58 protein-coding genes and 2 riboswitches (1 of these 60 cut by a window edge) are annotated in these 56,602 nt (G+C 72.2%); of the genes, 42 read left to right on the plus strand and 16 right to left on the minus strand.

Features of this window, described 5'->3' with window-relative positions:
- Positions 1-97: 97 nt before the first annotated feature.
- The 6 genes from AF1_RS09050 to thiO form a co-directional block, all read right to left on the minus strand.
- Positions 98-946, minus strand: a complete 849-nt coding sequence (locus AF1_RS09050; RefSeq protein ID WP_067795022.1) for a deoxyribonuclease IV — start codon at positions 944-946, stop codon at positions 98-100.
- 20 nt (positions 947-966) lie between these two features.
- Positions 967-2,886 carry a Stk1 family PASTA domain-containing Ser/Thr kinase gene (gene pknB / locus AF1_RS09055; protein WP_067795025.1) on the minus strand — a complete coding sequence of 640 codons (1,920 nt, stop codon included), beginning with the start codon at positions 2,884-2,886 and terminating at the stop codon, positions 967-969.
- Between the two features lie 36 nt (positions 2,887-2,922).
- Positions 2,923-3,885 carry a DMT family transporter gene (locus AF1_RS09060; protein ID WP_131732604.1) on the minus strand — a complete coding sequence of 321 codons (963 nt, stop codon included), beginning with the start codon at positions 3,883-3,885 and terminating at the stop codon, positions 2,923-2,925.
- A 147-nt stretch (positions 3,886-4,032) separates the two neighbouring features.
- A complete protein-coding gene (locus AF1_RS09065; protein ID WP_084262659.1) occupies positions 4,033-4,800 on the minus strand; it encodes a thiazole synthase in 768 nt (255 codons plus the stop codon).
- A gap of 40 nt (positions 4,801-4,840) precedes the next feature.
- Positions 4,841-5,041: a sulfur carrier protein ThiS gene (gene thiS, locus AF1_RS09070; RefSeq protein ID WP_067795028.1), complete on the minus strand. Its 201-nt coding sequence runs from the start codon at positions 5,039-5,041 to the stop codon at positions 4,841-4,843.
- The gene (gene thiO, locus AF1_RS09075) at positions 5,038-6,165 is read right to left on the minus strand and encodes a glycine oxidase ThiO (RefSeq protein WP_067795030.1); all 1,128 of its coding nucleotides are present in this window, start codon (positions 6,163-6,165) and stop codon (positions 5,038-5,040) included. Before thiO ends, thiS begins: the two co-directional genes overlap by 4 nt.
- Positions 6,155-6,267, minus strand: a riboswitch (TPP riboswitch). (Overlaps the previous gene by 11 nt.)
- A 94-nt stretch (positions 6,268-6,361) precedes the next feature.
- On the opposite strand from thiO, the gene AF1_RS09080 reads away from it, so the two are divergent.
- From AF1_RS09080 to AF1_RS35105, 4 genes are all read left to right on the plus strand, one after another.
- The gene (locus AF1_RS09080) at positions 6,362-7,579 is read left to right on the plus strand and encodes an NAD(P)/FAD-dependent oxidoreductase (protein WP_067795171.1); all 1,218 of its coding nucleotides are present in this window, start codon (positions 6,362-6,364) and stop codon (positions 7,577-7,579) included.
- A gap of 78 nt (positions 7,580-7,657) precedes the next feature.
- The gene (locus tag AF1_RS09085; protein WP_067795174.1) at positions 7,658-8,032 is read left to right on the plus strand and encodes an Rv2175c family DNA-binding protein; all 375 of its coding nucleotides are present in this window, start codon (positions 7,658-7,660) and stop codon (positions 8,030-8,032) included.
- Between the two features lie 131 nt (positions 8,033-8,163).
- Positions 8,164-8,832, plus strand: coding sequence for a thiamine phosphate synthase (thiE, locus tag AF1_RS09090; RefSeq protein WP_084262666.1), 669 nt, complete (start codon positions 8,164-8,166; stop codon positions 8,830-8,832).
- 64 nt (positions 8,833-8,896) lie between these two features.
- Positions 8,897-9,064, plus strand: a complete 168-nt coding sequence (locus AF1_RS35105) for a hypothetical protein (protein WP_165488374.1) — start codon at positions 8,897-8,899, stop codon at positions 9,062-9,064.
- 8 nt (positions 9,065-9,072) lie between these two features.
- On the opposite strand, the gene AF1_RS09095 is transcribed toward AF1_RS35105, so the two are convergent.
- Both AF1_RS09095 and AF1_RS09100 read right to left on the minus strand, forming a co-directional pair.
- Entirely contained in the window at positions 9,073-10,155 is a 1,083-nt protein-coding gene (locus AF1_RS09095; RefSeq protein ID WP_242608786.1) for a serine/threonine-protein kinase, read from the minus strand.
- Between the two features lie 173 nt (positions 10,156-10,328).
- The gene (locus tag AF1_RS09100) at positions 10,329-11,381 is read right to left on the minus strand and encodes a polyprenyl synthetase family protein (RefSeq protein WP_067795033.1); all 1,053 of its coding nucleotides are present in this window, start codon (positions 11,379-11,381) and stop codon (positions 10,329-10,331) included.
- A gap of 159 nt (positions 11,382-11,540) precedes the next feature.
- On the opposite strand from AF1_RS09100, the gene metF reads away from it, so the two are divergent.
- A complete protein-coding gene (metF, locus tag AF1_RS09105) occupies positions 11,541-12,476 on the plus strand; it encodes a methylenetetrahydrofolate reductase [NAD(P)H] (protein ID WP_067795036.1) in 936 nt (311 codons plus the stop codon).
- On the opposite strand, the gene AF1_RS09110 is transcribed toward metF, so the two are convergent.
- From AF1_RS09110 to AF1_RS09125, 4 genes are read right to left on the minus strand one after another with little or no spacing between them, the layout of a single operon-like run.
- Positions 12,413-13,015: a GNAT family N-acetyltransferase gene (locus AF1_RS09110; RefSeq protein WP_067795039.1), complete on the minus strand. Its 603-nt coding sequence runs from the start codon at positions 13,013-13,015 to the stop codon at positions 12,413-12,415. The two genes, metF and AF1_RS09110, sit on opposite strands and share 64 nt — an antisense overlap.
- A gap of 10 nt (positions 13,016-13,025) precedes the next feature.
- The gene (locus AF1_RS09115) at positions 13,026-13,358 is read right to left on the minus strand and encodes a hypothetical protein (RefSeq protein ID WP_067795042.1); all 333 of its coding nucleotides are present in this window, start codon (positions 13,356-13,358) and stop codon (positions 13,026-13,028) included.
- A gap of 9 nt (positions 13,359-13,367) precedes the next feature.
- Entirely contained in the window at positions 13,368-14,216 is an 849-nt protein-coding gene (locus AF1_RS09120; RefSeq protein WP_067795045.1) for a hypothetical protein, read from the minus strand.
- A 56-nt stretch (positions 14,217-14,272) separates the two neighbouring features.
- Positions 14,273-14,623 carry an arsenate reductase family protein gene (locus AF1_RS09125; protein ID WP_067795048.1) on the minus strand — a complete coding sequence of 117 codons (351 nt, stop codon included), beginning with the start codon at positions 14,621-14,623 and terminating at the stop codon, positions 14,273-14,275.
- Positions 14,624-14,881: 258 nt separating this feature from the next.
- Here AF1_RS09125 and AF1_RS09130 point away from each other — a divergent pair, with 258 nt between their 5' ends.
- Positions 14,882-15,787, plus strand: coding sequence for an endonuclease/exonuclease/phosphatase family protein (locus AF1_RS09130; RefSeq protein ID WP_067795051.1), 906 nt, complete (start codon positions 14,882-14,884; stop codon positions 15,785-15,787).
- A gap of 84 nt (positions 15,788-15,871) precedes the next feature.
- On the opposite strand, the gene AF1_RS09135 is transcribed toward AF1_RS09130, so the two are convergent.
- Positions 15,872-16,336 carry a YbaK/EbsC family protein gene (locus AF1_RS09135; protein WP_067795053.1) on the minus strand — a complete coding sequence of 155 codons (465 nt, stop codon included), beginning with the start codon at positions 16,334-16,336 and terminating at the stop codon, positions 15,872-15,874.
- Positions 16,337-16,380: 44 nt separating this feature from the next.
- Here AF1_RS09135 and AF1_RS09140 point away from each other — a divergent pair, with 44 nt between their 5' ends.
- The 7 genes from AF1_RS09140 to AF1_RS09170 all read left to right on the plus strand — a co-directional run bounded on the left by AF1_RS09140 (position 16,381) and on the right by AF1_RS09170 (position 22,278).
- A complete protein-coding gene (locus AF1_RS09140; RefSeq protein ID WP_242608788.1) occupies positions 16,381-17,151 on the plus strand; it encodes a L,D-transpeptidase family protein in 771 nt (256 codons plus the stop codon).
- Positions 17,152-17,435: 284 nt separating this feature from the next.
- Positions 17,436-17,930 carry an SAV_6107 family HEPN domain-containing protein gene (locus AF1_RS09145; RefSeq protein ID WP_084262672.1) on the plus strand — a complete coding sequence of 165 codons (495 nt, stop codon included), beginning with the start codon at positions 17,436-17,438 and terminating at the stop codon, positions 17,928-17,930.
- Between the two features lie 240 nt (positions 17,931-18,170).
- A complete protein-coding gene (locus AF1_RS09150; protein ID WP_067795057.1) occupies positions 18,171-19,352 on the plus strand; it encodes a CoA transferase in 1,182 nt (393 codons plus the stop codon).
- Between the two features lie 75 nt (positions 19,353-19,427).
- Positions 19,428-20,117 carry a Crp/Fnr family transcriptional regulator gene (locus AF1_RS09155; RefSeq protein WP_067795058.1) on the plus strand — a complete coding sequence of 230 codons (690 nt, stop codon included), beginning with the start codon at positions 19,428-19,430 and terminating at the stop codon, positions 20,115-20,117.
- 88 nt (positions 20,118-20,205) lie between these two features.
- Complete coding sequence (locus AF1_RS09160) at positions 20,206-20,433, plus strand: hypothetical protein (RefSeq protein WP_067795059.1); 228 nt, start codon at positions 20,206-20,208, stop codon at positions 20,431-20,433.
- A gap of 29 nt (positions 20,434-20,462) precedes the next feature.
- Complete coding sequence (locus AF1_RS09165; RefSeq protein WP_131732605.1) at positions 20,463-20,786, plus strand: hypothetical protein; 324 nt, start codon at positions 20,463-20,465, stop codon at positions 20,784-20,786.
- Between the two features lie 79 nt (positions 20,787-20,865).
- Positions 20,866-22,278: an MFS transporter gene (locus AF1_RS09170; RefSeq protein WP_067795066.1), complete on the plus strand. Its 1,413-nt coding sequence runs from the start codon at positions 20,866-20,868 to the stop codon at positions 22,276-22,278.
- Between the two features lie 54 nt (positions 22,279-22,332).
- On the opposite strand, the gene bldD is transcribed toward AF1_RS09170, so the two are convergent.
- Positions 22,333-22,827, minus strand: coding sequence for a transcriptional regulator BldD (bldD, locus tag AF1_RS09175; protein ID WP_067795069.1), 495 nt, complete (start codon positions 22,825-22,827; stop codon positions 22,333-22,335).
- A 434-nt stretch (positions 22,828-23,261) separates the two neighbouring features.
- Between bldD and pyrR the strand changes: the two genes are divergently transcribed.
- From pyrR to metK, 13 genes are all read left to right on the plus strand, one after another.
- Complete coding sequence (gene pyrR, locus AF1_RS09180; protein WP_067795072.1) at positions 23,262-23,837, plus strand: bifunctional pyr operon transcriptional regulator/uracil phosphoribosyltransferase PyrR; 576 nt, start codon at positions 23,262-23,264, stop codon at positions 23,835-23,837.
- Positions 23,834-24,775, plus strand: a complete 942-nt coding sequence (locus AF1_RS09185; protein ID WP_067795074.1) for an aspartate carbamoyltransferase catalytic subunit — start codon at positions 23,834-23,836, stop codon at positions 24,773-24,775. The genes pyrR and AF1_RS09185 overlap by 4 nt, the downstream gene beginning before the upstream one ends.
- Positions 24,772-26,058 (plus strand): dihydroorotase, encoded by a 1,287-nt coding sequence (locus AF1_RS09190; RefSeq protein ID WP_067795075.1) that lies wholly within the window; start codon positions 24,772-24,774, stop codon positions 26,056-26,058. Before AF1_RS09185 ends, AF1_RS09190 begins: the two co-directional genes overlap by 4 nt.
- Positions 26,055-27,173, plus strand: coding sequence for a glutamine-hydrolyzing carbamoyl-phosphate synthase small subunit (gene carA, locus AF1_RS09195; RefSeq protein ID WP_067795079.1), 1,119 nt, complete (start codon positions 26,055-26,057; stop codon positions 27,171-27,173). Before AF1_RS09190 ends, carA begins: the two co-directional genes overlap by 4 nt.
- Complete coding sequence (gene carB, locus AF1_RS09200; RefSeq protein WP_067795082.1) at positions 27,173-30,529, plus strand: carbamoyl-phosphate synthase large subunit; 3,357 nt, start codon at positions 27,173-27,175, stop codon at positions 30,527-30,529. The genes carA and carB overlap by 1 nt, the downstream gene beginning before the upstream one ends.
- Before the next feature lie 75 nt (positions 30,530-30,604).
- Positions 30,605-31,492: a dihydroorotate dehydrogenase electron transfer subunit gene (locus tag AF1_RS09205; RefSeq protein ID WP_067795085.1), complete on the plus strand. Its 888-nt coding sequence runs from the start codon at positions 30,605-30,607 to the stop codon at positions 31,490-31,492.
- Complete coding sequence (locus AF1_RS09210) at positions 31,489-32,469, plus strand: dihydroorotate dehydrogenase (protein ID WP_067795087.1); 981 nt, start codon at positions 31,489-31,491, stop codon at positions 32,467-32,469. The genes AF1_RS09205 and AF1_RS09210 overlap by 4 nt, the downstream gene beginning before the upstream one ends.
- Complete coding sequence (gene pyrF, locus AF1_RS09215) at positions 32,466-33,155, plus strand: orotidine-5'-phosphate decarboxylase (RefSeq protein ID WP_067795090.1); 690 nt, start codon at positions 32,466-32,468, stop codon at positions 33,153-33,155. The genes AF1_RS09210 and pyrF overlap by 4 nt, the downstream gene beginning before the upstream one ends.
- Positions 33,156-33,947: 792 nt before the next feature.
- The gene (mihF, locus tag AF1_RS09220) at positions 33,948-34,274 is read left to right on the plus strand and encodes an integration host factor, actinobacterial type (protein WP_067795092.1); all 327 of its coding nucleotides are present in this window, start codon (positions 33,948-33,950) and stop codon (positions 34,272-34,274) included.
- Positions 34,275-34,368: 94 nt separating this feature from the next.
- A complete protein-coding gene (gene gmk, locus AF1_RS09225) occupies positions 34,369-34,956 on the plus strand; it encodes a guanylate kinase (RefSeq protein ID WP_067795187.1) in 588 nt (195 codons plus the stop codon).
- 26 nt (positions 34,957-34,982) lie between these two features.
- Positions 34,983-35,237: a DNA-directed RNA polymerase subunit omega gene (rpoZ, locus tag AF1_RS09230; RefSeq protein ID WP_021597645.1), complete on the plus strand. Its 255-nt coding sequence runs from the start codon at positions 34,983-34,985 to the stop codon at positions 35,235-35,237.
- A gap of 49 nt (positions 35,238-35,286) precedes the next feature.
- The gene (gene coaBC / locus AF1_RS09235) at positions 35,287-36,555 is read left to right on the plus strand and encodes a bifunctional phosphopantothenoylcysteine decarboxylase/phosphopantothenate--cysteine ligase CoaBC (protein WP_067795095.1); all 1,269 of its coding nucleotides are present in this window, start codon (positions 35,287-35,289) and stop codon (positions 36,553-36,555) included.
- A gap of 171 nt (positions 36,556-36,726) precedes the next feature.
- Positions 36,727-37,920 carry a methionine adenosyltransferase gene (gene metK, locus AF1_RS09240; RefSeq protein ID WP_067795098.1) on the plus strand — a complete coding sequence of 398 codons (1,194 nt, stop codon included), beginning with the start codon at positions 36,727-36,729 and terminating at the stop codon, positions 37,918-37,920.
- 63 nt (positions 37,921-37,983) lie between these two features.
- Here the strand turns inward: metK and AF1_RS09245 are convergent, their stop codons facing one another.
- On the minus strand, positions 37,984-39,645 hold the full coding sequence (locus tag AF1_RS09245; protein ID WP_242608789.1) for an MFS transporter: 1,662 nt from the start codon (positions 39,643-39,645) through the stop codon (positions 37,984-37,986).
- 155 nt (positions 39,646-39,800) lie between these two features.
- On the opposite strand from AF1_RS09245, the gene AF1_RS09250 reads away from it, so the two are divergent.
- The 8 genes from AF1_RS09250 (at position 39,801) to AF1_RS09285 (ending at position 49,008) form a co-directional block, all read left to right on the plus strand.
- Positions 39,801-41,912, plus strand: coding sequence for a primosomal protein N' (locus AF1_RS09250; protein WP_067795104.1), 2,112 nt, complete (start codon positions 39,801-39,803; stop codon positions 41,910-41,912).
- A gap of 16 nt (positions 41,913-41,928) precedes the next feature.
- Positions 41,929-43,716, plus strand: a complete 1,788-nt coding sequence (locus AF1_RS09255; RefSeq protein ID WP_067795107.1) for a hypothetical protein — start codon at positions 41,929-41,931, stop codon at positions 43,714-43,716.
- 125 nt (positions 43,717-43,841) lie between these two features.
- The gene (gene def / locus AF1_RS09260; protein WP_067795110.1) at positions 43,842-44,387 is read left to right on the plus strand and encodes a peptide deformylase; all 546 of its coding nucleotides are present in this window, start codon (positions 43,842-43,844) and stop codon (positions 44,385-44,387) included.
- Complete coding sequence (gene fmt, locus AF1_RS09265; protein ID WP_067795113.1) at positions 44,388-45,314, plus strand: methionyl-tRNA formyltransferase; 927 nt, start codon at positions 44,388-44,390, stop codon at positions 45,312-45,314. It begins immediately after the preceding gene.
- A complete protein-coding gene (locus AF1_RS09270; protein ID WP_067795115.1) occupies positions 45,314-46,720 on the plus strand; it encodes an RsmB/NOP family class I SAM-dependent RNA methyltransferase in 1,407 nt (468 codons plus the stop codon). The genes fmt and AF1_RS09270 overlap by 1 nt, the downstream gene beginning before the upstream one ends.
- A 15-nt stretch (positions 46,721-46,735) precedes the next feature.
- Entirely contained in the window at positions 46,736-47,686 is a 951-nt protein-coding gene (locus AF1_RS36785) for a phosphatase PAP2 family protein (RefSeq protein ID WP_067795118.1), read from the plus strand.
- 12 nt (positions 47,687-47,698) lie between these two features.
- Positions 47,699-48,376, plus strand: coding sequence for a ribulose-phosphate 3-epimerase (rpe, locus tag AF1_RS09280; RefSeq protein WP_067795121.1), 678 nt, complete (start codon positions 47,699-47,701; stop codon positions 48,374-48,376).
- On the plus strand, positions 48,373-49,008 hold the full coding sequence (locus AF1_RS09285) for an HAD-IA family hydrolase (protein ID WP_067795123.1): 636 nt from the start codon (positions 48,373-48,375) through the stop codon (positions 49,006-49,008). Before rpe ends, AF1_RS09285 begins: the two co-directional genes overlap by 4 nt.
- Positions 49,009-49,015: 7 nt before the next feature.
- Here the strand turns inward: AF1_RS09285 and AF1_RS09290 are convergent, their stop codons facing one another.
- A complete protein-coding gene (locus AF1_RS09290; protein ID WP_067795127.1) occupies positions 49,016-50,506 on the minus strand; it encodes a P-loop ATPase, Sll1717 family in 1,491 nt (496 codons plus the stop codon).
- 166 nt (positions 50,507-50,672) lie between these two features.
- Positions 50,673-50,803: riboswitch (FMN riboswitch) on the plus strand.
- 71 nt (positions 50,804-50,874) lie between these two features.
- Here AF1_RS09290 and AF1_RS09295 point away from each other — a divergent pair.
- From AF1_RS09295 to AF1_RS09330, 8 genes are all read left to right on the plus strand, one after another.
- Positions 50,875-51,483, plus strand: a complete 609-nt coding sequence (locus AF1_RS09295; protein ID WP_067795130.1) for a riboflavin synthase — start codon at positions 50,875-50,877, stop codon at positions 51,481-51,483.
- Between the two features lie 8 nt (positions 51,484-51,491).
- Positions 51,492-52,133 carry a nicotinamide riboside transporter PnuC gene (gene pnuC, locus AF1_RS09300; RefSeq protein WP_067795190.1) on the plus strand — a complete coding sequence of 214 codons (642 nt, stop codon included), beginning with the start codon at positions 51,492-51,494 and terminating at the stop codon, positions 52,131-52,133.
- The gene (locus AF1_RS09305; protein WP_067795133.1) at positions 52,130-53,356 is read left to right on the plus strand and encodes a bifunctional 3,4-dihydroxy-2-butanone-4-phosphate synthase/GTP cyclohydrolase II; all 1,227 of its coding nucleotides are present in this window, start codon (positions 52,130-52,132) and stop codon (positions 53,354-53,356) included. The genes pnuC and AF1_RS09305 overlap by 4 nt, the downstream gene beginning before the upstream one ends.
- Positions 53,353-53,859, plus strand: coding sequence for a 6,7-dimethyl-8-ribityllumazine synthase (gene ribH, locus AF1_RS09310; RefSeq protein ID WP_067795136.1), 507 nt, complete (start codon positions 53,353-53,355; stop codon positions 53,857-53,859). Before AF1_RS09305 ends, ribH begins: the two co-directional genes overlap by 4 nt.
- Positions 53,860-53,952: 93 nt before the next feature.
- Entirely contained in the window at positions 53,953-54,828 is an 876-nt protein-coding gene (gene hisG, locus AF1_RS09315) for an ATP phosphoribosyltransferase (RefSeq protein ID WP_067795140.1), read from the plus strand.
- On the plus strand, positions 54,821-55,267 hold the full coding sequence (locus tag AF1_RS09320; RefSeq protein ID WP_242608790.1) for a PH domain-containing protein: 447 nt from the start codon (positions 54,821-54,823) through the stop codon (positions 55,265-55,267). The genes hisG and AF1_RS09320 overlap by 8 nt, the downstream gene beginning before the upstream one ends.
- 101 nt (positions 55,268-55,368) lie before the next feature.
- On the plus strand, positions 55,369-55,950 hold the full coding sequence (locus tag AF1_RS09325) for a Uma2 family endonuclease (RefSeq protein WP_067795147.1): 582 nt from the start codon (positions 55,369-55,371) through the stop codon (positions 55,948-55,950).
- A 221-nt stretch (positions 55,951-56,171) separates the two neighbouring features.
- A protein-coding gene (locus AF1_RS09330) for an AAA family ATPase (protein ID WP_242608791.1) crosses the window boundary here: on the plus strand, positions 56,172-56,602 show its 5' end (the start). Its footprint extends 466 nt past the window's final position; only the first 431 of its 897 coding nucleotides appear in the window; the start codon lies at positions 56,172-56,174; its stop codon lies beyond the right edge, outside the window.

Here is a 56,602-nt window from a genome sequence, read left to right on the forward strand (position 1 = left end):
GAGGTTAAAGACAGCGTGCCTTTCGGTTGCCGCATGGCTGGGTGGGCGTAGCAGTGGGTTTCTGCCGCGTCGTATCGGATGGGTTTTGGTGGGCGTGTTAGGGGGTGCGGAGGCGTTTCAGGGTTTTTATGTCGTTGGCGTGGGGGGCGGGGGCCCGGCCGGGGGTTTCGATGATGAAGGGGACGCCTGCGGTGGCGGGGTGGTGGAAGAGGTCGGCGAAGGGCTGCTCGCCTATGTGGCCGGCGCCGATGTTCTCGTGGCGGTCTCTCGCGGACGCGCAGGGATCCTTGGAATCGTTGGCGTGGATCAGTTTCAGGCGGCCCTCGCCCACGGTGGCGACCAGGGCGTCGATGGTGTTCTTGACGCCGCCGGGGGCGGCCAGGTCGTGGCCGGCGGCGAAGGCGTGGCAGGTGTCGAGGCAGACGCCCAGCTTCGGGTGGTGCTCCAGGCACTCGAAGAAGGGGCCCAGCTCCTGGACCCTGCCGCAGAGCATGTTGCCTTGGCCCGCCATGGGCTCCAGGAGGAGGTCGGGACCGTCCTCGGGGATCTCGTCGAGGAGGGGGAGAACGTGCTCGTGGATCTGCGTCATGGCCTCGTCGTAGGTCTGGCTGACCGCGGAGCCGGTGTGGACGACGACACCGCGGGCGCCGATGGCGCGGCCACGGGCGAGGGAGTGCCGGACGGTCGCGATGGACTTCGCGAGGGTCTCGGGGGTGGGGGAGCCGAAGTTGACCAGGTAGGGGGCGTGCACGTAGACGGGGATGCCGTGTTCGCGGAGTTTCGCGTCCTCGGCGGGGCGGCCCTCGGGGAGCGCCCAGCCGCGCGGGTTGGCGACGAACACCTGGACCGCCTCGGCGCCGATCTCGGCGGCGTATTTCAGGCCGCCGGTGGCGAGGCCGCCGGCCACGGGGACATGCGCCCCGACGGGGCTGTGCGGTGAGGTCATGGCCGATTCAGCCTAACGGGTCACGGCCCCCGGACGATGGTGACGGTGGAGCCGCGCGGGAGCTCGCCGCTGGACGGAGACTGGAAGCGCACGATGTCGCCGCCGAAACCCGTCACGTTGACCTTGAAGCCGGACTCCTTCAGGGCCTTCCTGGCTTCTTGCACGCTGCGGCCGGTCATGTCGGGCACCGGGACGTTCTGGTCGTCGCCGCCGTCGTCGCAGCCGAACTGGAACGGGCCCGCGTCCACGATGCAGTCGCGCTTGTTGACGACGATGGTGACGTCGTCGCCGCGGGAGACGCCGGTTCCCTCGGCCGGGTCCTGGCTGACCACGGTGTTCGGCTCCTTGCCGTCCACCCGCTTCTTCTGGACGGTGACGTTCAGCCCCATGGAACGCAGCCGGTTGGCTGCGGCGTCGCCGTTCTGGCCGACCAGGCCGGGCATCGACATGCCGCCGGAGACGACGATGTCGACGGGCTCGTCGGGGGACTGCCTCTCGCCGGCGTCCGGGTCGGTGCCGATGACCCTGTCCTTGGCGACGGTCTGCGAAGGGCTCGTGCTCGTCCGGCCGACGGAGAAGCCCCTGTCCTTGAGGGTCTGCCTGGCCTCCTCCAGGGTCTTGCCCTCGACGTCCGGCACCTCGCGGGGAGTGATGCCCTTGGACGGGGTCAGCGTGACCGTCTGGCCCTTGGCGACGCGGGCGCCCGCGGGCGGGTCGGACTTGACGACACCGCCCCGGTGGACGCGGTCGTCGTAGACCGCCTTCGCGGTCCGCACGTCCAGCCCCTTGGACTCCAGCAGATCGCGGGCGTCGGAGACCTTCATCCCGATGATCGAGGACGGGACGTGCTCGTACTGGCCGGACGTCTGGTACCAGACCGCCCACCCCAGGATGAGCGCCGCGACCGCGCCGATGGCGACCATGACGTAACGGCCGGTCAGCGCTCCGATCGCGCGGTCGGTCCTGGTCTGCGGCGGGACGTGCTCCGGCGGTGTTGTGTGCGCGTCCAGGACGGCGGTGCGCCCGTGGACCGGCGCCTCCAGCACGCTCGTGGCGTTGCGGGACGCCTCCTCGATGCGCCGGTCGAGGTCGCGGGGGAGGCCGCCGGCCACCTCGGCGACCTCGGCGAGGTACTGGTTCGCGTCCTGCGGGCGGCGGGCCGGGTCGTGGCTCGTCGCGTCGGTGACGAGGGCGTCCACCCGCGGTGGCAGCCCGGGGACGACACCGGACGGCGGCGGGACGGTCTCGTTCACGTGCTTGTAGGCGACGGCGAGCGGCGTGTCACCCCGGTGGGGGAGATGCCCGGTGAGCAGCTCGAACAGCATGATCCCGGCCGCGTACACGTCGGAACGGACGTCGGCGTTGCCCGACAGCACCTGCTCGGGGGCGAGGTACCCGACCGTCCCGATGATCATGCCGGTCTTGGTCATCTTGCTCGCGGTCTCGGCGCGGGCGAGACCGAAGTCGGCGACCTTGACCTGGCCGTCCTCGGTGATCAGGACGTTCTCCGGCTTGACGTCGCGGTGCACGAGACCGGCGCGGTGCGCGGCGCCGAGCGCGGCCAGCACCGGCTGCACGATCTCCAGCGCGGCGCGCGGGCCGAGCCGTCCGAGCGAGGTCAGCGTGTCGCGGAGCGTGCGGCCCGCGACGTACTCCATCACCAGGAAGACGTGCTCGCCGTCGGTGCGCTGGTCGTAGACCGCGACGACGTTCGGGTGGGACAGCGCCGCCGCGGCCTTGGCCTCGCCGATGAAGCGGGCCACGAAGTCCTCGTCGGAGGCGAGCCCGGCGTGCATCACCTTGATCGCGACGGTGCGGTCGAGGCGGAGGTCCCGCGCGAGGTAGACCGTGGCCATGCCGCCGCGTGCGATGCGGGACTCAATGCGGTAGCGCCCGTCGAGCACCCGCCCGACGAGTGGATCTGCGACCGTCGTGTCCATCGGTGCGAGTTTACGGGTGAACCCCCGCGGATCTCATCAACCGCGAGTATGAGCCTCGATGAGGCCGGAGGGAGACTCCTCCCGGGCGCCCGGTTCGGGAGCGGCCGGCCGACCGCGGCGGCCGGCGCCGCGGGACACGGCCACCCCGGCCAGGCAGAGCAGGCCGCCGGCGAGGGTGACCAGGCCCGGGACCTCGCCGAGGAACAGCCACGACATCGCCACGACGAGCGCGGGGACGGCGTAGGTGGTGGCGCCCATCTTCCCGGCGGACGTCCGGGCCAGCGCGTAGCCCCAGGTGGTGAACGCGAGCGCGGTCGGGAAGACGCCCAGGTAGAGCATGTTGAGAGTGGCGCCGGCCGGGGCGTCGGCGGCCTGCGCGATGAGCTGCCCGGAGAACGGCAGGCAGACGAGCGCGCCGATCGCGCACGCGAACGTGGTGAACTGCAGCGCGGAGGCGTGCCGCAGCGCGGGCTTCTGGCTCACCACGCCCGCCGCGTACGTCACGGCGGCGACCACGCAGAGCAGCACCCCGCCGACGGACGCGCGGCCCTCGCCGGACATCGACAGCCCGACGACGGCGGCGCCGGTGAACGACACGGCCAAGCCGATCACCAGCCGGGACGAGACGCCCTCCTTCAGCAGCCAGCCGCCGAGCAGCGCGATGAGCAGGGGCCCGATATTGACGACGAGGGCGGCGGTGCCGGCGTCCACGAGCTGCTCGCCCCAGTTCAGCGCGACCATGTAGGCGCCGAACCACAGCACGCCCGCGGTGACGATGCCGGGCCAGGCCCCGCGCGGCGGCAGGCCCTCCCGCCGGACGAGCCACAGGACGCCCAGTACGAGCGTCCCGGACAGGAGGCGGCCGAGGGCGAGGGCACCGGGCCCGTACTCGGCGCCGGCGCTGCGGATCGAGACGAAGGCGGACGCCCAGAGCACCACCGAGACGGTGGCGGCGGCGACCGCGCGCTTGTCGACGCGATCCGTGTTCATCTGCTGCATGTCACGCACCTTAGATCGGGGTCGTTTCCACGAACACCGAAGTGAGACGCCGGGTTGCGGCATGTCCGCGGGGTGCGGCAGACCCAGTCTGGTAACGCGCAGATTTCAGGTCCAGCGAATATTTCTACAGGGAACGCTTTAGTGATTCTACGAAGTGGCGAGCCCCTCGAACGGGGAGGACGCCTGCGCGTAGCGGCGCATCGGGATGCGTCCGGCCAGCCGGGCGAGCCGTCCGCCCTCCACCGCGTGCCGCATCGCCGCGGCCATCCGCGCCGGATGCCGGGCGCGGGTGACGGCGGTCGCGAGCAGCACGGCGTCGCAGCCCAGCTCCATGGCGAGGGCGGCGTCGGACGCGGTGCCGAGCCCGGCGTCCAGGATCACCGGGACGTTCGCCCGCTCGACGATCAGCTCGATGTTGTGCGGGTTGCGGATGCCGAGACCCGACCCGATCGGGGACCCGAGCGGCATCACCGCCGCGCACCCGATCCGCTCCAGGCGATGCGCCAGCACGGGGTCGTCGCTGGTGTACGGCAGGACGACGAAGCCGTCGGCGACGAGCTGCTCGGCGGCCTCGACCAGCTCGATCGGGTCGGGCAGCAGCGTGTGCTCGTCCGCGATGACCTCCAGCTTGACCCAGTTCGTGCCGAGCGCTTCACGGGCGAGCTTGGCGGTGAGGACGGCCTCCCCGGCGGTGAAGCAGCCCGCCGTGTTCGGCAGCACCCGGATGCCGCACTCGGCCAGGACGTCCAGCACCGAGCCGCGTGCGGACGGGTCCACCCGCCGCATCGCGACCGTGGTCAGTTCCGTGCCCGACGCGGTGAGCGCCTCCCGCAGCACGTGCATGCTGGGCGCGCCGCCGGTCCCCATGATCAGCCGTGAGTCCAGTTCCTCCCCGGCGATGACCAGCTTGTCCACGTTTCAGCCTCCCTGTGCGGTGTCCTTACGGGGACCGACCTCAGCCGCCCTGGACGGCGGTCAGCACCTCAAGGCGGTCGTCGTCGCGCAGCGTCGTCGCCGACCACGCCGACCGCCGGACGACCTCGTCGTTCAGCGCGGCCGCCACACCGGTCCCGGCCGTGGTGACGGACGCGACCGCGTCGGCCACGCTCGCGCCCTCCGGCAGCTCGCGCGGCTCACCGTTGACGATCACCTTCATGCCTGCACCTCGGCGGAGAAGCGGTCGGGGGAGAACAGCCCGGCGATCTCGGGGACGGGACCGTCCAGCAGCATCGCCGACAGGATGTCGGCGCTCACCGGGGTGAGCAGGATGCCGTTGCGGAAATGCCCGGTCCCGGCGATGAGGCCGGGCAGCGCGGTCGGGCCCATGACCGGCGCGTTGTCCGGGGAGCCGGGACGCAGCCCCGCGGTGACCTCGACGAATTCCAGCTCGGTGACGCCCGGCACCAGCTCGCGTGCGTCCCGCAGCAGCTCCCACAGCCCGCCGGCGGTGACACGCGTGTCGAACCCCAGCTCCTCCTGGGTGGCGCCGATGACGACCTCGCCGTCCGCACGCGGCACCAGGTAGACCGGGGAACCCTTCACCAGGCCCCGGACGGTGCGCCGCAGGAACGGGACCCGGGTGCGGAGCCGGATCACCTGGCCCTTCACCGGGCGGACGGGCGGTACCGTCCCGGGCGGCAGGCCCTCCAGGTCGGCCGACCACGGTCCGGCCGCGAGCAGCACCCGGTCGGCGCGGATGACCGTCCCGTCGTCCAGCCCGACCCCGGTCGCCGCGCCGCCGTCGACGACGATCCGCGCGGCCCGCCGCCGCACGAGCCGGGCCCCGAACCGCTCGGCCGCCGCCAGCAGCGCCGTGCCGAGCCGGCGCGGGTCGATCGAGCCGTCCCGCGGGGCGAGCAGCCCGCCGCGCACGCCGGGTGCGAGCATCGGCTCGGCCCTGCGGCACTCCCTGCCGGTCAGCGCCTCGGCGGGCAGGCCGAGGCTCTCCTGGAAGCGGCGCAGGTCGTCCAGGTACCTCAGGTCGTCGGCGTCGAACGCGACCTGGACGAGCCCGTCGGTGCGGTAGCCGGTGTCCAGGCCGGTCAGCTCCTCCAGTTCGGCGACGAACGCGCCGTAGCGGTCGCGGGACGCGAGACCGAGCCGCAGCAGCGGCTCCTCGCCGTAGGTCAGCTCGCCGACCGGGGCGAGCATGCCCGCCGCGACCGATGAGGCGCCGCTCATGGGGGAGGGGTCGACCAGGGTGACGGCGGCGCCCCCGGCGGCGGCCCGCCAGGCGGTGGCGAGGCCGATGACCCCGGCGCCAACGATGACGATCTCCATGTGCGCTCCCTTCGCCGGCATGATCCGGATCAGGTCCGGCGGTCGGCGGCCCGTTCAGCCGCCCTCTCAGCCCGGTCGCACCGGACTCCCGCGCTCTGTGTGGTTTTATCCGGTCCCCACCTTACGACCTCGGTAAAGCGCACCGGTGCCTGGACAGGTGTCCACCCGAAAAACGCGGCCGAATAGGGTGGCCGTCATGCAGAGGGTCATCGTCGTGGGAGGCGGGCTGGCCGGCGTGCGCGCCGTGGAAGCCCTGCGGAGCAAGGGGTACGAGGGGGCGCTGACGCTCGTGTCGGCGGAGCGGCACCGGCCTTACGACCGGCCGCCGCTGTCGAAGGCCGTCCTCAAGGGCGAGTCCGACGACACGACGGTCGACGCGGACTGGGCCGCGCTGCGCTGCGACCTGCTGCTCGGCGAACGCGCGACCGGCCTGCGCCTGGACGAGCCGGGACGCGGCGGCGTACTCGCGTCCACGGCGGGCGACCTGCCGTTCGACGGGCTGGTCATCGCGACGGGGGCGACTCCGATCACGCTGCCGGGGGAGGGGCGGCAGCACGTCCTGCGGACCATCGACGAGGCCCGCGAGCTGCGCGCCCGGCTCACCGAGGGCGCCCGGATCGTGATCGTCGGGGCGGGCTGGATCGGCGCCGAGGTCGCCACCACCGCCGCCGGGAAGGGCTGCGCGGTCACCGTCGTGGAGGCGGCCGACACCCCGCTCTCGGGCGCGATCGGCCCCGAGGTCGGCGCGCTCACCGCCCCCTGGTACGCCGAGGCGGGCGTCGAACTGCGCACCGGCGTGAAGGTCGCGGAGGTGCGCGAAGACGGCCTCGCCCTGGCCGGCGGCGGCCGGATCGAGGCCGACGAGGTCGTGGTCGGCATCGGTGTCCGCCCGGCCGTGTCCTGGCTGGACGGCTCGGGCCTGCCGACCGAGCGCGGCGTGGTCACCGACGGCTCGTTCCGCGTCTACCAGGGCGAGGAGGACCCCGGCGCCCTCCGCCCGGACGTCGTCGCGGTCGGCGACTGCGCCGCGTGGTGGTCGGCGCGGTACGGGCGGCGGCTCCTGGTCGAGCACTGGGACACCGCCCTCAACGCCCCCGAGGTCGCCGCCGCGTCGCTCCTCGGCCGGGACGCCTCCTACGACGCGGCCCCCTACTTCTGGTCCGAGCAGTTCGGGCGCATGGTGCAGTACGCGGGCAGCCACGCCGCGTCCGAGCGGCTCGTCCACCGCGGCGACCCGGCGGAGCGCAAGTGGGCGGCCGTGTGGCTGACCGGTGACCGGCTCGACGCGATCCTCACCGTCGACCGGCCCCGTGACCTGGTGCAGGCGAGGCGGGTGATCGCGGCCGGGACCCCGGTGGACCCCGAGGCGATCGCCGACCCGGACGTCCCCGTCCGGCAGGCCGTTCGCCAGTAGCGGGCGGTGCCGGAAGGTAACGGCTGTTCAGGGGGTTTGAGGCTTTCGAAGGCGTGGTAGCAAGGGGGCGTGACGCAGATGCACGCAACCGTTGACAGCGCACTCGACCCCCGAACCGACGCCCTCGCCGGCGAATGGCTCACCCTGAAGGAGACGGCCGAACGGCTCGGGATCAAGCCCAACCGGATCAAGCAGCTCATTCACGAGCACCGGATCCTCGCGGTGCGGCGCGGCGGCGAGCCGATGGTGCCCGCGGCCTTCATCAAGGACGGGCAGGTCGTCAAGGGGCTGCCCGGTACGCTGACGCTCCTGTCGGACGCCGGATTCGACGAGGTGGAGACGATCCGCTGGCTGTTCACCGCCGACGACACGCTGCCGGGGACGCCCGTGGAAGCGCTCGCCGAGAACCGCGGGACCGAGGTGCGCCGCCGCGCCCAGGCCCTCGCTTTCTAGAGACCACCCGGTACCAGCGGACGAAGCAGCACATGGCACGATCACGGGGTCACCCGGGACGGGACCACTCCCGCCGCGTGACCCCGTGACCACCCGTGCGGCGATCTGATCTGAAAGGACGTGCCCCGGCCGTGTCCAGGCACCTGCCCTCCGAACGCGCCGTCGCGCTGCGCGCCCGGCTCAGCCGGGCCCGCCTCTACCTGTGCACCGGCGCGCGGGAACGGCAAGGAGATCTGCCGGAGTTCCTCGACGCCGTCCTCGGCAACGGCGTCGACATCGTCCAGCTCCGCCAGAAGGGCCTGGAGGCCCGGCAGGAGATGGCCTACCTGGAGATCTTCCGGGCGGCGTGCGAGCGGCACGGCGCGCTGCTGGCGGTCAACGACCGGGCCGACGTGGCGCACGCCGTCGGCGCGGACGTGCTGCACCTCGGCCAGGACGACCTGCCGGTGCCCGCCGCCCGCGAGATCGTCGGCGGCGACATGCTGATCGGCCGGTCCACGCACTCGGGCGAGCAGGCGTCGGCGGCGGCCGTGGAGCCGGGCGCCGACTACTTCTGCGCGGGCCCCGTCTGGCCCACCCCGACCAAGCCCGGACGTCCGGCGCCGGGCCCGAAGCTGCTGGAGTACCTGGCGGCGCAGCGTGTCGCGCGGCCGTGGTTCGCGATCGGCGGCATCGACCTCGGCAACCTCGACGAGGTCCGGGCGGCGGGCGCGAGCCGGGTGGTGGTGGTCCGGGCGATCACCGAGGCGGACGATCCGGGCGCCGCGGCGGCGGAGTTCGCGCGCCGGCTCGCCACCTGACCTTGTCGGGGTTTGACCTGGATCACGGTGCGGGCACCCGGACCGATCACCGACAATGGGGATCATGAGCGAGGGACCCGACGACGACCGGCTCGTCGACCTGGACGACGACCTGGAGATCCTGCCCGACCAGACGTCCGACGACACCGACATCGGCTGGGGCGAGTGGCGCGGCGGTGACGGCGGTGACGACGACTCCCGGCTGCTGGAGGACCGCCCGCCGCACTGGTGAGCCGCCGGTCAGAACAGCATGCCGAGCGCGAAGCCGGCGACGACGACCACGCCCAGCGCGACCATCATCCGCCACCGGTAGCGCGGGATCGCGGTCGGGCGTGGCTTCGGCGCCGGGCCGTGGCCGTCCCGCAGGGCCCGGACGAGCTGCGGCGCGGTCGGCCGCGCGGCGGGATTCTTGTCCAGGCAGCGGGCCGCGAGGTCGCGCAGCGGGCCCTGCATGTCGCCGAGGTCGGGCCTGCGGGACGTCACCCGCCGCATGACGGCCGCGCTCGGCCCGGTCCCGAACGGTGGCCGCCCGGTCGCGGCGTACACCATCGCGGCGCCCCAGGCGAAGACGTCGGCGGCCGGCCCGACCGGCTCCTCCTCGATCTGCTCGGGCGCCATGTAGGCGGGGGTGCCGACCGGGCCGGTGGTGAGCGGTGTCGCGTCGGCGGTGCGGGCGATGCCGAAGTCGATGACCTTGGCGCCGTCCGGGCCGAGCAGCACGTTGCCGGGCTTGAAGTCGCGGTGCACGATCCCGGCGCGGTGGATCGCGGCGAGCGCCGCCGCGGTGCGCACCGCGAGCTTGCGCAGCTGCGGCGCGGACAGCGGGCCGCGGTCCCGGACGACGTCCTGGAGCGACGGCCCCTCGACGAACTCGCTGACGATGTAGGGGCGGTCGCCGGTCATGTCGGCGTCGAGGACGCGGGCGGTGTGCCGCCCGGACACCTGCAGGGCCGCGTCCGCCTCCTTGACGAAGCGGCTGCGCGCCCGCTGCCCGGCCGCCACGCCGCCGCGCAGCAGCTTGACGGTGACGAGCTCACCGTCGCCGTCCCGGCCGAGGTAGACGATGCCCTGGCCGCCCTCGCCGAGCCGTCCGAGCAGCGTGTAGTCGCCGAGACCGCGCGGGTCGTCGGGGCCGAGCGGCGTCTCGTGCCGCCGGCCGCCGCCGTGCGCCGGGCAGGCGGCGCCGTTCTGCCGCCCCTGCCCCGCCCGTGCCTGGGTGCTTCGGGGCTTACCGGGGCGGCCGGGGTGCCCGGGACGCCCGGAACGGGCGGCGGGACGTGCGGAGTGGGGATTCGTCCTCCCGCGGGAGGTGTCGTGCGGCACTGGAAAACTCCGACTCGGCGGGGACGGACGAAGATTTCCTTATTTGTACCGCGTAACGGCTGAGCACGGCAGGAGAACCCAGATCTTTGTTTTTACCCGCATGTCCCAAGCGTCCCGGTCTGGGGGATGTGCCGGCCGCCCGGGAGACCCGGCCGGACCATGTCATCGCTCACTCACGTGGTCCGGGTGGTGGCGGCCACCGCGAGTTCCGCCAGGGCGTCGCGGGCCTCGGCGGTGATGGGGGCCGACTCCAGGTTCCTCTCCGCCTCGCGCAGATAGCGCTCGATCAAGGTCTCGCAGGCGGCGAGGCCGCCGGTCTCCTCGATGATCGTGCGCAGCTCGTCCACCCCGGGACGGTCGAGCCCGGGGTCGCCGAGGCGGCGCTGCAGCGCGGCGGCCTGCGCGGCGGACGCGCGTTCCAGGGTCAGCGCGACCAGCACCGTCCGCTTGCCCTCCCGCAGGTCGTCGCCGGCGGGCTTGCCGGTCTCGGCCGGGTCCCCGTACACGCCGAGCACGTCGTCGCGGAGCTGGAAGGCGATGCCGAGCGGCAGGCCGTAGCCGGTGAGGGCGGCGGTCACGTCCGGGCGGGCGCCGGCGAGCGCGGCGCCGAGGTGCAGCGGACGCTCGATCGTGTACTTGGCGCTCTTGTACTCGACCACGCGCAGCGCCGTCGCGACCGTCGCCCGGCCGCGGGTCCCCTCCAGCATGTCGAGGTACTGGCCGCACATGACCTCGGTCCGCATCAGGTCGTAGACGGCCCGGCCGCGCCGGCGGCGTTCCTCCTCCAGCCCGCTCGTCTCGAACATCTCGCTTGACCAGGCCAGGCACAGGTCGCCGAGCAGGATGGCGGCGCCGCCGCCGAACGCCTCCGCGTCGCCCGGCCACGCCTGCGCGTGGTGCAGCGCCTCGAACCGGCGGTGCGCGGACGGCTGGCCGCGGCGGGTGTCGCTCGAGTCCATCACGTCGTCGTGGACGAGCGCGCTGGCCTGGAGCAGCTCCAGGGACGCGGCGGCGGCCACGATGCCCGGGCCGTCCTCGCCGCCCGCGGCGCGCCACCCCCAGTAGCAGAACGCGGGACGCAGCCGCTTGCCGCCGCCCAGCAGGGCGTCGAGCGCGGACAGCAGCGGCGCGAGGTCGTCGCTGATGGTCAGCAGCGCCGGGCGCTGCCGGTCGACGAAGCCGAGGAGGGCCTCGCCGACCTCCTTGCGGATGCGGCTGGTCGACATGCCGAGATCGTATCCACCTGGGGTGATTCAACCCTCCCGCGAAAACGTGAGAAGTCACTGGATCCTCAGAAATAAGGCCATAACGCCCGCGCGCTGTGGCGAGCATCACGCGAATCGGCGGCTCCGGGCGCTCTCCGGCGGCTTCTGTAGGCTTGGGGGATGCGACGCGCACGCCCCGACCGGCCCCCGACCGTCCGAGAACTGCTGGCCTCGGGCGGCAGATCCTTCTCGTTCGAGTTCTTCCCGCCCAAGACCGACAAGGGCGCGCGGACCCTGTGGCGTACGATCCGCGAACTGGAGGTCCTGCACCCCACGTTCGTGTCGGTGACCTACGGCGCCGGCGGCGGCACCCGTGACAAGACCGTCGACATCGTCGAGCGGATCGCGACCGACACCACGCTGACGCCCGTCGCGCATTTCACCGCCGTGAACCACTCCCAGGCCGAGCTGCGCAACCTGATCGGGCGGTTCGCCGCGGCCGGCGTCCGCAACGTCCTCGCGCTGCGCGGCGACCCGCCCGGCGATCCGATGGGCGAGTGGGTCAAGCACCCGGACGGCGTCGAGTACGCCGCCGAACTGGTCCGGATGATCCGCTCCTACGGCGACTTCTGCGTCGGCGTGGCCGCGTTCCCCTACAAGCACCCGCGCTCGCCCGACATCGAGAGCGACGTCCGCCACTTCGTGGAGAAGTGCCGGGCCGGCGCCGACTACGCGATCACCCAGATGTTCTTCCGCGCCGAGGACTACTTCCGGCTCCGCGACCGCGTCGCCGCCGCGGGCTGCGACGTGCCGATCCTGCCGGGCATCATGCCGGTCACCCGGATGAGCACGATCGAGCGGTCCGAGCAGTTGTCGGGCGCCCCGTTCCCGCCCGAGGTCAGGGCCCGGTTCGAGGCCGTCGCGGACGACCCGGAGGCGGTGCGCCGGCTCGGTATCGAGCACGCCGCGCAGCTGTGCCGCGAACTGCTCGACCAGGACGCGCCGGGGATCCACTTCATCACGTTCAACAAGTCCACGGCGACGCGCGAGGTCTACTCCCTCCTCGGCGCCGGGGAGTACGGCGCCAGGGGCAGCGTCCCGCCCATGACCGCGTAGCGCGGCCCGCCGCCGGGGAACTCGAAGCCGGTCAGCAGGTCCACCATGCCGACCGACCGGTAGAGGTGGCGGGCCGGGGTCTCCGGCCGCCTGTCGAGCGTGGACAGCACGGCCGTCCGCTCCGGCCTGCCCTCGCACAGCGCGTTGAGCAGGCTCCGGCCGAGGCCCTTGCCCTGCGCCTGCGGATGGACGTGCAGCTCGGCGACCTCGAACGTGTCGCCCAGCCACGTCTCGGCGTGCTCGGGACCCTCCAGGTCCGACAGCGCCTGGTGGACGACGTCGTGCCACCACTGGCCGCGCATCCCGTGGAATCCATAGGCGAACCCCAGGACGGGACTGGCCAGCATGGGCAGCGCGCCGCGCCGCTCGACCACGAACGCCCGGAACCCCGGATACGAGGCGTGCCGCTCCATGATGGTGTGCCGGCCGGGGAGCTGATCGCTCGGCGGTTCCATCGCGGCCGCGTACACGTCCACCATGGGGTCGAGCCTTCGCAGGAAGGCGCGTTCGTCGATCTCGCGCAGCTTCGGGTCCCTCACCCGACAGAGACTAGACCCGCGGGATGGTGCGCTGCGTCGCGGAAAGGCGATCGTAGATGTCCCAGAGGATGCGGTCCGCCGCCTTCCTCAGCGTCCTGCGGTTGGCGTCGAGCTGCCCGCCCCACACGCGCGCCTCCGGCCCCAGCCACGCGTCCGTTCCCCGCAGGATCTTCACCGGCGCGTCGAGGGCCCCACGGAGCCGGTCGATGCTGCCGTAGGCGTCGGCGTACGCCTGGTAGAGCCGCTGGTACTCGGGATTGGGCTGCTCGGCAGGTGACAGCTTGGCGGCTGCGGCACCGGTGAGCGGCAGGGGCAGGCTCCCGGGAGGGGGCGGAGCGGCCATGGCGACCTCTCAGGCGACGTTGGTTGCTTCCGGGGTGGTTGCTTCCGGCTTGTGCAGGTTCAGCTTTGCGATGGCCTCGCGCGTCCGGCCGCTCATGTCGGCCCCGGTGAGCACCTGGACGGCGGCCGGGCGGACTCCCGCGCGGTCGGCCTCGGCCAGGAAGGCGCGCAGCCACTTCACGTCCATCGTCATGTGGTGGCTCGCCACACCGAGCGACTCCTGGACGGCCTCCAGCTTCGCCCTGTCTCCATGAGCGGCCTTCAGCAGGCCGGCCGTTGCGGTGGGCCCGAGCCGCTCGTACAGCTTCTCGGTGTAGTCGGGGTCGTCGGCGTTGGCCTTGAGGTGATTCCACACCGAATCGGGGACGGGCTCGCCGTCCTGGACGGACGCCACCACCGCCAGGGCATCGGCCCTCGCGGCCTTGGCGGCGGCCTGCCGGGTGGGGAAATTGCCGATGTCACCGGCACCCCTTGGAGTGGGCTTAGGTGCCGTCTTGCGGGGCGGAGGCGTGACGGGGCGGGGCGTCCCGACCGGAGCGCCGCCGGGCCTCCCCGGTGCCGGAGCGGGCGCGGGCGGCGGCGGAGCGTCCACCCCGCCGCCCGGGGACGGATGGGTGATCGCGTAGTTGTAGCGCCGCGACAGCATCCCGAGCTGGTCGGCGGCCCACTGCGCCACCTGGTCGGCCTGCCGGTACCCGGCCGTGGACACCCCGGGAGGGGGACGATGCGCGTTCAGCCAGCCCTGGATCTCGTTCTGCGCGTCCTGCAGCCGCCTGATGACCTGATCGAGCGCGGGCGGGTCGATCCCCCGGAACTCCGGGTCGCGCGCCGCCGGACCCGTGCGCATCTGCGCGGTCATCGCCCCTCCGGAGGTCACCGGTCGTCGTGTCCTGACTCCCCAGAATCACATCCGTGTCACCGGCTGTCGAGAGCCCTCTGCACCGATTCGTCATCACGTGCCACGACGGCGGTATCGCCGGTCAGGACGATCGGACGCTGGATCAGCGCCGGATTCGCCACCATGACCTCGATCCACCGGGCCCGGTCACGCTCCATGTCCTTGAGGCCCAGTTCCTTGGCGACCGGCTCGTTCAGCCGCGCCACGTCCCACGGCTCGGCGCCGATCCGAGTGAGCACGGCGTCCAGTTCCTCCGCGGTGGGCGGCTCGTCCAGGTAGCGGCGCTCGGTGTACTCGACGCCCGCCTCGTCCAGCGCGGCCTTCGCGGCGCGGCTCTTCGAGCAGCGCGGGTTGTGCCAGATCTCCATGAAGGGAGGTTATTGGATGCGAAGCCCCGTATCCGCAGCCGACAGCACGCTGACGGAGAACAGAACTGATTCATCTGGTGGCCCGTCCTATAGCCGGCGAGGCCGAGTGGATCGGGGGCCGGGGTGGAGCAGACTCCAGCGGACAGCGATGCGACGTCGACGGTGAGGGCGGCGGTGGCCCGGTGGGCACGACGCCGGGCTCCGGACGAGAGCGCGCGGGGGGACGCGAAGGGCCGGTCGGCCTGGACACGGGGCCGGGTGCTCGCCGCGCTCGCGGCGGGGACGGCCGGGCTGCTGGCGTTCCACCGGGCCGTGCCCAACTCGGTGGGCCGCACGGGCAGTCTGCTGGAAGCGTTCCTGCCGTGGCTCGGCCTGATGGTCGTGGTGCTGCTCGTCCCGGCGCTGCTGCGCCGTTCGGCCACGGCGCTGGTGGCCTTGCTGCTGCCGGTGGCGGCTTGGGCGTACCTTTTCGGCGGGCTGCTCCTGCCCGAGGCCAAGCCCGGCGCGCACGACCTGCTCGTGGTCCAGCACAACGTCAGTGACGAGAACACCGACCCGGCGGGCACGGCCCGCGCACTGGCCGGCGCCGGGCCGGATCTCATCGCGGTGGAGGAACTGGTGCCCTCGGCGCTGCCGGTCTATGAGAAGACCTTCGCCCCGGACTTCCCGTACCGCGCGGTCCGGGGCACCGTCGGACTCTGGTCGAAGCACCCGCTGACCGGCGTCCGGCCGTTGGACATCAAACCCCGGGGGATCACGCAGACCTGGAATCGCGGGCTGCGGACCGTGGTGCACACGCCCCACGGCGAGATCGCCGTGTATGTGGCGCACCTGCCGTCGGTCCGCGTCCGGGCGGGCGGGCTGGCATCGTCCTGGCGCGATGAGAGCGCCGGGCTGCTGGGCAAGGCCGTCGCCGCCGAGAAGCTGGCAGCGGTGATCCTGCTGGGCGACCTCAACGGCACGGTCGACGACCGCGGGCTGGCCCCGCTGACCGCACAGATGAACGTGGCGGAGCGGGGCCTGGCCTTCAGCTTCCCCGCCGCCTTCCCGCTGGCCCGGATCGACCAGGTCATGGCCCGCTCGGCGACCGTCGGCCACATCCGCGCCCTGCCCGCCACCGGCAGCGACCACCTGCCGGTCGCCGCGCGGATCACACCGGGCTGAACGAGCCGCCGCTCCTCCGCGCGAGGCCGGCGCCCCGCCGGGGCCGCGGACCGGCCGTCGGCCCGCGGGGGCGCCGCATCTCCGTCACTCCACCTCCGCGGGGGTTCCGCCGGTGATCCTCAGCAGTTCCTCGTACGACGTGGGGAAGACGGTGTGCGGGTGGCCGCCGGCCGCCCAGATTTCGTCGTACCCGTTCAGCCAGACGTCCACGAGCGTGCGGATCGGTGCCGGATGGCCGAGTGGCGCGACGCCCCCGATCGGCTGCCCGGTCGCCTCCCGGACGAACTCCGGTGTCGCGCGTCCCACCTTCGCCGCGCCCACCAGAGCCGCCACCTTCGCCGTGTCGACCCGGTGCGCGCCGCTGGTCATGACCAGCAGCGGCGCGCCGTCGGCGTCGAACAGCAGGCTGTTGGCGATCGCGCCCACCTCGCAGCCCAACTGGTCGGCGGCGGCCTGAGCCGTCCGCGCGGAGGCGGGAAGTTCGATGATGGTCCCGGTCGCGCCCTGGTCGAGCAGGGCCTTCGCCACGATTTCGGCATTCGGATGCATGGGAGGCACTTTAAGCTTCGTCCATGCGAGGGAGACCGATCGACGTGCGGAAAAGCGCGGTCCCGCTGATCGCGGCCGTCGTCCTGGCGGGCTGCAACGGGACGGAGCAGACGGCGCCCCCGGCGCCGGAGCCGTCACCGTCCACGTCGGTGACGGCGGCCCCGCCCTCCACGCCCGCGCCCACACCCGCGCACCGCAAGCTGAAGCCGGGGGCGAAGGGCGCCGACGTTGAGGACCTCCAGCGCCGCCTCAAGGAACTCCACTATGACCCGGGCAAGGCGGACGGGAAGTACGGGCCGTCCACGCAGATGGCCGTGTGGGCGTTCCAGGCGGTCAACCGCCTCAAGCACAAGAGCACCCCGGACAAGTCCTTCTGGGAGGCCCTGGACGCGCCCAAGGAGCCGCGTCCGGTGGCCGGGAAACGCGAGAAGGACCGGGTGGACGTCGACCTGAAACGCCAGTACCTCGTCCTCTACAAGGACGGCGAGCCGCGCCTCATCTCGCACATCTCGTCGGGCTCGGGGGAGTACTACTGCGCCAAGGACCCCGGCGCCACCGTCCCCAGGTGCCGGTACGCCACCACGAGCACGGGCGACTTCCGGACGGGGCGCCGCTTCACCGGCTGGGAGACCTCACCGCTGGGGCGCCTCTACAACCCCGTCTACTTCAACGGCGGCATCGCCTTCCACGGCGCCCTGGACGTGCCCGACTACCCCGCCTCGCACGGCTGCGTCCGGATGCCGATGCACATCGCCGAGTACTTCCCCGGCCTGCTCGGAACGAACGTCCCCGTGCACGTCAGGCGGCCCGGTTAGGCCCTGGCCGGTGCTGCCGCCGGTCAACTGTCGTACCCCGCTGGTGTACTGCCGTCACACCCGTTGACCTGCGGGACACGACACACATTCGAACACGTTGACGAATCGCCGTCAGGGCTGTTTACTGGGAAGTGCGTCGAACTTATGTTCGACGTTGGTGCGGGACTCGCGGCCCGCGCCAGGGCGACGTCCCCGCCGATCGCGGTGTTTCGGCGGGACGGACGGCCGGGCGGAGTGAGGGGAAGCTCTCCGCCCGGCCGGCCCGAGCCCGGAAGGAGGCACACATGTCCGGAACGATGACCGCACGCGGAATCCACTCCGCCGCCGAGTCCATGCCGCCGAGTCCACGCCACCGTCCGCTGCCCGCGCCCCGTCCGGCGCACACGGCCGTCGGCCAACTGCACGCCGCCCGCATGGGCCTCGCCGAGGCCGCCGAGGCCACCTCGCCGGCCGTCCGCTATGTCTGCGCCCACCTGGCCGCGCTGCGCGCCGCCGCCGCGGTGCTGGCGTCCAAGGAACCGCTGGAGACCCACCGCCGCGGCCGTCCGCGCAGCGTGTGGGTGCTGCTGCCCGAGGCCGAGCCCGCGCTGCGCGAGTGGGCCGCCTTCTTCGCCGCCGGCGCCGACAAGCGCGCCGCCGCCGAGGCGGGCCTCCCGCGCGCCGTCACCCCGCGCGAGGCCGAGGAACTCGTGCACGACGCCGAAGTCTTCGTCACCCTCGTCGAGGACACCCTCGGCATCGACGGGCAGCCCACCCTGCCCGTCCCAGAGGCCAGCTAGCCATCTCCGAGGGCCGTCCCCGCCTCCCCACGGGACCGGCCGCGCCGGAGGCCGGGGCGGGCGTCCCGCCGGCCCTCACCGCGGGGCGCAGGCCCGGCCTCCGGCGAACCCCCGGGCGATCGCGCCGGCGGTGACCGCAACCCCCCGAGCCGATGCCGCCGGCGCGATCCCATGCCCGCCCGCGGGCTCGATCCCATGCCCGCCCGCGGGTGGTGGAGAGGAGCCTGATAGACAACGCCCATGACCGGAACGCCGCCGCTGGACGGGATGCGCGTGGTGGAGCTGTCCAGCTTCGTCGCGACGCCGCTGGGCGGGATGACCCTGGCGCAGCTCGGCGCGGACGTCATCCGGGTCGACCAGATCGGCGGCGGACCCGACATCGACCGGTGGCCGCTCGCGCCGTCCGGCCGGAGCCTGTACTGGGCCGGGCTGAACAAGGGCAAGCGGTCGGTCACCGTCGACCTGCGGTCCCGGGAGGGACGGGAACTGGTCGCCGGGCTCGTCGCGGAGAGCGGCGTCGTCCTGACCAACGCGCCGCCGCGTCAGGGCCTCACCTGCGAGGAGCTGAAGGCGGTCAGGCCCGACCTCGTCCATGTCCGGCTCCAGGGGACGCGTGACGGCGGCAACGCCGTCGACTACACGGTGAACGCCGCCATGGGCTTCCCGCTGGTCACGGGACCGCCCGGCCAGGAGACCCCCGTCAACCACGCCCTGCCCGCGTGGGATGTGGCGTGCGGCCTCTACATGGCCGTCGGCCTCCTGGCGGCCGAGCGGCACCGTCTGCGGACGGGCGAGGGCCAATGCCTCCGGGTGGCGCTGTACGACGTCGCCCTGGCCACCGCAGGGAACCTGGGTCACCTCGCAGAGGCACAGCTGACCCGTGCGAGGCCGCGGCTGGGGAACCATCTGTTCGGCGACTTCGGACGGGACTTCGCCACCGCCGACGGCCGGGTCATGGTCGCGGTGCTCACCGCCCGCCACTGGCGGGACCTGGTGGAGGCGACCGGCGTCGGCGAGGTCGCCGCCGCCCTTGAGCGGGCGTTCGGCGCCGACTTCCGCGAGGCGGGCGACCGCTACGCCTACCGCGACGCGCTCGGCGGCGTCCTCGGCCCGTGGTTCTCGTCCCGTACGTGCGACCAGGTGGGGGAGACGCTGGCGAAGACGTCGGTCCTGTGGTCCCGGTACCGGGACTTCGCCGAGGTGGCCGCCGCCCTTCACGACGAGCCGCTCATGGGGCGCCTGGACCAGCCGGGCATAGGCGTCCACCTGGCCCCGGGCTCGCCGCTGCGGCTCGGTGACGCCTCGATGCCCCCCGTGCCGGCCCCGACGCTGGGCGAGCACACGGACGAGGTCCTGCGGGACGTCCTGTCCCTGTCCGCGGACCGGATCGCCGCCCTGCGCGACGCGGGGACGATCCGCTGACCACGGATACGCCACGGCTACATCTATGAATCCGGATCTGGCCATGTCGGCATATGGATAATTACACTTGCCCGCATGATGGATGATCCCTCTGTCCGGATCATGGACGTGCTCGGCGAGCCCCTGGCCCCCGGTGAGGAGCCGCTGCGCTCGGCCCTGGAGGACCTCGGCACGCCCGTGCAGTTTCCGGCCGGGCACACGATCTTCTGGGAGGGGCAGCCGTCCCATTCGGTGCTGCTGATCCAGAAGGGCAGCGTCAAGGTGACCCGGAAGGCCGCCGACGGCACGGAGATCATCCTGGCGATCCGCGGTGAGGGCGAGGTCATGGGGGAGGAGGGCGTCCTCATGGGCGAGCCCCGGGCGGCGACGGTGACGACGATCACCGACCTCGCCGGCCTGGACATCGCCGCGGAGGCGCTGCTCGCCTTCGTCCGGGACCACGACCTGTGGCCGCTGATGTACCGGGCGGCCGTCCGCCGCCGCCGCCAGTCCGACCAGCGGGCGCTGCTGGCGCGGCTGGATGTGAAGAGCCGGCTGGCCCGCTGGCTGCTCGACCTGGCGAGCGAGGTGGGCGAGGAGGACGGGGAGGGCTGGACGCTCGCGGTCACCCTCTCCCAGCAGGATCTCGCCGGGCGGATCGGCGCGTCCCGCGACGCCGTCGCGATCGAGCTGCGCAAGCTCCGCGAGGAGGGGCTGGTGAGCACCGGCCGGCGCAAGATCACCCTGCACAATCTCGAAGGTTTGCGTAATATTGCACATAGCTAGCCTGTAGACATACATTCTTCTCCATGTGTTAATACACATAAGAGAAGTCGCAGTGGCTTCCCCGGGAACGTCCGGAGGGCACTTCATCATGACGCTGCAGGTGGTAGGTGCGGTGTGCATCGTGATAGCGCTGATCGGCGGAGACTTCGACGTCGGCGGGGTGGAGATCCCGCGGCTGTCACGGGGGCGGATCGCCGCGCTCGTCACGGCGGGCGTCATCCTGGTGGGGCTCGGCCTGCTGGCCGACGCGGGGCAGGTTCCCGACCCGCCCCAGGTGCCCTCGCCGGTGGCGCGGACCACGCCCGGGGGGCCGTGACGATTTCCGTACAGGAGGGACGCGTGCACATGACCGATCCGCTCGGGCCGTTCCAGCCCATGTGGGACGCCTGGGACGAGGCGCACGAGGAGATCACGCGTAAGCCCTTTACGCATTTCCGCCGCGCGGTCGACATCCAGTTCGACGAACTGGACGAGCACCTGGCGCGGGGGGACGAGGCGGCCGCCGCGCGGGAGGCCGCCGACGTGATCAGCATCGCCCTCAACCTGATGCGCCGCCTCGGGCACGGCCCGGACGAGATCGCCGAGATCGTCCGCTCCCGGGCCGAGCACCGGATGAAGGGCCAGGCGCTCGCCATTCTCGACAAGTACCAGCAGGTCTATGACATCTGACGGCCGCGCCGCCAGGGCGCGCCGTGCGTGCTCCGTCCCCGTATGAGATTGTTAGGGCGGCGAAGTACGGGAGGCTCGGGTGGCGGCGCAGGGCGGGCGCGGGCTGGTCCCGCTGCTGGCGTTCCTCGGTGTGATGGCCTACTCGCTGTCCATGGCCGTCGTGACGCCCGCGCTGCCGCAGATCCAGGACGGCCTGGGCACCACGCCCGCCGGCGCCGCGTGGGCGCTCACCGCGATGACGCTGTCCGCGGCGGTCGCCACACCGGTCGTGGGCCGGCTCGGCGACCTGTACGGGCCGCGGCACGTTCTGCTCGCCGTGCTCGTGATCGCGACCGCGGGCATGGTCGTCGCGGCCTTGGCGTGGTCGGTGCCGGTCATGCTCGCCGGGCGGGTGCTGGGCGGCATCGGCGGCGGCGTCTTCCCGCTGGCGTACACGATCATCCGGGACGTGATCCCGCCCGCCCGGACGGCGTCGGCGGTCGGGCTCATGTCGTCCATGCTGGGCCTCGGCGGCGCGGTCTCCTGGTGCCTGGCGGGGCCGATCATCGACCTGCTGGGCTGGCGGTGGCTGCTCTGGGTGCCGGTCGCCGGGCTGGTGCCCGGCGTCGTCCTCGCCTGGTGGCTCGTCCCGCGGTCGGCGCCCCGGGACGCGGCCAAGGTGGACTGGTGGGGCGCCGTCCTGTTCGCGGCCTGGCTGGTGGCCGCGCTCACCGCGCTGACCGAGGGCATGGACTGGGGCTGGACGTCCCCGGGCGTCCTCGGCCTGCTGGCGCTGTCGGCCGTGACGGCCTGCGCGTGGTGGCGGGTCGAGTGCCGCGTCCCCGAGCCGCTGATCGATCCGCGGCTGATGCGCGTCCGCGGCGTGTGGACGGCGAACGCCGCGTCGCTGCTGTCCGGGTACGCGCTCATGGCCGGAGGGCTGCTGTTCCCGCTGCTCGTCCAGCTTCCCGGAGACACCGGGTACGGCTTCGGCGGCACGGCCACCCAGGCGGCCCTGCTGCAACTGCCCGCCAGCGTCGGGATGACCGCCGCGGGCATGGCGGCGGGCCTGCTCGACCGGCGAATCGGCTCGCGCATGGTGCTGTTCGGCGGCGCGCTGGCGACCGGTCTGGGGTATGCGTTCGTGGCGTTCCAGCATGCCGCCATGTGGCAGCTGTACGTCGGCGGCCTGGCACGGGGCATCGGCCTCGGCTTCGCCTATGCCGCCGTCGCGAACCTGGTCGTCGCGGCCGTCCCCGCGGGTGAGACGGGTGTGGCGACCGGCGTCAACACTCTGATCCGCACGGTCGGCGCCTCCCTCGGGACGCAGATCAGCGCGGTCGTCATCGTGGCCGTCCCCGGCGAGAGCGGTTACACGGCCGGCTTCGCGGTGAGCGCCGCCGTCATGGCCGTCGTCCTGCCGCTGGCCCTCCTCGCCCCGCGCCGCCGCCGGGGGACCGGCCGCGTCACCGTGCCGGACGCCGGCGAGCACCGTGCCGTGGAGGCGCACTGAGAACACGGGACGGGGCCCGGCGTGAGACCGGGCCCCGGCACGGTGGCGGGTGTATCAGAAGGACTCGACGGCGCGGCGCGCCTCCGGGTCCAGGACGCCCCAGCTGATCAGCTCTTCGGTCAGCTCGGTCGGGGACTTGTCGTAGATGACCGCGAGCGAACGCAGGTCTTCCTGGCGGATGGACAGGACCTTTCCGTTGTAGTCGCCCCGCTGGCTCTGGATCGTCGCGGCGTAGCGGGCGAGAGGACCGGCCTTGTCTTTCGGAAGCTGCTGCAACCGCTCTAGATCGATCACGAGCTTGGGTGTAGGCCCGAGCGGGCTCGGCGCGGCTCCGCCGGGCAGCAACTCGGAAACCGGCACGCCATAGAAATCGGCGAGCTCGGCCAGCTTCTGAACGGTGACGGCGCGGTCGCCCCGCTCGTACGAACCCACGACGACGGCCTTCCAGCGGCCGCGTGACTTCTCCTCCACGCCGTGCAGGGACAGGCCCTGCTGGGTGCGGATGGCGCGCAGGCGCGCGCCGAGAGCCTTAGCGTATTCAGACGGCATTCTGCGGCCCCCAGGCTCACTTTCGTCGTCGTTCGGACCCCGGCTGGTCACCGGGGGGAGACGGATTCGCGAAGCCGGGGGCTCCGGGAGTCCGCCTCCAGGGATGGTTACGGACAGTGACGGTAAAACGGGTACGGCCCCAGGTCAAGTCGATTGGAGAAAAGCGGTCGAATCCGCAGCACCCGATCCGGGCCGTCCGGATCGCGCGCGGCCCGTGCCCACGCGTTGTGCCGCGCCTGTCACGACGCCGCCAGGCTCGTCGAGTGTGACCCCTTTCACCTGCGAAGACAGGGGCAGGTCCGGGTGCGGAGCGGTTCCGGCCTGCTGCTACCGTGGGGGAGACACAACGTCCTTTAAGGCCCGTCCTGTGAGGCGGGGAAGGAGGTTTCGCGGTGAATGCTGCCTCCCGGCCGGAACGGCCGGTAGCGGCGCGCGTGGCGGACGGTGATCCCCGGTCCAAGGCCGTTCTGGAGGGTCCCGACATCAGGCGCGCGCTGACCCGTATCGCACACGAGATCCTTGAGCGGACCAAGGGCGGCCATGACGTCCTGCTGCTCGGCATCCAGACCCGCGGCGTGACGCTGGCCGAGCGGCTGGCCGGTGCGCTGCGCGAGGTCGAGGGCCGCCCGGTGCCCTGGGGCTCGCTCGATGTGACCATGTACCGGGACGACCTGCGGATGCGGCCCGCCCGCGCCCTCGGCCGCACCGAGCTGCCCGCGGAGGGCGTCGACGACAAGATCGTCGTGCTGGTCGACGACGTGCTGTTCTCCGGGCGGACGGTGCGCGCCGCGCTGGACTCCCTCAACGACCTCGGCCGGCCGCGCGCCGTCCAGCTGGCCGTCCTGGTCGACCGCGGGCACCGGGAGCTGCCGATCCGCGCCGACTACGTGGGCAAGAACCTGCCCACCTCGATGCGGGAGACCGTGAAGGTCCTGCTGGACGAGAACGACGGACGCGACGCGGTGCTGCTCGGGCCGGTGCCGTCCGACCCTGCGGGGGGTGCCGAATGAACCGCCATCTGATCTCCGCCGCCGACCTGAGCCGCGACGACGCGCTGCTCGTCCTCGACACGGCCGAGGAGCTCGCGCAGATCGCGGGCCGCTCCATCAAGAAGCTGCCGACGCTGCGCGGCCGGACGGTCGTCAACCTCTTCTTCGAGGACTCCACCCGTACCCGCATCTCGTTCGAGGCCGCGGCCAAGCGGCTGTCCGCCGACGTCATCAACTTCTCCGCGAAGGGGTCGAGCGTGTCCAAGGGCGAGAGCCTGAAGGACACGGCCCTCACGCTGGAGGCGATGGGCGCGGACGGCGTCGTCATCCGGCACGGCGCGTCGGGCGCGCCCCACCGGCTCGCCGGCTGGGTGCAGGGCAGCGTGGTCAACGCCGGTGACGGCACGCACGAGCACCCCACCCAGGCGCTCTTGGACGCGTTCACGATGCGCAAGCGCCTCGGTGACCTGGAGGGCCGCAAGGTCACGATCGTGGGCGACGTCCTGCACAGCCGTGTGGCGCGATCCAACGTTCTGCTGCTGAACACGCTCGGCGCGGACGTCACCCTGGTCGCGCCCCCGACGCTGCTGCCGGTCGCCATCGACACGTGGCCGTGCTCGGTGTCCTACGACCTGGACGGCGTCCTCTCCAAGAGCGACGTCATCATGATGCTGCGCGTCCAGCAGGAGCGGATGAACGCGGCCTACTTCCCGACCGTGCGCGAGTACAGCCGCCGCTACGGGCTGGACGCCGAGCGCATGGCGCAGCTGCCCGAGCACGCCATCGTCATGCACCCCGGGCCGATGAACCGCGGCGTCGAGATCGCCGCCGAGGTCGCCGACTCCGTCCGTTCCACGATCGTCGAGCAGGTCGCCAACGGCGTCAGCGCCCGCATGGCCGTCCTGTACCTGCTGCTCGGAGGCTCCGAGTCGGCGATCGGCAAGGAGGTCTCCCAGTGACGACGTACATCATCAAGGGCGCCCGGATCCTCGGTGGCGAGGCCGCCGACATCCTGGTCCGCGAGGGTGCCATCGCCGAGGTGGGGCGGGGCCTGGACGAGGCCGGCGCGCAGATCATCGACGCCGATGGGCTCATCGCCCTCCCCGGCCTGGTCGACCTCCACACCCATCTGCGCGAGCCCGGCCGTGAGGACGCCGAGACCGTCGAGTCCGGGACGAAGGCCGCCGCGATGGGCGGATACACCGCCGTCCACGCGATGGCCAACACCGACCCGGTCGCCGACACGGCCGGCGTGGTGGAGCAGGTGTGGCGCCTCGGGCGCGAGGCCGGGTACTGCGACGTCCAGCCCGTCGGGGCCGTCACGCGCGGCATCGCCGGCGAGCAGCTCGCCGAACTGGGCGCGATGGCCGACTCGGCCGCGCGGGTGCGGGTGTTCTCCGACGACGGCCACTGCGTGTCGGACGCGGTCATCATGCGCCGCGCGCTGGAGTACGTGAAGGCGTTCGACGGCGTCGTCGCCCAGCACGCGCAGGAGCCGCGCCTCACCGAGGGCTCGCAGATGAACGAGGGCGAGATGTCGGCCGCGCTCGGCCTGCGCGGCTGGCCCGCCGTCGCCGAGGAGGCGATCATCGCCCGGGACGTGCTGCTCGCCCAGCACGTCGGGTCGCGGCTGCACGTCTGCCACGTGTCCACCGCCGGGTCGGTGGAGATCATCCGGTGGGCGAAGAGCAAGGGCTGCCCGGTGACCGCCGAGGTCACCCCGCACCACCTGCTGCTGAACGACGCCAAGGCCGGGACGTACGACCCGATCTTCAAGGTCAACCCGCCGCTGCGCACCGCCGACGATGTCACCGCGCTGCGGCACGCCCTCGCCGACGGGACGATCGACTGCGTCGCCACCGACCACGCCCCGCACCCGGTCGAGGCCAAGGAGACCGAGTGGGCGGTGGCCGCGATGGGGATGATCGGGCTGGAGACGGCGCTCCCGGTCGTCCAGGAGGCCATGGTCGAGACCGGCCTGCTCGACTGGGCCGGGGTCGCCGACCGCATGTCCCGCCGTCCCGCCCGCATCGGCCGCCTTTCCGGACAGGGTCGTCCGCTGGAGGCAGGTTCGCCCGCCAACATCACGCTGTACGACCCGTTGCCGCGCCGTGCCGTGGACCCGTCCGCGATGACCTCCAAGAGCCGCAACACCCCGTTCGCGGGGCTGGAACTGCCCGGCCGGGTCGTCGCGACGTTCCTGCGCGGCAAGCCGACCGTCCTGGAAGGGAAGCTTCAATGAACCCTGCTCTGCTCGTTCTGGAAGACGGCAGGGTGTTCCACGGGGTCGCGTACGGGGCCGAGGGGGAGACCTTCGGTGAGATGGTCTTCAACACCGGGATGACCGGCTATCAGGAGACGCTCACCGATCCCTCCTATGCCCGGCAGATCGTGGCCATGACGTCCCCCCACATCGGCAACACCGGCATGAACGGCGAGGACCCCGAGTCCGGCCGCATCCAGGTGGCCGGCTATGTGGTGCGTGAGCCCGCCCGTGTGGCGTCCAACTGGCGCGCCACCGGGTCGCTGGGGTCCGCGCTGCGCGAGCAGGGCGTGGTGGGCATCGCCATCCCGGGCACGCGCGCGCTGACGCGGCACCTGCGCGACAGGGGGGCGATGCGCGCCGCCATCTTCAGCGGGCCGGCGGCCATGGCGCCCGATGAGGACGCCCTTGTGGAGCGTGTGCGGCAGAGCCCTTCGATGGAGGGCGCCGACCTTGCAAAGGACGTTTCCACCAAGGAGCCTTACGTCATCCCGGCGAAGGGTGAGAAGCGCTACACCGTCGCGGCGGTGGACCTCGGCATCAAGGCGATGACGCCGTACCGGATGTCCGAGCGGGGCTGCGAAGTGCACGTCCTGCCCGCGGCCAGCACGGCCGAGCAGATCCTCGCCCTCAGGCCCGACGGCGTGTTCTTCTCCAACGGCCCCGGTGACCCCGTCGCCGCCGGCTACGCCGTGGACGCGCTCAAGGGCGTCCTCGACACCGGAACCCCGTTCTTCGGCATCTGCTTCGGCAACCAGATCTTCGGCCGTGCGCTCGGCCTCGGCACCTACAAGCTGAGGTTCGGCCACCGGGGCATCAACCAGCCCGTCCAGGACCGCGCGACCGGCAAGGTCGTCGTCTCGGCCCACAACCACGGGTTCGCGGTCGACGCGCCCGCGGACGGCCCGTTCGACACCCCCTACGGCCCCGCTGAAGTCAGCCACATCAACCTCAACGACGGCTGCGTCGAGGGGCTGAGGCTCCTCGAACGCCCCGCGTTCAGCGTCCAGTACCACCCGGAGGCCGCCGCAGGCCCGCACGACGCGTCCGGGCTCTTCGACCGTTTCTGCGAGCTCATGGAGGCGTCGAGGTAATGCCGCGTCGTGAAGACCTGAAGTCCGTCCTGGTCATCGGCTCCGGGCCGATCGTCATCGGCCAGGCGTGCGAGTTCGACTACTCCGGCACCCAGGCGTGCCGGGTGCTGAAGGCCGAGGGCCTGCGGGTGACGCTGGTCAACAGCAACCCGGCCACGATCATGACCGACCCCGAGTTCGCCGACGCCACCTACGTCGAGCCGATTACCCCCGAGGTCGTCGAGAAGATCATCGCCAAGGAGCGGCCGGACGCGCTGCTGCCGACCCTCGGCGGCCAGACGGCGCTGAACACGGCCATCGCGCTCTACGAGGGCGGTGTCCTCGCCAAGTACGGGGTCGAGCTGATCGGTGCCGACGTGGCGGCGATCCAGGCCGGCGAGAACCGCGAGCGGTTCAAGGAGGTCGTCGCCAAGGTCGCGCGTGAGCAGGGCCTGAACGCCGAGTCCGCCCGGTCGGTCATCTGCCACACGATGGACGAATGCCTCGCGGCGGCCGGCGAGCTGGGCTACCCGCTGGTGGTGCGGCCGTCGTTCACGATGGGCGGGCGGGGCTCCGGCTTCGCCCACGACGAGAACGACCTGCGCCGCATCGCCGGCGCCGGGCTCGACGCGTCCCCGACCAGCGAGGTCCTTCTGGAGGAGTCGATCCTCGGCTGGAAGGAGTACGAGCTGGAGGTCATGCGCGACCGCCACGACAATGTGGTGATCGTGTGCTCCATCGAGAACCTCGACCCGATGGGCGTGCACACCGGCGACTCGATCACGGTCGCGCCCGCGCTGACGCTGACCGACCGCGAGTACCAGAACATGCGGGACGTCGCGATCGCGGTGATCCGCGAGGTGGGCGTCGACACCGGCGGCTGCAACATCCAGTTCGCGGTGCATCCCGGCACCGGCCGGATGATCGTCATCGAGATGAACCCGCGGGTGTCGCGGTCGTCGGCGCTGGCGTCCAAGGCCACCGGCTTCCCCATCGCCAAGATCGCGGCGAAGCTGGCGATCGGCTACACCCTGGACGAGATCCCGAACGACATCACCCGGGAGACGCCCGCGTCGTTCGAGCCCACGCTCGACTACGTCGTGGTGAAGGTGCCCCGGTTCGCGTTCGAGAAGTTCCCCGGCGCCGACGGCACGCTCACCACGCACATGAAGTCCGTGGGCGAGGCCATGGCCATCGGACGCTGCTTCACCGAGGCCCTGCAGAAGGCGCTGCGGTCGCTGGAGCAGAAGGGCTCGTCGTTCAGCTGGGCCGGTGAGGCGGACGCCGCCAAGCTGGTCGAGTCCGCCAAGCGCCCGCATGACGGACGCCTCAAGGACGTCCAGCGCGCGCTCTGGGCCGGGGCCACCATCGAGGAGCTGTACGAGGCGACCGGCATCGATCCCTGGTTCCTCGACCAGATCGCCGCCATCAACGAGGTCGCCGAGGAGATCCGCACCGCCGACGACGCGCTCACCAAGGACAAGCTGCTGCGCGCCAAGCGGCACGGGTTCTCCGACGCGCAGATCGGCGAGCTGCGCGGCCTCTCCGAGGAGGTCGTCAGGGAGCTTCGGCACGCGCTCGGGATCCGCCCCGTCTACCTGACGGTCGACACCTGCGCCGCCGAATTCGAGGCACGGACTCCCTACCTGTACTCGGCCTACGACGAGGAGACCGAGGTCCCGCCGGGGACCAAGCCCAAGGTCATCATCCTGGGCAGCGGCCCCAACCGCATCGGCCAGGGCGTCGAGTTCGACTACTCGTGCGTCCACGCGTCGTTCACACTGGCCGAGGCCGGCTACGAGACCGTGATGGTCAACTGCAACCCCGAGACGGTCTCCACCGACTACGACACCTCCGACCGGCTCTACTTCGAGCCCCTGACACTGGAGGACGTCCTAGAGACCGTCTACGCGGAACAGCAGTCCGGTGAGGTCGCGGGTGTCATCGTCCAACTCGGCGGCCAGACGCCCTTGGGGCTGGCCCAGAAGCTCAAGGACGCCGGAGTGCCCATCGTGGGCACCTCCCCGGAGAGCATCCACCTCGCCGAGGAGCGGGGCGCGTTCGGGCACGTCCTGCACAGGGCGGGGCTGCTCGCGCCCAAGCACGGCACCGCCACGTCCTACGAGGAGGCACGCGAGATCGCCGAGGAGATCGGCTATCCCGTGCTCGTCCGTCCCTCGTACGTGCTCGGCGGGCGCGGCATGGAGATCGTGTACGACGACGTCACGCTGGAGTCGTACATGACCCGTGCCACGGAGGCGAGCCCCGAACACCCCGTCCTGGTCGACCGCTTCCTGGACGAGGCCATCGAGATCGACGTGGACGCCCTGTTCGATGGCGAGGAGCTCTACCTCGGCGGTGTCATGGAGCACATCGAGGAGGCCGGCATCCACTCCGGCGACTCGGCGTGCGCCCTCCCGCCGATCACTCTTGGGCACGACGACATCCGCCGCATCCGGGAGTCGACGGAGGCGCTCGCACGCGGCGTCGGCGTACGCGGGCTCATGAACGTCCAGTACGCGCTCTCCGCGGGTGTCCTGTACGTGCTGGAGGCGAACCCGCGGGCGTCCCGCACGGTGCCGTTCGTGTCCAAGGCGACGGCCGTGCCTCTCGCCAAGGCGGCGGCTCGCGTCATGATGGGCGCCACCATCGCCGAACTGCGCGCGGAGGGCCTGCTGCCCGAGACGGGCGACGGCGGCGACCTGCCGCTGGACGCGCCCATCGCGGTGAAGGAGGCCGTCCTGCCGTTCGACCGGTTCCGCAACGAGCGCGGGCAGGGCGTCGACATCGTCCTCGGCCCCGAGATGCGCTCGACCGGCGAGGTCATGGGCATCGACGAGGTGTTCGGCACCGCGTTCGCCAAGTCGCAGCAGGCCGCCTACGGGTCGCTGCCGACCAAGGGGCGCGCGTTCGTGTCCGTGGCGAACCGCGACAAACGGCACATGGTGTTCCCGGTGAAGCGCCTCGCTGACCTGGGCTTTGAGATTCTTGCCACGGAAGGGACCGCGGAGGTCCTGCGCCGCAACGGCGTGCGTGCCAAGATCGTGCGCAAGCACAGCGCAGGTCCGGGCCCGTCCGGCGAGCCCACGATCGTGCGGCGCATCCTGGACGGCGAGGTCGATCTCATCGTCAACACGCCCTTCGGCAGCCCCGGCCAGTCCGGGCCGCGGCTCGACGGTTACGAGATCCGCACCGCGGCGGTGCTGCGGGGCGTACCGTGCGTAACGACCGTGCAGGGCCTCGCGGCGGCCGTGCAGGGCATCGAGGCCGTCGCCGGCGGCCAGGTCGGCGTCCGCTCCCTCCAGGAGCACGCCGAGCGGCTCAGCGGCGCGCACGGCCGGACGGGAGCGCCGGACGGCACCGTGACGCCCGGGTGACGACAGGCCGCGCGGGACCGGCGGGCGGTGCGTCCGCCCGGCCCCGCGCGGCGCATGACGAGGAGAGGGAGACGGGTGTCCGACACGCCGGTGCAGACCTCGGCGACGGTCCTGACGGTCCGCCAGGTGCAGGACTACCACGCGATGACGCTGGTGGCCCCGGCCATCGCCGAGCGGTTCCGGCCCGGCCAGTTCGTGGCGCTCGCCGTCGGCGGCGAGTACACGTCCCGCCTGGTCCGCCGCTGCTTCGGGGTGCACGAGGTCAAATCCGACTACGGCGGCACCGTCGAGCTGGTGTTCGCCGACACCGAGCCCGGCACCGGCTGGCTCGCCGGCCGCCGCTCCCGCGACCAGATCGACCTCGTCGGGCCGCTCGGCCGCCCGTTCCGGCTGCCCCGCGACCCGGTGAACTGCCTGCTCGTGGGCGGCGGGCCCGGCGGTGCGTCGGTGTTCGCGCTCGCCGACACGCTGCTGCGGCGCGGCTGCCGGGTGCACTTCGTGCTCGGCGGGGCCTCGGCCCGGCAGGTGTTCGGCTCCCGGATGGCGCAGCGCATCGGCGACAGTTCCACCGTCGCCACCGAGGACGGCTCGATGGGGGAGAAGGGCACGGTCCGCGACGTCCTGCCCCGCGTCATCGAGGAGACCGGCGCCGACGTCGTCTACGGCTGCGGCCCCACCGGCCTGCTGCGCTCGGTCACGCAGGTCGCCGGCGACTTCGGCCTCCCCTCGCAGGTGTCGGTGCAGGAGTTCCTCCAGGAGACCGGCGCGTGCGGCATCGGCGTGTGCATGACGTGCATGCTCCCCGTCCACGGTGATGACGGCGTGACCCGCATGGTCCGCGCCTGCGCGGACGGTCCCGTCCTGCGCGGCGACCGCGTCCGCTGGGGCGACCTCGGCACCATCCCGTTCGACGCGCTGGGCGCGCCGCGCGTCCTGAACGTCTCCGAGGGGGGCTCGCGGTGAGCGACCGGCTCAGGGCCGCACTCGGGCCTTTGGAACTCCCCAACCCCGTCATGACGGCCTCCGGGTGCGGCGGGACGGGACGTGAGCTCGCCCAGTTCTTCGACCTCAACCGCCTGGGGGCGTTCGTCACCACGTCGGTGACGCCGCAAGCGCGCGCGGGACGTCCCACACCACGCGTGGCCGAGACACCCAGCGGACTCCTGACCGCCATGGGCCTGCCCGGGCCGGGCGTGGAGGCGTTCTTGGAACGTGACCTGCCGTGGCTCATGGAACAGGACGTCCGCACGATCGTCTCCGTCGCCGGCGGCAGCATCGAGGAGTACGGCGACCTGGCGCGCCGCCTGCGGGGCGTCCCCGGCATCGCCGCGATCGAGGTCAACGTCGCCTGCCCGAACGTCGAGGACCGCGGCCGCGTGTTCGCCTGGCACCCGGCCGCCGCCGCGTCCGTCGTCCGCGCCGTCCGCGACCACACCCGGCCCGGCGTCCCGATCTTCGCCAAGCTGGCCCCGGACGTGACCGACATCACCACGATCGCGCTCGCCTGCGTCGACGCCGGCGCCGACGGCCTCACCCTGATCAACACCATGGAGGCCATGGCGATCGACCCGAAGACGCTCCGTCCCGCCCTCACCGGCGTGTCGGGCGGCCTGTCGGGCCCCGCCATCCGGCCCCTCGCGGTCCGCTGCGTCTACCAGGTGCACGCCGCGCTGCCCACCACGCCCATCATCGGCGTCGGCGGCATCGCCACCGGCCTGGACGCGCTGGAGTTCATCCTCGCCGGGGCGTCCGCCGTCGCCGTCGGCACCGCCCTCTTCCACGACCCGGCGGCCGGCCCCCGCGTCCTGCGCGAGTTGGAGGAGGCCCTCGCTGCCCGCCGCATCGGGCGCCTCGCCGACGCCGTCGGCCTCGCGCACAAGCCCGCCGGCTACGTCCCGCCCCAGGTGCGCCCGCAAGAGCCCGAGAAGGAGAAACTGTGACCGCCCCCATCGCCGTCGCGCTGGACGCGCCCGACCTGGAGACGGCCGCGCGCTGGGCCACCCTGGTCACGCCGCACGTCTCCACCGTCAAGGTGGGGCTGGAGCTCTACCTGCGGTACGGGCCCGACGTCGTCGCCAGCGTCCGCGGCGCCAGCCGCGTCCAGGTCTTCCTGGACCTCAAGCTCCACGACATCCCCGCGACCGTCCGCGGCGCCGCCCGCGCCGTGGCGCGCCTCAAGCCGTCCTACCTGACCGTGCACGCCGCCGGGGGACCCGCGATGATCCGGGCCGCCGTGGAGGCCGCCCCCGCCACCAAGATCGCCGCGGTGACGGTGCTGACGTCCCTCGGCGAGGCCGACCTCACCGCCCTCGGCATCGCCGGACCGGCCCCCGACGCCGTCCGCCGCCTCGCCGCCCTCGCCGTCGAGGCGGGCGCCCAGGCGCTCGTCTGCTCCCCGCAGGAGGCCGCCGCCGTCCGCGCCGAGGTCGGCCCCGGCATCACGCTCATCACCCCCGGGGTCCGTCCCGCCGGCGCCGCCAACCAGGACCAGGCCCGCGTGGCCACCCCCGAAGCCGCCCTGGCGGCCGGCGCCGACCTGCTGGTGATCGGCCGCCCCATCACCGGAGCCCCCGACCCCGGCGCCGCCGCGGCCGCCATAGCCGCCGCCCTGCGCAGAGCCTGCTGACCCCGGAGCGCGGCGGTGGGCGCACCCCGGGTCGGTGGGCGGGGTCCGGCCCGCCGGGCCGGGATTGGGGTGCGGCGCGAGTATGACCAGAACTGCATTCTGGCAAGTTTCTCTGGCGCGTGGGATCGCGCATTGTGGTTTTAGTCGCATGCGAAAATCGAGACCGGTGTGTTCGCATTGCGAGTGCGCGTCGAACGAGGAACTCGTTCACGCGGAGTGGCGTTTCCCGCCGGAGACGCCTCCGATGGGGCGGCCGGTCGTTCCGCGTCCATGGGGCGCCCTGGCGGTGGGCGGGGAGCTGAGTGCGGTGGCGCGGTCCTCCGAGCGGGAGCGGATCTTGGCGGGGCCGGATGTTGTCGAGGATGACAGTAACGGTGCCGCCGCGACGTGCGGAACGGCCGGGCGTGACGAGGGTCACTCGGTCGGGATCGTTTGTGGGGGACCTCACAGGGGAGTGCCCGGCGGCCGCCGGACGGGCCCGCCGGCGGGGGCCGGAAGCGCGGCGGGAGGGCCCCCGGCGGACGCGAACCGCAGCGACATGCGGGGATCGAGTGCCGCATTTGGGGGCAGAAAGGGGGGATTTTCACGATCATGCGAAAGTCCCAGCACGGCGCGGGGATGCGCCGCCGACCCTCCGCGATTGTGTACACTCTGTATTCAGGACACTCCGGGGAGTGATTTTCGCGAATTTATGGTGGGCTAAACGGCACTTCACGTTGCCTTATGGGCGGTGAACTCGCTAGTTTCCCAACCCGTCCGACTCCGTCGAGTGGAAACCTGAGGTGACCCGGCGTGGCTCTTCCGCCCCTAACCCCCGAACAGCGCGCCGCAGCCCTGGAGAAGGCTGCCAAGGCTCGCAAGGAGCGGGCCGAGGTTAAGAACAAGCTCAAGCACGGGGGAACCTCGCTTGCCGAGGTTCTCAAAGAGGGTCAGTCCGACGACGTCATCGGCAAGATGAAGGTGTCGGCCCTCCTGGAATCGCTGCCCGGTGTGGGCAAGGTCCGTGCGAAGCAGATCATGGAGCGCCTCGGCATCGCCGAGTCCCGCCGCGTGCGGGGTCTCGGCGCGAACCAGCGCGCGTCCCTGGAGAGCGAGTTCGGCGGAAGTGCGAACCGCTGACGCGCGACTCGCGGGCGGGCGCGGCGGTCAGACCGCCGCGGCCGGCTCGGGGCGACCCGAAACCGGCACCATCCCGCCCGGCTCCGGCGCACCCATCGCTGCGCCGGAAGGCTCCAGAACGCCTGGCCCGCTCGCGCGGCGGCTGACGGTCCTGTCCGGACCGTCGGGCGTCGGCAAGAGCACGGTCGTCGCCGAGATCCGGCGATCACACCCGCGGGTGTGGCTGTCGGTCTCGGTGACCACCCGGGCCCCCCGCCCGGGTGAGACCGATGGTGTGCAGTACTTCTTCGTCGACGACGCCGGTTTCGACCGGCTCGTCGCCGAAGGAGAGCTCCTCGAATGGGCCGAGTTCGCGGGTCACCGCTACGGCACCCCGCGCCGGCCCGTCGAGGAGCGCCTGGCCCGCGGCGAACCGGTGCTCCTGGAGATCGATCTGCAGGGCGCCCGGCAGGTCCGCCGGTCCATGCCGCAGGCGCGACTCGTCTTCCTCGCGCCGCCCAGCTGGGAGGAGCTCGTCCGCCGGCTCACCGGCCGCGGCACCGAGTCCCCCGAGGTGATCGAGCGCCGGCTCGACGCTGCCCGCGTGGAGCTGGCCGCCGAGAAGGAATTCGACGTCACGCTCGTCAACACGTCCGTCCAGGACGTATGCGACGAGCTGGTAGCCTTGATGGCTGTTCAGTAAGCGACCTACCAGGGGAAGGCCACCGAGTGGCAGCCAGCAACGAGGGCATCACCAACCCGTCGATCGACGAGCTCCTGGAGGTCGTCGACACCAAGTACGGCCTCGTGAGCATCGCGGCCAAGCGCGCCCGGCAGATCAACGCCTACTACGCCCAGCTGGGCGAGGGCCTGCTGGAGTACGTCGGTCCGCTCGTCGAGACCCAGGTGCAGGAGAAGCCGCTGTCGATCGCGCTCCGCGAGACGCGCGAGGGCCTCCTGAACGCCGAGCCCATCGAGGGCTGAGGGCACCCCCGCCGCGCGTCCGCCCGGCGCCCGATGGGATGGTGGCGGCATGACCTCCCGTAAGCCGCGCGTCGTCCTCGGCGTGAGCGCCGGAATCGCCGCGTACAAGGCGTGCGAGCTGCTCCGGCGGCTCACCGAGTCCGGGCACGACGTCACCGTCGTCCCGACCGCCGACGCGCTCCGCTTCGTCGGCGAGCCCACCTGGGCCGCCCTGTCGGGCAACCCCGTGTCCCCGCAGGTGTGGGACGGGGTCGCCGAGGTTCCGCACGTCCGGCTGGGGCAGACCGCCGACCTCGTGTTCGTCGCGCCCGCCACCGCCGACCTGCTCGCCCGGGCCGCGCACGGGCTGGCGGACGACCTGCTCACCAACACCCTGCTCACCGCCCGGTGCCCGGTCGTGTTCGCGCCCGCGATGCACACCGAGATGTGGGAGCATCCGGCGACGCGGGCGAACGTGGCGACGCTGCGGTCCCGCGGCGCGCTCGTCGTCGAGCCGGCCTCCGGGCGGCTCACCGGAAAGGACACCGGCCCCGGCCGGCTGCCAGACCCCGCCGAGCTGTTCGAGGTCGCCCGGCATGTCCTGGCCCGGGGCGCGGACGGCCGCGACCTGGCCGGACGGCACGTCGTCGTCTCCGCGGGCGGCACCCGTGAGCCCATCGACCCCGTCCGCTTCATCGGGAACCGCTCGTCCGGCCTGCAGGGCTACGCCCTCGCCCGGACGGCCGTGGCCCGCGGCGCCCGGGTGACGCTCGTGTCCGCCAACGTGGCCCTGCCCGACCCCGCCGGAACCGGGATCGTCTCCGTCGGGTCGGCGGAGGAGATGCACAAGGCCGTGGTGGAGGCCGCCGCCGACGCCGACGCGGTCGTGATGGCCGCCGCCGTCGCCGACTTCCGGCCGTCCGGCTACCGCGGTTCGAAGATCAAGAAGACGGAGGGGGCCGGGCCGGAGCCGATCCGGCTCGTCAAGAACCCCGACATCCTGGCCGAGCTGGGCGAGAACCGGCGCCCCGGCCAGGTGATCGTCGGCTTCGCGGCCGAGACCGACGACGTCCTCGCCAACGGTCGCGCCAAGCTCGCCCGCAAGCGCTGCGACCTCCTCGTCGTCAACCAGGTCGGCGAGGACCTCACGTTCGGGCGACCCGACAACGAGGCGGTGATCCTCGGCTCGGACGGCTCGCAGACCGAGGTGCCGCGCGGTGCCAAGGAGGCGCTCGCCGAGATCGTCTGGGACCTCGTCGGCGCCCGGCTGAAACCGTCGTCTCCGCCGTTCCCGCCGGAGGGCCCGGGAGGCCGTCCCCTCCCGGGGGACGCCGGATGAGGGAAGAGGCCCTTTGACCGGCGAGCATGGCGGGGCCCGGCACCGATCCCGCTAGACTTCTGGCCCTAACACCCGTGGGGAACCTGTGCGGGGGGCGGCGTCCCCCGCCGAACTCGACAAAGAATCCGTCCTGCGACGTCAGTCAGCAGCCGCTGCAAGGAGTTCACGTACGTGTCTCGCCGCCTGTTCACCTCCGAGTCCGTCACCGAAGGACACCCGGACAAGATCGCGGACCAGATCAGCGATGCGATCCTCGACTCGATGCTCAAGGACGACCCGAAGAGCCGGGTCGCCGTCGAGACGTTGATCACGACCGGTCAGGTGCATGTGGCCGGTGAGGTCACCACCGAGACCTATGTGGACATCCCGGGCGTGATCCGGGAGAAGATCCTGGAGATCGGCTACGACTCGTCCAAGAAGGGCTTCGACGGGAACTCCTGCGGCGTGTCGGTGTCGATCGGCGCGCAGTCGCCCGACATCGCGCAGGGCGTCGACGACGCCTACGAGACCCGCGAGGGCGAGGGCGTCGACGACCTGGACCGGCAGGGCGCGGGCGACCAGGGCCTGATGTTCGGCTACGCCACCAACGAGACGCCCGAGCTGATGCCGCTGCCGATCACGCTGGCGCACCGGCTCGCGCAGCGGCTGTCGGCGGTCCGCAAGAGCGGCGACGTCCCCTACCTGCGCCCGGACGGCAAGACCCAGGTCACCATCGAGTACGACGGCGTCCGCGGCGTCCGCCTCGACACCGTCGTGGTGTCCAGCCAGCACGCTCCCGACATCGACCTGAAGGAGCTGCTCGCGCCGGACGTGAAGGAGCACGTGGTCGACCCGGTGCTCGCCCAGTTCGACCTCGACACCGAGGGCTACCGGCTGCTGGTGAACCCGACCGGCCGGTTCGAGATCGGCGGCCCGATGGGCGACGCCGGCCTCACCGGACGCAAGATCATCGTCGACACCTACGGCGGGATGGCCCGGCACGGCGGCGGCGCGTTCTCCGGCAAGGACCCGTCCAAGGTCGACCGGTCCGCCGCGTACGCGATGCGCTGGGTCGCCAAGAACATCGTGGCCGCGCAGCTCGCCGACCGCGCCGAGGTCCAGGTCGCCTACGCGATCGGCAAGGCGCACCCGGTGGGCGTGTTCGTGGAGACGTTCGGCACCGAGAAGGTCGCCACCGAGAAGATCGAGAAGGCCATCGACGACGTGTTCGACCTGCGTCCGGCCGCGATCGTCCGCGACCTGGACCTGCTCCGCCCGATCTACCAGCAGACCGCCGCTTACGGCCACTTCGGCCGGTCGGGGCCCGCCTTCACCTGGGAGTCGACCGACCGCGCCAAGGACCTGGCCTCCGCCGCCGGCTTCTGACCCGGTCACACGGGAGAGGGCCCCGGGGACGTCCCCGGGGCCCTCTCCCGTGTTCGCGGCTCGTCAGGCGTCGCAGTGGTTGCCGCGGTGCAGGCCGTAGCGGGCGGCGATCGTGTAGCGGCCGGGCCTGTGCGCCGTCAGCCGCACGAAGTCGCCCGCGCGCGCCAGGCAGGCGTCCCCGCCGGTGGCGCTCAGCCAGGGCGACCAGGAGACCCGCATCAGGACCGACCCGCTGGACGGCATGTCGACGACGAGTTCACCGGCGTTGAGCCGGTGGACGGACGCGGGGCGGTCGACCAGCGGTACCGGACGTGCGACGCGGAACAGGCGCCAGTGCTCGTCCCGCCAGATCTCCGTGAGGTACGGCTGGTTCCCCTCGACGAGGGCGGCCTCCTCCTGCGCCGCCCAGTCGACCTCCTGCTCGGGCAGGACGACGTACTGCACGGCCCATTCGTGCAGCCAGTCGCGGTAGGAGCCGGGCGTGAGCGCACCGTCCTCGTAGAAGAGCGTGTGGCGTTCCGCGTCGACCTGGCGGTTCCAGCCGCGTGCCAGGATGAAGTGCCGGCTGAGGCCGGACGACTCCCAGTGGGAGCGCAGTGGCACGACCTCGATGCGCCCCTTGTCCGCGCCGAGGGCGTCCAGTTCGGCGATGAGGCCGCGGGCGTGGTCGGCGGCGGATCCGGCGGGCTCGGTGTGGATCAGGTCGTCGACGGGCTTCACGACTTGCCAGGACGCCGTGACGATGAACGCCAGGGACAGCACGGCGATGCGGACGCGTCCGTGTGCGCGCGCGACGGCCGACAGCAGGAGCATGCCGCCGAACAGCAGCGCCAGGCGTTCGACGTTGCTGCCGACGGGGGAGGGGGTCAGCCAGGTGAGGACGATCCCGGCCAGGTAGACGCCGGCGCCGATGCGGACGAACGTCCAGCTCTTCGGCGCGCACAGCAGGATCGCGATGACGCTCGTGATCGCGGGCAGCACGATGGCGGTGAGCGAGATCGGCTGCACACCGCTGAACGGGAACAGCAGGCTCGTCGTCCCCACCACGACGGGAAGGCCGATGGCGAGGCAGGCGCCCGCGCGGCGCCGGCCGGTCAGGACCAGGGCGGCGGCCAGCACCAGCAGGAACAGGCCCGCTACGGGGCTGGCGAGCGAGGCGAGCAGGCTGAGGCCAGCCATCCCGGCGGCGCGCAGCGCGGGTGTGCCGCGCGGGGTGAACACCACGATCGTCGCCATGAGCGCGAAGAGCAGGCCCAGGCCGAACGTGACGCGGCCCGAGGCGGCGTTGCACACCAGCGCGAACGCGGCCCACAGCGACGCGGGCAGTGCCACCGGGGCCCTGAACCGCTTGAGCAGGTGCGCGGTCAGGGCGGCCGAGAGCGTGCCCGTGACGACCGCGACCGTGCGTATGCCGAACAGCGCCATCAGGTGCGGCGACATGACGCTGTAGGACGCGGGGTGCATCCCGCCGTACCAAGCGAAGCTGTACGCCGCCCCTGGGTGGTTCCAGGCGAAGTCCGTCCATGCGGCCTGCGCCGCCAGGTCGCCCCCCTCGTTCGCCAGGAACAGCGCCCACACCAGGTGAAGGACGGCGGCGGCCGCGGTGGCCGCCACCACCGGGTGGCGTACCCGCTTCCTCCACACGGACGAGGGGCTCGGGGGACGGCGCGGCGACCCATGCCGGGCCTGGGCGTCCGTCAGCTCTGGAGTATGCGCTGTGGTCACTTCGCCTGCACGGGCTCGTCGGACGGCGGGGGGACGCGGAGGGCATCGGGCAATGGGCCGGCGGATGCGCGCCCCGTTCGAACGGACCAACCGTTCGAACGGATCAACCCTAGCGCCCGCACCGGGCTGTCGGGTTGGTCTGGTAGGACGGGGGCGTGACGAAGGACGGCGGGGGAGGCGGCGGGGGACCGGACCTGATCCCGGGGCTGGACGACCTTCCGCGGGCCCCCGCCGACCCGCCCGGCAGGCCTGACGGGCGGAAGAGGCCGGGAAGGCCCGGCAAGAAGGGGACGCGCCGCCCGGCCGCGGAACTGCCGGTGGCGCGGGTCGCGGTCGACATGTCCCTGCCGCATCTGGACCGCCCGTTCGACTACCTGGTGCCCGCCGAGATGGACGCGAGGGCGGTGCCGGGGTGCCGGGTGCGGGTGCGGTTCGCCGGGCAGCTCGTCGACGGGTTCCTGCTGGAGCGGGCCGCCGAGAGCGGCCACGACGGGAAGCTGCTGTTCCTGGAGCGGGTCACCTCGCCCGAGCCGGTGCTGACGCCGGAGATCGCCGCGCTGGCCCGGGAGGTGGCCGACCGGTACGCGGGGATGTTCGCGGACGTGCTGCGGCTGGCCGTCCCGCCCCGGCACGCCCGCGTCGAGGCGGAACCCGTGCCGGTACCGGACGGTCGTGCGGGGCCCGGTGACCGCACGGTGCCCGATGCGGCGGATGCCGGGGTGTGGCGGGACTACCCGGCCGGGCCGTCGTTCCTGGGGGCGCTGGCCGCGGGGAGGGCGCCGCGGGCGGTCTGGACGGCGCTGCCGGGGCCCGGCTGGGCGGCGGCCATAGCGCGGGCCGTGGCCGTCACCCTGCACGGCGACCGCGGCGCGCTCGTCGTCGTGGCCGACGGGCGTGACGTGGCGCGTGTGGACGCCGCGCTCGAAGCCGAGCTGGGGGAGGGCCTGCATGTCGCCCTCACAGCGGACCTGGGCCCCGCCGAGCGCTACCGGAGATGGCTCGCGATCCTGCGCGGCAAGGCGCGGGCGGTCGTCGGCACGCGCGCCGCCATGTTCGCGCCTGTCACCGATCTCGGGCTGGTCGTGCTGTGGGACGACGGAGACGACGTCCACGCCGAACCTCACGCCCCTTACCCGCATCCCCGTGACGTCCTCGCGTTGCGTGCGCACAGGGCGACGGCCGGGGCGCTGATCGGCGGGTTCACCAGGACCACCGACGCCACGCAACTGGTGGAGAGCGGCTGGGCGCACGCGCTCGCGGCCGACCGGACCCGGATCCGCACGGTGATGCCCCGCGTCCGGTACGCGGGGGAGGACGCACAGCTCGCCCGCGACGCCGCCGCCCACACGGCGCGCCTGCCGAACGTCGCGTTCGAGGCGGCCAGGCACGCGCTGGAGGACGGGCCCGTTCTCGTGCAGGTGCCAAGGCGCGGTTATGTACCGGGCATAGCGTGCGGGCGTTGCCGTACACCGGCACGGTGCGACGCGTGCCAGGGACCCTTGTCGCTAGCGTCGCCCCATGCCGCCCCCTACTGCCGGTGGTGCGGACGTATCGCGGGCGGCTGGCACTGCCCCGAATGTGGCTTCTTCCAAGTACGCGCGGTCGTGGTGGGCGCCAAGCGCACGGCGGAGGAGCTGGGCAGAGCGTTTCCCGGCGTGCCCGTACGGACGTCGGGGCGGGACGCGATCCTTGAGCAGATCGGGCCGGAACGGGCTCTCGTGGTGTCCACGCCGGGGGCCGAGCCGCCCGCGGAAGGGGGCTACCGGGCCGCGCTGCTGCTGGACGGCTGGGTCCTGCTCGGACGCCCGGATCTGCGCGCCGGGGAGGAGACGCTGCGCCGCTGGCTCAACGCGGCGTCGCTCGTCCGCCCGCAGGCGCCGGTGATCGTGGCCGCCGAAGGGTCCCTTCCCGCCGTCCAGGCCCTCGTCCGGTGGGATCCGGTCACCTACGCGGAGCGCGAACTGGCCGAACGCAGGGAGGCGGGCTTTCCCCCGGCCGCGCGCATGGCCTCGCTCACCGGGTCCTCGGCCGCCATACGGGAGCTTCTGGCCGATGCCCGGCTGCCCGCAGGGGCCGAGGTGCTGGGGCCGGTACCCGTCCCCCAGCCGGGGGCCGGCGCCCAGGAGAAGGAGCGCGCGTTGATACGCGTGCCCCGGGCGGCGGGACACGCCCTGGCCCACGCGCTGAAGGAAGCCCAGGGCGTACGCAGCGCGCGCAAGGCGACGGAGACGGTACGCGTCCAGATCGACCCCCTGGAGCTGATCTGACCAATAGGGTTCTCGGGTGGCCGACAACTGGGTGGAGAGCACCGTCGCGGATCTGCGGCAGTGGACGGATGAACGAGGCGAGACGCTGGACGAGCAGGGGGTCCGTATCCTGCTCGGTCTTGCCCGGGAGGAGATGGGCCTTGCAGGGGCGCACGAGCTGACCCCGGACGGGCTGCGCCGGCTGCTGCTGGAGGTCTTCCCCGAGACCGTGGTCGCCGGCAGCGACGACGTTCCCACCGTCCTCGACGCCCTCCGCAAGATCGTCGGTCAGCTGCGCGACACCGGCGCCGTCCCGGCACCGGACGCCGCGGCGCTGGCCGCGGAAATCGACCGGACCGGGCCCGAGTTCGCCCAGGTCGTCGCCGCGGTCGACGGCGAGGAGCGGCAGGCCGCCGCCGAGGTGATCGGGGGGCTGCTGCGGGCCGACGGGATCTCCCTGGACGACCAGGAGGCCGTCGACGCGTGGATGCGCGAGTTCGAGGCGCTGCCCGAGGAGGAGCGGTACGCGCGGACCGAGGCGTACCTGCGGGAGGCCGGGGAGCTCGTCGTCCCGCCCGTCCGGCTGGCGCCGCGGGCCGCGGTTGCCGCGGCCGCGCGCGGTTCCCGGCTGACCGGGACGATCCTGGCCCTGGCCGACTGGACGGGCGAGCGGACCCTCACCGAGCACGACACGCTCACCGAGACGGACGCCGAGGACGCCGCCGCCGACCTGGGGCTGGACGCCCCCCGCCGCTACGGGGAGGTGGAGGACGAGGGCGAGCTGGAACGCCTGTGGTGGGCCGCCGTAGAGGCGAACGTCATCACGGCCGGGAACGGCACCGCCGCCCCAGGGCCTGCCTGCGGAGACCTCCGGTCGGATGACGACGCGGAACTGCTCGCCGCCTGGCTGCCGCTGTTCGAGGCCGTGGTCGTCCCTGGGCACGACTACGCAGACGGCCTGGACGCGGTGGAACTCGTGCAGAACGAGATGACCGGCGTCCTGATCCACCTGTACGAGCAGGAAGAGCCGACCGAGCCGGACATCCTGGCCGGGGCGCTGCTGGGCCATGTCGCGGAGGCCTACGACCTCACCGACGCCGAGGCGATGCCCGCCCTCGTCTCCGACGCGTTCCGGCTGGAACTGGCGACCCTTGAGGACTGGGGCATCGTCGAGAAGTCCGGCGAGGGGCGTGCTCTGACGCCGCTCGGCGTGTGGGCCGTCCGCGAGCTGCTGGTGGCGGACGGGTTCACCGCCCCCGTCATCGGCGAGCTGGCCGGAGCGCGCGCGTCCGAGCTCATCGCCGGGCTCACCTGGTACCGGCCCGAGGCCGCCGACGAGGAGATCGACGGCTGGCTGGCCTCCCACGACCCCAAGGACGCCGCCGCCGACCTGCTGGACGTCATGCGAACCGGAAGCCCGGGCGCCCGCAACCTCGCTGCGGCCGTCCTGCACCGCATCGGCCCGGAGGCCGCCGGCGTGGTCCGGGCCGCGCAAGAGCATCCTCTGGTCTCGCCCTACGCCGCGCTCTGGCTCAACGCCGTCGGAGACTCGGCCGGACGGGAGCTGGCCCGTGAGGAGTACCTCTGGGTGTTCGTCGACACCGTCGCCGGGATGCTGGAGACCGCCGAGCCCGGGGAGGCGGTCGAGGCCGCCCTCATCGACGCTCCGCCGGAGGCTGAGATGAAGGTCATGGTCGAGGAGCTGTGGCGCACGGAGCATCCCGGTGTGGCCGACGTCCTGGAGGCCCTGGGCGCGCACCATCCCGACAAGGCGACCGCCAAGGCCGCCCGCACCGCCGCTTATAAGGCACGCTCGGTGCGCTAAGGGGCCCATCGCGGAGTGTGAATCACCAAGGCTCGCCCTCCGTAGACTGGGCGAGCATTCCTTACCCAAGAAACCCCGCAACGCAAGAAACCTCGCAAGAGATCTCGCAGGAAACGGAGTCCTCGTTGGCCGTCAAGCCCATCCGCCTCTTCGGAGACCCCGTCCTGCGCACGCCCGCCGAGCCGGTGAAGGACTTCGACAAGGAGCTGCGCCAGCTCGTCAAGGACCTCACCGACACGATGATCGACGCTCCCGGCGCGGGCCTCGCCGCGCCGCAGCTCGGCGTGGGCCTGCGAGTGTTCACCTACTACGTCGACGACCGGCTGGGACATCTGATCAACCCCAGCCTGGACCTGTCGGACGAGCAGGAGACCGATGACGAGGGGTGCCTGTCCCTGCCCGGCCTGGCGTTCCCCACGCCGCGCTCGGTCGGCGTCGTGGCGAAGGGCTTCAACATGCACGGGGAGCCCATCACGCTGGAGGGAAGCCACCTGCTGGCCCGCTGCGTCCAGCACGAGACCGACCACCTGGACGGGATCATCTTCATCGACCGGATGGACCCGGAGCAGCGCAAGGCCGCGATGAAGGCGATCCGGGAGGCCGAGTGGTTCGGCGACCCGGTCCCCGTCGTCAGGGAGTCGCCGCACCGGACCTTCGGGAAGGCGATCTAGGTGCGGCTGGTCTTCGCCGGAACCCCCGAGGCCGCGCTCCCGGCGCTGACGGCGCTTCTGGGGTCCTCGCACGAGGTGGCCGCGGTCGTGACCCGCCCCGACCGGCCCGCGGGCCGTGGGAGGCGGCTCAGCGCCAGCCCGGTCGCCGAGCTCGCCGCCGAGGCCGGGGTCGAGGTGCTCAAGCCCGCCAAGGCCCGCGACCCGGAGTTCCTCGACCGGCTCCGCGAGATCGCGCCCGACTGCTGCCCGGTCGTCGCCTACGGGGCGCTGCTGCCCCGCGAGGCCCTGGACATCCCCCGGCACGGCTGGGTGAACCTGCACTTCTCGCTGCTGCCCGCGTGGCGCGGTGCGGCGCCCGTGCAGCGCGCGATCCTGCACGGCGACGACATGACCGGCGCGGCCACGTTCCAGATCGAGGAGGGGCTCGACACCGGCCCGGTGTACGGCGTCCTCACCGAACCGATCCGGCCGGCCGACACGGCCGGTGACCTCCTGGGACGGCTCGCCGTCGCCGGTGCGACCCTCCTGCTGGACACGATGAACGGCATCGAGGCGGGCGTCCTCGAACCCCGGCCGCAGCCGGCCGAAGGCGTGTCCCACGCGGCGAAGCTGACGCCCGAGGACGGCCACGTCGACTGGGGGAGCCCCGCACTGCACATCGACCGCCTCGTCCGCGCGTGCACACCGGCCCCCGGTGCTTGGACGAACTTCCGTGACACGCGGATCAAGCTGGGACCGGTCCGTCCCGCCCCCGACGCGGACAAGCTGCCGCCCGGCGAGATCCGCGCGGGAAAGAACGAGGTACTGGTGGGAACGGCCACGCACCCCGTCGCGTTGGGCGAAGTACAGCCGCAGGGCAAGCGCCGCATGGCCGCCGCCGACTGGATCCGCGGCATCAACCTCACCGGCAAGGACACGCTGCACTGATGCCACCCGCCCGCAACCGCCGACACGTCCAGAACCGCAGGCCGGGCGGCCCCCGCAGGACCGGCCGTCCCCAGGACCTCGTCCGCCGCACGGCGTTCGACGTGATCCGGGCGGTCGAGACCCGCGACGCGTACGCGAACCTCCTGCTGCCCACCCGCCTGCGCGACCGCGGCCTGTCCGGACGCGACGCCGCCCTCGCCACCGAGCTCACCTACGGCACGCTGCGGGGCCGGGGCACCTACGACGCCGTCCTCGCGCTGTGCAGCGACCGGGAACTGCGCCGGATCGACGCCCCGCTCCTGGACGTCCTGCGACTGGGCGCCCATCAGATCCTCGCGACCCGCATCCCGCCGCACGCGGCGGTGGGGACCACCGTGGAGCTGGCCCGGTCCGTCGCCGGCCCCGGCCAGGCGAAGTTCGCCAACGCGGTGCTCCGCAAGGTCGCCACCCGCGACCTGGACGCCTGGCTGCAGATCGTGGCGCCCGCCGACACCGATGCGACGACGCGCCTGTCGGTCCTGTACAGCCACCCCAAGTGGATCGTGTCCGCTCTGCGCGACGCCGTCGGGCCGGACGAGATCGAGGATCTTCTGGCGGCCGACAACGCCCGCCCCCGGGTGACGTTGGTGGCGCGCCCCGGGCGAGTCACACTCCAAGAGCTCTACGGGGCCGGTGCGGAACCCGCCCTGTACTCGCCCTATGCCGCCGTGCTGCCCGAGGGTGATCCGGCGGGCATCGCCGCCGTCCGTGACGGGCGCGCCGCCGTCCAGGACGAGGCCAGCCAGATGGTCGCCCTGGCGCTGGCCGACGCTCCTCTGGACGGCCGCGACACGCGCTGGGCGGACCTCTGCGCCGGTCCCGGAGGCAAGGCGGGCCTTCTGTCGGCGCTCGCGACCCAGCGTGACGCGCGGCTGCTGGCGGCCGACGTTCAGCCGCACCGCGCGGGGCTCGTCCGGCGCGCCGTCGACGCCCGTGCCGGTGTGGTCGCGGCCGACGGCACCGCCCCCGCATGGCGTCCGGGGTCCTTCGACCGGGTCATGGTCGACGCGCCCTGCACCGGCCTGGGCGCGCTTCGCCGCCGTCCCGAATCCCGCTGGCGCCGCGGCCCCGAGGCGGTCGCCGGACTCGGCGCCCTGCAGCGGAAACTGCTCGCCACGGCGCTGGAGTCCGTCCGGCCCGGCGGTGTGGTGGCCTACGTCACGTGCTCACCGCACTTGGCCGAGACCCGTGTGGTGGTGGACGACGTTCTGGGTAGGCGTGATGACGCCGAACGGCTCGACGCGCCAGCGGTCCTGACATCGCTCTCCCCGGATCTCACCGGCATGGGGGACGGCCCGTACGCCCAGTTCTGGCCGCACCGCCACGGCACGGACGCGATGTTCCTGGCCCTCCTGCGCCGTACCTAGACCTGGGGGATCTCCGTGCTGACCGGCTTCATGCTCTTCATGTCGTACCTGGGCAGCGCGGCGTTCTACGTTCCGTTGCTCATCGCGCTGTTCTGGTGCGTGGCTCCGCGTCTTGCGGCACGGGCCGCGGTTCTCCTGCTGTTCGGCGCGCTGCTCAACACGCTCCTCAAGCTGGTCTTCCACGATCCCCGCCCGTACTGGACGGACCCCTCCGTCAAGGGCAGGCAGTCACTGGAGTCCTTCGGGATGCCGTCCGGCCACGCCCAGAACGGCATCGCGGCCTGGGGTTTCTTCGCCGCCCAGACAAGGCGGTGGTTCCTGTGGGCGGGTGCCGCCGTCATCATCGTCTTGATCGGCGTGTCCCGCGTCTATCTGGGCGTCCACTCGATCGGCCAGGTCCTTGCGGGGTGGGCCATCGGCTTGGCCCTCCTGGTGGCCGTCATGGGGCTGGAGCCGATCGTCGTCCCGTGGTGGACCCGCCGCCCCCTGGCCGTGCAGATGGCCCTCTCCCTGGCGGTCTCCCTGCTGTTGCTGGCGGCGGCGTGGGGCGCGGTGCAGCCGCTGCTGAACTGGCAATGGCCCGAAGGCTGGGCGGAGGCCATCAGGGCGGCCGGAGGCCGGATCGAGCCCATCACACTGACCGACTCGGCCAGAGCCTCCGGCGGGCTCTGCGGCGGACTGGCGGGCCTGTCCCTGCTCGCCGCCCGCGGCTGGTTCGACCCCGGCGGCGGGCCCTGGCAGCGTCTGGCGCGCCTCCCGGTCGGCTTCGTCGGCGCCGCCGCCATCGCCCTGACCGACCTGCTGTCCGGCGGGACGAACCTGGCGCAGGCGTTCGCCGTCCAGGTGCTGCTCGCCCTGTGGGTCACGGCCGGTGCGCCGGAGTCCTTCGTCCGCCTCCGCCTGGCCGCGCGTCCCACCCCCGCCGTCACCCGGCCGGGTGAGGAACGGGCGGAACTGCGCCAATAGACTCTGGGCATCATGGCTCCTCAGATCGCACCCAGCATCCTGTCCGCCGACTTCGCCCACCTGGCCGAGGACGTCGCGCTCATCGCCGACTCCGCCGACTGGGTGCACGTCGACGTCATGGACAACCACTTCGTCCCCAACCTCACCCTCGGGCTGCCCGTCGTCCAGGCCCTGCTGAAGCACAGCGCGCTGCCGCTCGACTGCCACCTCATGATCGAGGACCCCGACCGCTGGGCCCCGGAGTACGCCGAGGCGGGCGCGAAGAGCGTCACCATCCACGCCGAAGCGGCGAAGGCCCCGATCCGCACCCTGCGCGCCATCCGCTCCGCCGGCGCGCGCGCGGGGCTCGGCGTGAACCCGGCCACGCCGGTGGACGGTTTCGAAGACCTCCTCGGCGAGATCGACATGCTGCTCCTCATGACCGTCGAGCCCGGCTTCGGCGGCCAGAAGTTCCTGGACGTCGTCCTGCCGAAGGTGCGCCGCGCCCGAGAGCTCATCAAGGGCCGCGACCTCCCCGTCTGGCTCCAGGTAGACGGCGGCGTCAGCGCCGAGACCATCGAACGCTGCGCCGAGGCCGGGGCGGATGTCTTCGTCGCCGGCAGTGCCGTCTACGGGGCCGACGACCCGGCCGAGGCCGTCCGTAAGCTGCGCGCCCAAGCCGACGAGGCGACGGCCAAGGCGGACTGGTGATCCTGCCCTGCGCGGCCGTCCTGTTCGACGTGGACGGCACCCTCGTCGACTCCACGCCCCTCGTCGAGCGTGCGGCCCGCGAATGGGCCGCCGAGTACGGCATCGACCCGGACGAGTTCCTGGCCGACGCCCATGGCCGCCGGACGAGCGACCGCGTGGCGGACTTCCTGCCACCGGACCGGGTCCGGGAAGCCACCGCGCGCCTGGACGCCCTCGAAGCGACCGGTACCGACGGCATCACCGCCCTCCCCGGCGCGGTGGAACTCCTGGCCGGCATGAACGGCCTGCCCCACGCCTTCGTCACGTCCATGGACAGGGCACAACTGGAGCTCCGCACCGGCGCGGCGGGCATCCCCCTGCCGCCCATCGTCATCACCGCGGAGGACGTCCCGGACGGCAAACCGGACCCGTCCGGCTACCTCCAGGCGGCCGGGCACCTGGGCGTGGACCCGTCCGGCTGCCTGGTCATCGAGGACGCCCCCGCGGGCATAGCCGCCGGCCGTGCCGCCGGAGCCACCGTCCTGGCGGTGCTCACCAGCCATCCAAGGGAATCCCTGGCGGCGGCCCATCACACCGTCGAGAACCTGGCCCGGGTGGCGGCGGCCCCGGACGGGCTCCACCTTCGGCTCTGACACAGGCTCACGCGTCCTTGGGGAGGATCCCCAAGGACGCGTGGAACATGTCGTGGACGCGGAAGCGCTGGACGGCCGCCAGGTTGAGGTGCTGCACCTGGTGGCTCCCCAGGAAACGGCCGCCCTCGGTCGGCCGGGCGGTGAGGAGCCCCGCCCGCCACAGGATCTCGATGAGGTCGTCGGGGTCGCACAGCGGCAGCCATGACCCGGTGCCGTGCGTGGGGATGTCGCCGAAGGCCAGTTCGAGGCAGAGCAGTTCGAGTTCTTCGCGGCTGAAGGTGGGCGGGTGGTTGCGGAAGACCTCGAACACGCTGAGCAGCCCCGGGTACTGGGAGCGGTACTCGGCGGCGATGTCCTTGGTGCGTTCCGCGGAGTAGCCGTACTCGGAGCGCTCGATCGCCGAGTAGGGGACGGGCAGCTTCGACGCGCGTCCTCTGGCCTGCTCAAGCGCCTCCGAGCAGAACTGGATCAGCTCCCTCGGCCGGTACAGGGTCCTGTCGACCATGTAGCCGAACGAGGCGTCCCGCGCCATGCCCGGCGGCGCGGCGAAGACCGCCGACCAGCACTCATGGTCGGCGGCCCGTTCGAGCGCCTCGGTGTCGAAGCCCTTCTCGTGCGCGGAGTACCGGATCCGCTTGGCGATCAGTTCGAGCAGCGACTCCTCCGACCAGTAGATCCTCTCCAGCAGGTCGCGGTGCTTCTGCGCGTCCTCGTAGAGGGCGGGGATGTCGTCGTACAGCTCCTGCCGCAGCGACACGTACACCCGCAGGTTCCGGTGCAGCCCGTTGATCGACACGCACGCCTGGAACAGCCCGGAGACGAACGCCTTGGCGTCCTCGGAGGAGTCCCAGCCGCGGTCGAGCTCGTCGACCAGCACCACCACCCGCTGGTTGTCCAGCACCTTCCGCAGCGCCGGCAGCAGGTTGTGGATCTCCTCCAGCTTGTAGAGCCGGTCCAGCTCCCGGGTCCGCACCCCGGCCTCGATCGGGCCGATCTTGACGGCCTCCAGCCGCTTCAGGTACGAGACCAGCAGGGACAGGGGGCCGAGCTGCCGGGCGCCGTGGTTGTCCCTGATGTAGTTGTGGATCTCCCGCCCGCCGCCCTTGGTGAGCCGCATCCCCTTCCGCGCCAGCGCCTTCATCACGAGGATGTAGATCAGGTACTTCCAGGCGGCCGCGTAGGCGCCCGTCTTGGCCCAGGCGCCCGCGTGCTCCGCGGCCATCGTGGAGCTGAGCAGCTCGTAGGAGTAGTCCTCCGGCGACAGCTCGATGACATGGCTGCCGGCGGTGCGCTCCCGTTTCGCCAGCACCTGGAAGATCGCGCTCTTCCCGGCCCCGCGGTTGCCCATCAGGATCGTCTTGGCCCCGGACCGGACGCGCTGGTACGCCGCGGACTCCACGAAGTACTTCTCCAGCCCGCGCGAGATGTCGCGTTCTGCCGAGGGGGTGCCGAAGTCGAGGACGTCGAAGATCTTTGGGGATAAGGACAGCTTGGCCATGGGCCTTCCCGAGTCGGCGGAGGGTCCTTCCGCGAACGAGTTTCTCCTTGCCTCCCGGATCCGGCAAGACCCGCCGCCGGCGAGGAGGCGGGGGAGAGGCCGGCCGTGGCGATGGTCACATGGGGTGCGGAATGGAATACGTGGCACACTGGTTGGCAAAGCATGAACGCGTGCTCCGGGGTCGGTGAAATTCCGAACCGGCGGTGACAGTCCGCGACCCGGCCGAAGCCATCGGCCGGTTGACCCGGTGGAACTCCGGGACCGACGGTGAAAGTCCGGATGGGAGGCAGCGCGCGGTACGCCCCTGGCCAGGGGCGTACGCCGACGCACGTACGTCCCCCGGAGCCCTGATCTAGGAGGCCCGGGAGATGTTCACCGGCATCGTCGAGGAGCTCGGCGAGATCGTGGCGATCGAGTCCCAGGGGGATTCGGTGACGCTCGCGATCCGCGGGCCGCTCGTCACCGAGGACGCCGTCCACGGCGCGTCGATCGCGGTCAACGGCGTCTGCCTCACCGTGGTGGACGTCGAGAACGGGATCTTCACCGCGGACGCCATCAAGGAGACCCTCGACAAGTCCAGCCTGGGCGCGCTGGAACCGGGCGCCAAGGTCAACCTGGAACGTCCCGTCCGGCTGTCCGACCGGCTCGGCGGGCACCTCGTCCAGGGCCATGTGGACGGCGTCGGTGCGATCATCTCCCGCGAGCCGGGGGAGCGGTGGGACGTGGTGACGGTGTCCCTGCCCCCGGACCTCAGCCGCTACCTGGTGAACAAGGGCTCGATCACCGTCGACGGGATCAGCCTGACGGTCGTCGAGGCGGGCGCCGACCGGTTCAGCGTCGCCCTCATCCCGACGACGCTCGCGCTCACCACGCTCGGCCACAAGAAGCCGGGCGACCCGGTCAACCTCGAAGTGGACGTCGTCGCCAAGTACGTCGAACGCATGCTGGGCACCGGTGCGGCGGGGAGCACGCCGTGAGCTGGCCCGTGAGCTGGCTCGGCGCCGGGTTCGGGGTGTTCGGCGAGCACATCCTCTGGACCGACCTCGTCGGGAACGCGCTCTCGCTGGCCGTCGTCTGGCTCGCCATGCGCAAGACCCTCTGGACGTGGCCGGTGCAGCTCATCGGCGCTCTGCTGCTGCTCGCCGCGTCCCTGCACGCGCACGTCCCCGGGAACGCCCTCAAGCAGGTGCTCTTCTGCGGGCTCGCCCTCTACGGGTGGGTCATGTGGACGCGCGGGCGGCGGGAGGCCGGCGGTCTCGCCGTCCGGCAGGCGACCCCTGTGGAACGCGCCGTGCTCCTCGGAGCGCTGGTCCTCGGCACGGCCGTGGTCGCGCAGCTGTTCGTGCACCTCGACTGGCTGAAGATCGCCTGGTCGCCGTGGGCGAACGCCTACATCTTCGTCGGCAGCGCCGTCGCGACGTTCGCGCAGAGCCGCGCGCTGGTCGACTTCTGGATCGTGTGGGTGCTCGTGGACCTGGTCGGGGTGCCGCTGGCGCTCAAGTCCGGGCTGTACGTCTCCGGCGCGGTCTACGGGATCTTCTTCGTGATGGTGATGGTCGGGTTCAGGAACTGGCTCCGGGAGTCCCGGGGCCTGCACACTCCCAGGCAGAAGGCGGTGACCGCATGAGCGGCAACGACACAGGGATCTTCGACTCCGTCGAATCGGCGATCGCCGAGATCGCGGCGGGACGGCCCGTCGTGGTCGTCGACGACGAGGACCGCGAGAACGAGGGCGACATCATCTTCGCCGCGGCGAAGGCGACGCCCGAGCTGCTGGCGTTCACGATCCGCTACACCAGCGGCGTGATCTGCGTCCCGATGGAGGGCGCCGACCTGGACCGGCTGCAGATCCCGCTGATGACGGCGCAGAACGACGAGCGGATGCGGACCGCGTACACGGTCAGCGTGGACGCCCGCACCGGCGTGACGACCGGCATCTCCGCGGCCGACCGCGCCAGGACGATCCGGATGCTGTGCGACCCCGCGGCGGAGCCGGGCGACCTGACCCGTCCCGGCCACGTCTTCCCGCTGCGCTACCACGAGGGCGGCGTGCTGCGCCGCCGCGGCCACACCGAGGCGGGCGTGGACCTCGCGCGGCTCGCCGGCCTCCCGCCCGCCGGCGTCGTCTGCGAGGTGGCGAACGACGACGGCACCATGGCGCGCCTGCCCGAACTCCAGGTCTTCGCGAAGGAGCACGGGCTCAAGCTCATCTCCATCGAACAGCTCGTCGAGTACCGCCGGCGCACCGAGACGATGGTCACCCGCGTGGTCGAGACCCGTCTGCCCAACCGGTTCGGGACATGGCGCGCCATCGGCTTCTCCAGCGCCATCGACGGAGGCGAGCACCTCGCCCTGGTGCTGGGCGACCTCGGCGACGGCGAGGACGTCCTGATCCGGGCGCATTCGGAGTGCCTCACCGGCGACGTCCTGCATTCCGAACGCTGCGACTGCGGGACGCAGTTGGACGCCGCCATGGAACGCATCTCGCAGGAGGGGCGCGGCATCGTCCTCTACCTGCGCGGGCACGAGGGACGCGGCATCGGCCTGCTCGCCAAGCTGCAGGCGTACGCGCTCCAGGACAACGGGTCCGACACCGTCGACGCCAACCTGGAGTTGGGGCTCCCCGCCGACGCGCGCGAGTACTCCAACGCGGCACATATGCTGCGTGACCTCGGCGTACGCTCGGTGAGGGTGCTCACCAACAACCCCGCCAAGCTGAAGGGCCTGGACGGGTTCGGCGTGGAGGTGCGCGGACGCGAGTCCATGCCCGTCATCGTCACCGAGCACAACCGGCGCTACCTGACGGTCAAGCGCGACCGTCTCGGACACCAGATCGAGGGACTCTCATGAGCGGCGCGGGACGCCCGGAGGACACCGCCGTCGACGCGGCCGGGCTCACACTCGGCATCGTCTGCACCCGCTGGCACGAGCCGATCACCGACCGGCTCCTGGAACGCGCGCTCGCCGCGGCGAAGGCGTGCGGCGTCGACGAGCCCGTCGTCGCGCGCGTCGCCGGCGCGCTCGAACTGCCCGTCGTCGCCCAGCAGATGGCCCGCGACCTCGACGCCGTCGTCTGCCTCGGCGCGGTCGTCCGGGGCGCCACCGCCCATTTCGACTACGTCTGCGACTCGGTGACCGCCGGTGTGACCCGTGTCGCGCTCGACGCGTCGACTCCGGTGGGCAACGGGGTCCTCACGTGTGACACCATTGAGCAGGCGATGGAACGCAGCGGGCTGCCGGGCAGCTCCGAGGACAAGGGATGGGAGGCGACCGTGGCCGCACTCGACACGGCACTGACCCTGCGAGGTCTGCGGCATCACGGTCACGCCGGGCATGGCCTGGAGCATCGGTAGCGGGTACGGGGGTTTCGTCCCCGAACGGCTCGCGAACCAGGGCTCCTGAACGTCCCCGGTATCCCGTACGCATCCTCACCGAAAGGCAATTCCGTGCTGTCACTCGTCCTGCCCAAGGGGTCGCTGGAGAAGGCGACCATGCAGCTGTTCGACGCCGCCGACCTCACCGTCCAGCGGACGTCGGACCGCGACTACCGCGCCTCCATCGACGACCCCCGCATCGACCGGGTCCGGGTCCTGCGCCCGCAGGAGATCCCGACCTATCTGGAGCAGGGGCTGTTCGACCTCGGCATCACCGGCCGCGACTGGATCACCGAGACCGACGCCGACGTCGTCAGCCTCGGCGAGCTGAAGTACTCCAAGGCGACGTCCAACCCGGTGCGCGTGATCATGGCGGTGCCGGACGGCGCACCGTGGCGGTCGGTGTCCGATCTGCCGGAGGGCGTCCGGATCTCCACCGAGTTCCCGGCGATGACCAAGCGGTTCCTCGACAAGCACGGCGTGAAGGCGAAGGTCGTCCCGTCCTACGGCGCGACCGAGGCGAAGGTGCCCGACATCGTGGACGCGATCGTCGACCTCACCGAGACCGGCTCGTCCCTGCGCAAGAACGGCCTGCGCATCCTCGACACGCTCCTGACCAGCTACACCGAGCTGGTCGCCAACCGCGAGGCCTACGAGGACGCGGAGAAGCGCGCCGCGATGGAGGACATCGCCCTGCTCCTGCAGGGCGTGATCCGGGCGCGCGGCAAGGTGCTGCTGAAGCTGAACGTCGCGCAGGCCGACCTGCAGAACGTCCTGGACATCATGCCCGCGATGGCGTCCCCGACGGTCACCTCGCTCGCCGGCGGCGCGTCGAACGCCGTGGAATCGGTGGTCGCCAAGCGCGGCGTCAACACGCTGATCCCGGCGCTGAAGGCGGCCGGCGCCCACGACATCCTCGAAATCCCCATCGCGAAGATCGTTGACTGAGACACCGGCGCTGCCGGCCGTGTGGCGTCCCCGCACCACCCGGATCGTCGCCTACACCACGGCGGGTGTGATCATGCTCGGCCTGATCGCGCTCGCCGTGGTGGTGCCGGAGCAGTACAAGCTGTCCGACCGCCTGCTGATGGTCGGCTTCGGCGCGGTCGTCTCCTGGATCCTGCACATGCTCGCCCGCTGCCGCGTCGCCGCCGACGACGCCGGCGTCACGGTCGTCAACGCCTTCAGCACGCGCCGCCTCGAATGGCCCGAGATCCTGGACGTCGCCATGACCGTCGGCGACCCGTGGCCCACCCTCGACCTGGCGGACGGCACCTCGATCGGCGCCATGGGCATCAACGGCACGGAGAAGACCCTGGCCGCCCGCCAGCTGGCCGAACTCCAGGCACTCCTCCACGCCCGGGGCGAAACCCCCGACCGTCTCTGACGGCTCTGTTCTAGGCTGTTGCCAGGACCGGGAGCGCGGTCGTGTGCGAAGGTGTGTGCATGACCGCTCAGAGTGTTGAGGCAATCGCAGAAAGTGGCCGCATGGACGCTGCATCGCTGCCAGACTGGGTGATCCCCCCGCCGGGCGGCTTCACCGCCGACGACTTCCTCCGCATGCGTGATCTGCCCCGGCACACGGAGCTGATCGACGGGAGCCTGGTCTTCGTGAGCCCGCAACGCAAGTGGCACCGCAGAGTGGTCGACCTGCTCAAGGACGAACTCAAGCGGCAGGCGCCGGAAACGTTGCGGGCCGAGCGCGAGATGGCGGTCAGACTCGCCGACCGGCAGGTCCCGGAACCGGACGTGTTCGTCGTGACGGCCGAGGCGTACGAGCGGGACGAGCCGTCCACCCACTACTTTCCGGAGGACCTGGTCCTCGTGGTCGAGGCGGTCTCCCCGGAATCGGTGGACCGGGACCGGGAAACCAAGCCGCGCAAGTACGCCGCCGCCGGGATCAAGCATTTCTGGCGGGTTGAAGAGGTCGAAAGCCGTACGGTCGTGTACGTCTATGAGCTCGATCCGGCCACCGGGGTGTACGTCCCGACCGGCATCTATCACGACCAGCTCAAGCTGACGGTGCCGTTCGACATCGAGATCGACCTCACGAGAGTCTCCAACTACTGAGCCCACGGTTCGGCGGTGGTGAGTGAGATCCCAGCCTCCCTAGGGCGCGGTCTCGGGGTTCATGCCGCGTGAGCCCATCGCACTTCGCGCACCTCGCACTGGGTCGGCGGTCGCTGCGGGGTGTGGTTCCCGGCCTTGGCCGTCCCCCCGCCGGTGCGGGGCGGGAGATGCAAGGGGGCGGGGCGTGTGAGACTCGTCTCTTGCCGAGTAGCCTCGGAGCCGTGGGAGACACGGTGGCCACGGACCAGGTCGGATCACCTGCGGAGCTGGCGGAGCTGCTCGATCGGCACGCCTATCTGTGCGACGAGGGGCTCGCGACGGCGTGCTTTCTCGCGCTGCGGATGGGCAGGCCGCTGTTCCTGGAGGGGGAGGCCGGGGTCGGGAAGACCGAGCTGGCCAAGACGCTCGCGCGGGGGCTCGGCGCACCGCTGATCCGGCTGCAGTGTTACGAGGGGCTGGACGCCTCCCAGGCGCTGTACGACTGGGACTTCCCGCGTCAGCTTCTGCACCTGCGCGCCGCCGAGGCCGCGGGCGTCAGCGACATCTCGCGGCTGGAGGGGGAGCTGTACGACCGGCGGTTCCTGCTGGCCCGGCCGCTGCTGCAGGCACTGGAGACCTCGCCGAGCGTCCTTCTCGTCGACGAACTGGACCG

The sequence above is a fragment of the Actinomadura formosensis NBRC 14204 genome, assembly GCF_001552155.1.
Classification (GTDB): domain Bacteria; phylum Actinomycetota; class Actinomycetes; order Streptosporangiales; family Streptosporangiaceae; genus Spirillospora; species Spirillospora formosensis.

Excerpts from the sequence above, each read along its gene's own strand:
- AF1_RS09050 (WP_067795022.1), bottom strand. The coding sequence starts at position 946 with ATGACCTCACCGCACAGCCCCGTCGGGGCGCATGTCCCCGTGGCCGGC.
- pknB (WP_067795025.1), bottom strand. The coding sequence starts at position 2,886 with ATGGACACGACGGTCGCAGATCCACTCGTCGGGCGGGTGCTCGACGGG.
- AF1_RS09060 (WP_131732604.1), bottom strand. The coding sequence starts at position 3,885 with ATGCAGCAGATGAACACGGATCGCGTCGACAAGCGCGCGGTCGCCGCC.
- thiS (WP_067795028.1), bottom strand. The coding sequence starts at position 5,041 with ATGAAGGTGATCGTCAACGGTGAGCCGCGCGAGCTGCCGGAGGGCGCG.
- thiO (WP_067795030.1), bottom strand. The coding sequence starts at position 6,165 with ATGGAGATCGTCATCGTTGGCGCCGGGGTCATCGGCCTCGCCACCGCC.
- AF1_RS09080 (WP_067795171.1), top strand. The coding sequence starts at position 6,362 with ATGCAGAGGGTCATCGTCGTGGGAGGCGGGCTGGCCGGCGTGCGCGCC.
- AF1_RS09085 (WP_067795174.1), top strand. The coding sequence starts at position 7,658 with ATGCACGCAACCGTTGACAGCGCACTCGACCCCCGAACCGACGCCCTC.
- AF1_RS35105 (WP_165488374.1), top strand. The coding sequence starts at position 8,897 with ATGAGCGAGGGACCCGACGACGACCGGCTCGTCGACCTGGACGACGAC.
- AF1_RS09100 (WP_067795033.1), bottom strand. The coding sequence starts at position 11,381 with ATGTCGACCAGCCGCATCCGCAAGGAGGTCGGCGAGGCCCTCCTCGGC.
- metF (WP_067795036.1), top strand. The coding sequence starts at position 11,541 with ATGCGACGCGCACGCCCCGACCGGCCCCCGACCGTCCGAGAACTGCTG.
- AF1_RS09115 (WP_067795042.1), bottom strand. The coding sequence starts at position 13,358 with ATGGCCGCTCCGCCCCCTCCCGGGAGCCTGCCCCTGCCGCTCACCGGT.
- AF1_RS09120 (WP_067795045.1), bottom strand. The coding sequence starts at position 14,216 with ATGACCGCGCAGATGCGCACGGGTCCGGCGGCGCGCGACCCGGAGTTC.
- AF1_RS09125 (WP_067795048.1), bottom strand. The coding sequence starts at position 14,623 with ATGGAGATCTGGCACAACCCGCGCTGCTCGAAGAGCCGCGCCGCGAAG.
- AF1_RS09135 (WP_067795053.1), bottom strand. The coding sequence starts at position 16,336 with ATGCATCCGAATGCCGAAATCGTGGCGAAGGCCCTGCTCGACCAGGGC.
- AF1_RS09145 (WP_084262672.1), top strand. The coding sequence starts at position 17,436 with ATGTCCGGAACGATGACCGCACGCGGAATCCACTCCGCCGCCGAGTCC.
- AF1_RS09150 (WP_067795057.1), top strand. The coding sequence starts at position 18,171 with ATGACCGGAACGCCGCCGCTGGACGGGATGCGCGTGGTGGAGCTGTCC.
- AF1_RS09155 (WP_067795058.1), top strand. The coding sequence starts at position 19,428 with ATGATGGATGATCCCTCTGTCCGGATCATGGACGTGCTCGGCGAGCCC.
- AF1_RS09160 (WP_067795059.1), top strand. The coding sequence starts at position 20,206 with ATGACGCTGCAGGTGGTAGGTGCGGTGTGCATCGTGATAGCGCTGATC.
- AF1_RS09165 (WP_131732605.1), top strand. The coding sequence starts at position 20,463 with ATGACCGATCCGCTCGGGCCGTTCCAGCCCATGTGGGACGCCTGGGAC.
- bldD (WP_067795069.1), bottom strand. The coding sequence starts at position 22,827 with ATGCCGTCTGAATACGCTAAGGCTCTCGGCGCGCGCCTGCGCGCCATC.
- AF1_RS09185 (WP_067795074.1), top strand. The coding sequence starts at position 23,834 with ATGAACCGCCATCTGATCTCCGCCGCCGACCTGAGCCGCGACGACGCG.
- carA (WP_067795079.1), top strand. The coding sequence starts at position 26,055 with ATGAACCCTGCTCTGCTCGTTCTGGAAGACGGCAGGGTGTTCCACGGG.
- carB (WP_067795082.1), top strand. The coding sequence starts at position 27,173 with ATGCCGCGTCGTGAAGACCTGAAGTCCGTCCTGGTCATCGGCTCCGGG.
- coaBC (WP_067795095.1), top strand. The coding sequence starts at position 35,287 with ATGACCTCCCGTAAGCCGCGCGTCGTCCTCGGCGTGAGCGCCGGAATC.
- AF1_RS09270 (WP_067795115.1), top strand. The coding sequence starts at position 45,314 with ATGCCACCCGCCCGCAACCGCCGACACGTCCAGAACCGCAGGCCGGGC.
- rpe (WP_067795121.1), top strand. The coding sequence starts at position 47,699 with ATGGCTCCTCAGATCGCACCCAGCATCCTGTCCGCCGACTTCGCCCAC.
- AF1_RS09290 (WP_067795127.1), bottom strand. The coding sequence starts at position 50,506 with ATGGCCAAGCTGTCCTTATCCCCAAAGATCTTCGACGTCCTCGACTTC.
- AF1_RS09295 (WP_067795130.1), top strand. The coding sequence starts at position 50,875 with ATGTTCACCGGCATCGTCGAGGAGCTCGGCGAGATCGTGGCGATCGAG.
- AF1_RS09305 (WP_067795133.1), top strand. The coding sequence starts at position 52,130 with ATGAGCGGCAACGACACAGGGATCTTCGACTCCGTCGAATCGGCGATC.
- ribH (WP_067795136.1), top strand. The coding sequence starts at position 53,353 with ATGAGCGGCGCGGGACGCCCGGAGGACACCGCCGTCGACGCGGCCGGG.
- AF1_RS09325 (WP_067795147.1), top strand. The coding sequence starts at position 55,369 with ATGGACGCTGCATCGCTGCCAGACTGGGTGATCCCCCCGCCGGGCGGC.